Annotated in this window: 42 protein-coding genes, 1 tRNA gene and 3 pseudogenes (1 of these 46 running past the window's edge); 23 read left to right on the forward strand and 23 right to left on the reverse strand. The window is 63.8% G+C overall.

Translation table 11 applies throughout. The annotated features are described in order from the left end of the window. Positions 1–3360, reverse strand: a 3360-nt coding sequence (locus CK215_RS22680; protein ID WP_210201682.1) for an Ig-like domain-containing protein, incomplete at its 3' end; no start/stop codon positions are given. Between the two features lie 324 nt (positions 3361–3684). Here CK215_RS22680 and CK215_RS22685 point away from each other — a divergent pair. Further along, positions 3685–4686, forward strand: a complete 1002-nt coding sequence (locus tag CK215_RS22685; protein ID WP_095832234.1) for a transglutaminase-like cysteine peptidase — start codon at positions 3685–3687, stop codon at positions 4684–4686. Between the two features lie 13 nt (positions 4687–4699). Here CK215_RS22685 and CK215_RS22690 read toward each other — a convergent pair whose 3' ends face one another. From CK215_RS22690 to CK215_RS22705, 4 genes are read right to left on the reverse strand one after another with little or no spacing between them, the layout of a single operon-like run. After that, positions 4700–5341 (reverse strand): ribbon-helix-helix domain-containing protein, encoded by a 642-nt coding sequence (locus CK215_RS22690; RefSeq protein WP_095781935.1) that lies wholly within the window; start codon positions 5339–5341, stop codon positions 4700–4702. Beyond that, complete coding sequence (locus tag CK215_RS22695) at positions 5331–6620, reverse strand: HlyD family type I secretion periplasmic adaptor subunit (protein ID WP_095832235.1); 1290 nt, start codon at positions 6618–6620, stop codon at positions 5331–5333. Before CK215_RS22695 ends, CK215_RS22690 begins: the two co-directional genes overlap by 11 nt. A 15-nt stretch (positions 6621–6635) precedes the next feature. After that, the gene (locus CK215_RS22700; protein ID WP_095832236.1) at positions 6636–8768 is read right to left on the reverse strand and encodes a type I secretion system permease/ATPase; all 2133 of its coding nucleotides are present in this window, start codon (positions 8766–8768) and stop codon (positions 6636–6638) included. Between the two features lie 29 nt (positions 8769–8797). Continuing rightward, positions 8798–10255, reverse strand: a complete 1458-nt coding sequence (locus CK215_RS22705) for a TolC family protein (protein ID WP_095826908.1) — start codon at positions 10253–10255, stop codon at positions 8798–8800. A 522-nt stretch (positions 10256–10777) separates the two neighbouring features. Here CK215_RS22705 and CK215_RS22710 point away from each other — a divergent pair. Next, on the forward strand, positions 10778–12118 hold the full coding sequence (locus CK215_RS22710; RefSeq protein WP_095832237.1) for an NAD(P)H-dependent oxidoreductase: 1341 nt from the start codon (positions 10778–10780) through the stop codon (positions 12116–12118). On the opposite strand, the gene proC is transcribed toward CK215_RS22710, so the two are convergent. Then, complete coding sequence (gene proC / locus CK215_RS22715; protein ID WP_095832238.1) at positions 12093–12908, reverse strand: pyrroline-5-carboxylate reductase; 816 nt, start codon at positions 12906–12908, stop codon at positions 12093–12095. The genes CK215_RS22710 and proC overlap by 26 nt on opposite strands. Positions 12909–13448: 540 nt before the next feature. On the opposite strand from proC, the gene folD reads away from it, so the two are divergent. From folD to CK215_RS31880, 5 genes and pseudogenes are all read left to right on the forward strand, one after another. Then, positions 13449–14348 (forward strand): bifunctional methylenetetrahydrofolate dehydrogenase/methenyltetrahydrofolate cyclohydrolase FolD, encoded by a 900-nt coding sequence (gene folD, locus CK215_RS22725; RefSeq protein WP_095827205.1) that lies wholly within the window; start codon positions 13449–13451, stop codon positions 14346–14348. 52 nt (positions 14349–14400) lie between these two features. After that, on the forward strand, positions 14401–15363 hold the full coding sequence (locus CK215_RS22730; RefSeq protein ID WP_082953990.1) for a GlxA family transcriptional regulator: 963 nt from the start codon (positions 14401–14403) through the stop codon (positions 15361–15363). Positions 15364–15449: 86 nt separating this feature from the next. Then, on the forward strand, positions 15450–17111 hold the full coding sequence (locus CK215_RS22735; protein ID WP_095832240.1) for a VWA domain-containing protein: 1662 nt from the start codon (positions 15450–15452) through the stop codon (positions 17109–17111). Between the two features lie 115 nt (positions 17112–17226). Further along, a pseudogene (locus CK215_RS31875) lies at positions 17227–17439 on the forward strand (transposase); the annotation flags it as partial. 3 nt (positions 17440–17442) lie between these two features. Further along, a pseudogene (locus tag CK215_RS31880) lies at positions 17443–17568 on the forward strand (transposase domain-containing protein); the annotation flags it as partial. Between the two features lie 54 nt (positions 17569–17622). Here the strand turns inward: CK215_RS31880 and CK215_RS22745 are convergent. Then, the gene (locus CK215_RS22745; RefSeq protein ID WP_066989435.1) at positions 17623–18627 is read right to left on the reverse strand and encodes an NADP-dependent oxidoreductase; all 1005 of its coding nucleotides are present in this window, start codon (positions 18625–18627) and stop codon (positions 17623–17625) included. A gap of 107 nt (positions 18628–18734) precedes the next feature. Between CK215_RS22745 and CK215_RS22750 the strand changes: the two genes are divergently transcribed. Continuing rightward, positions 18735–19631: a LysR family transcriptional regulator gene (locus CK215_RS22750; RefSeq protein ID WP_095832241.1), complete on the forward strand. Its 897-nt coding sequence runs from the start codon at positions 18735–18737 to the stop codon at positions 19629–19631. Positions 19632–19723: 92 nt separating this feature from the next. On the opposite strand, the gene edd is transcribed toward CK215_RS22750, so the two are convergent. The 3 genes from edd to zwf all read right to left on the reverse strand — a co-directional run bounded on the left by edd (position 19724) and on the right by zwf (position 23779). Next, positions 19724–21547, reverse strand: a complete 1824-nt coding sequence (edd, locus tag CK215_RS22755) for a phosphogluconate dehydratase (RefSeq protein WP_095781927.1) — start codon at positions 21545–21547, stop codon at positions 19724–19726. Positions 21548–21611: 64 nt separating this feature from the next. Further along, a complete protein-coding gene (gene pgl / locus CK215_RS22760; RefSeq protein ID WP_095832242.1) occupies positions 21612–22328 on the reverse strand; it encodes a 6-phosphogluconolactonase in 717 nt (238 codons plus the stop codon). Next, on the reverse strand, positions 22310–23779 hold the full coding sequence (gene zwf, locus CK215_RS22765) for a glucose-6-phosphate dehydrogenase (protein ID WP_066989313.1): 1470 nt from the start codon (positions 23777–23779) through the stop codon (positions 22310–22312). The genes pgl and zwf overlap by 19 nt, the downstream gene beginning before the upstream one ends. A 265-nt stretch (positions 23780–24044) precedes the next feature. On the opposite strand from zwf, the gene CK215_RS22770 reads away from it, so the two are divergent. Then, positions 24045–24791: an SDR family oxidoreductase gene (locus CK215_RS22770; protein WP_095826915.1), complete on the forward strand. Its 747-nt coding sequence runs from the start codon at positions 24045–24047 to the stop codon at positions 24789–24791. 41 nt (positions 24792–24832) lie between these two features. Here CK215_RS22770 and CK215_RS22775 read toward each other — a convergent pair whose 3' ends face one another. The 3 genes and pseudogenes from CK215_RS22775 to CK215_RS22785 all read right to left on the reverse strand — a co-directional run bounded on the left by CK215_RS22775 (position 24833) and on the right by CK215_RS22785 (position 27759). Next, complete coding sequence (locus tag CK215_RS22775; RefSeq protein WP_095826916.1) at positions 24833–25735, reverse strand: SH3 domain-containing protein; 903 nt, start codon at positions 25733–25735, stop codon at positions 24833–24835. Between the two features lie 261 nt (positions 25736–25996). After that, positions 25997–26196: pseudogene (locus CK215_RS22780) on the reverse strand (FAD-dependent oxidoreductase); the annotation flags it as partial. Positions 26197–26325: 129 nt separating this feature from the next. Further along, on the reverse strand, positions 26326–27759 hold the full coding sequence (locus CK215_RS22785; protein WP_066989433.1) for a glutamine synthetase family protein: 1434 nt from the start codon (positions 27757–27759) through the stop codon (positions 26326–26328). A gap of 181 nt (positions 27760–27940) precedes the next feature. Between CK215_RS22785 and CK215_RS22790 the strand changes: the two genes are divergently transcribed. Then, entirely contained in the window at positions 27941–28654 is a 714-nt protein-coding gene (locus CK215_RS22790) for an HAD family hydrolase (RefSeq protein WP_095781924.1), read from the forward strand. Between the two features lie 13 nt (positions 28655–28667). On the opposite strand, the gene CK215_RS22795 is transcribed toward CK215_RS22790, so the two are convergent. The 3 genes from CK215_RS22795 to aceA form a co-directional block, all read right to left on the reverse strand. Further along, on the reverse strand, positions 28668–29084 hold the full coding sequence (locus tag CK215_RS22795) for a response regulator (RefSeq protein ID WP_170950362.1): 417 nt from the start codon (positions 29082–29084) through the stop codon (positions 28668–28670). Between the two features lie 261 nt (positions 29085–29345). Beyond that, complete coding sequence (locus CK215_RS22800; protein ID WP_066989302.1) at positions 29346–29588, reverse strand: hypothetical protein; 243 nt, start codon at positions 29586–29588, stop codon at positions 29346–29348. A 52-nt stretch (positions 29589–29640) separates the two neighbouring features. Continuing rightward, positions 29641–30930, reverse strand: a complete 1290-nt coding sequence (gene aceA, locus CK215_RS22805; protein ID WP_095832244.1) for an isocitrate lyase — start codon at positions 30928–30930, stop codon at positions 29641–29643. Between the two features lie 249 nt (positions 30931–31179). Here aceA and CK215_RS22810 point away from each other — a divergent pair, with 249 nt between their 5' ends. The 6 genes from CK215_RS22810 to CK215_RS22835 all read left to right on the forward strand — a co-directional run bounded on the left by CK215_RS22810 (position 31180) and on the right by CK215_RS22835 (position 38291). Then, positions 31180–32628, forward strand: a complete 1449-nt coding sequence (locus tag CK215_RS22810) for an XRE family transcriptional regulator (protein WP_095832245.1) — start codon at positions 31180–31182, stop codon at positions 32626–32628. 168 nt (positions 32629–32796) lie between these two features. Then, complete coding sequence (locus CK215_RS22815) at positions 32797–33747, forward strand: DMT family transporter (RefSeq protein WP_095832246.1); 951 nt, start codon at positions 32797–32799, stop codon at positions 33745–33747. A 339-nt stretch (positions 33748–34086) separates the two neighbouring features. Then, complete coding sequence (locus CK215_RS22820; protein WP_067327271.1) at positions 34087–35184, forward strand: polyamine ABC transporter substrate-binding protein; 1098 nt, start codon at positions 34087–34089, stop codon at positions 35182–35184. 179 nt (positions 35185–35363) lie between these two features. Next, positions 35364–36503 carry an ABC transporter ATP-binding protein gene (locus tag CK215_RS22825; protein ID WP_095832247.1) on the forward strand — a complete coding sequence of 380 codons (1140 nt, stop codon included), beginning with the start codon at positions 35364–35366 and terminating at the stop codon, positions 36501–36503. Between the two features lie 10 nt (positions 36504–36513). Next, the gene (locus tag CK215_RS22830; RefSeq protein ID WP_066989289.1) at positions 36514–37476 is read left to right on the forward strand and encodes an ABC transporter permease subunit; all 963 of its coding nucleotides are present in this window, start codon (positions 36514–36516) and stop codon (positions 37474–37476) included. Continuing rightward, positions 37473–38291, forward strand: a complete 819-nt coding sequence (locus tag CK215_RS22835; protein WP_066989287.1) for an ABC transporter permease subunit — start codon at positions 37473–37475, stop codon at positions 38289–38291. The genes CK215_RS22830 and CK215_RS22835 overlap by 4 nt, the downstream gene beginning before the upstream one ends. A gap of 32 nt (positions 38292–38323) precedes the next feature. On the opposite strand, the gene CK215_RS22840 is transcribed toward CK215_RS22835, so the two are convergent. Continuing rightward, a complete protein-coding gene (locus tag CK215_RS22840) occupies positions 38324–40216 on the reverse strand; it encodes an AsmA family protein (protein ID WP_095832248.1) in 1893 nt (630 codons plus the stop codon). A 262-nt stretch (positions 40217–40478) separates the two neighbouring features. Here CK215_RS22840 and CK215_RS22845 point away from each other — a divergent pair, with 262 nt between their 5' ends. Next, complete coding sequence (locus CK215_RS22845; RefSeq protein WP_095832249.1) at positions 40479–42437, forward strand: acetoacetate--CoA ligase; 1959 nt, start codon at positions 40479–40481, stop codon at positions 42435–42437. A gap of 256 nt (positions 42438–42693) precedes the next feature. On the opposite strand, the gene CK215_RS22850 is transcribed toward CK215_RS22845, so the two are convergent. After that, complete coding sequence (locus CK215_RS22850) at positions 42694–46584, reverse strand: PAS domain S-box protein (RefSeq protein ID WP_245418770.1); 3891 nt, start codon at positions 46582–46584, stop codon at positions 42694–42696. A 243-nt stretch (positions 46585–46827) separates the two neighbouring features. On the opposite strand from CK215_RS22850, the gene CK215_RS22855 reads away from it, so the two are divergent. From CK215_RS22855 to CK215_RS22870, 4 genes are all read left to right on the forward strand, one after another. After that, complete coding sequence (locus CK215_RS22855; protein WP_067327297.1) at positions 46828–47289, forward strand: phasin; 462 nt, start codon at positions 46828–46830, stop codon at positions 47287–47289. A gap of 342 nt (positions 47290–47631) precedes the next feature. After that, positions 47632–47708, forward strand: a tRNA-His gene (locus CK215_RS22860). A 148-nt stretch (positions 47709–47856) separates the two neighbouring features. Beyond that, complete coding sequence (locus CK215_RS22865; protein ID WP_095832251.1) at positions 47857–48156, forward strand: hypothetical protein; 300 nt, start codon at positions 47857–47859, stop codon at positions 48154–48156. A 401-nt stretch (positions 48157–48557) separates the two neighbouring features. Then, positions 48558–48812, forward strand: a complete 255-nt coding sequence (locus tag CK215_RS22870; protein ID WP_067327302.1) for a DUF768 domain-containing protein — start codon at positions 48558–48560, stop codon at positions 48810–48812. 44 nt (positions 48813–48856) lie between these two features. Here CK215_RS22870 and CK215_RS22875 read toward each other — a convergent pair whose 3' ends face one another. Both CK215_RS22875 and xseA read right to left on the reverse strand, forming a co-directional pair. Then, positions 48857–49975, reverse strand: coding sequence for a P1 family peptidase (locus tag CK215_RS22875; RefSeq protein ID WP_095832252.1), 1119 nt, complete (start codon positions 49973–49975; stop codon positions 48857–48859). Between the two features lies 1 nt (position 49976). Further along, positions 49977–51542, reverse strand: a complete 1566-nt coding sequence (gene xseA / locus CK215_RS22880; RefSeq protein ID WP_095832253.1) for an exodeoxyribonuclease VII large subunit — start codon at positions 51540–51542, stop codon at positions 49977–49979. A gap of 122 nt (positions 51543–51664) precedes the next feature. Here xseA and CK215_RS22885 point away from each other — a divergent pair, with 122 nt between their 5' ends. Beyond that, positions 51665–53893: an EAL domain-containing protein gene (locus CK215_RS22885; RefSeq protein WP_095832254.1), complete on the forward strand. Its 2229-nt coding sequence runs from the start codon at positions 51665–51667 to the stop codon at positions 53891–53893. Positions 53894–53897: 4 nt separating this feature from the next. Here the strand turns inward: CK215_RS22885 and CK215_RS22890 are convergent, their stop codons facing one another. Then, on the reverse strand, positions 53898–54854 hold the full coding sequence (locus tag CK215_RS22890) for a LysR substrate-binding domain-containing protein (protein ID WP_066989268.1): 957 nt from the start codon (positions 54852–54854) through the stop codon (positions 53898–53900). Between the two features lie 237 nt (positions 54855–55091). Here CK215_RS22890 and CK215_RS22895 point away from each other — a divergent pair, with 237 nt between their 5' ends. After that, positions 55092–55382, forward strand: coding sequence for a DUF1127 domain-containing protein (locus CK215_RS22895; RefSeq protein ID WP_095832255.1), 291 nt, complete (start codon positions 55092–55094; stop codon positions 55380–55382). Between the two features lie 163 nt (positions 55383–55545). Here CK215_RS22895 and CK215_RS22900 read toward each other — a convergent pair whose 3' ends face one another. Together CK215_RS22900 and CK215_RS22905 are read right to left on the reverse strand one after the other, a co-directional pair. Beyond that, on the reverse strand, positions 55546–56430 hold the full coding sequence (locus CK215_RS22900; RefSeq protein ID WP_095832256.1) for a DUF937 domain-containing protein: 885 nt from the start codon (positions 56428–56430) through the stop codon (positions 55546–55548). Between the two features lie 100 nt (positions 56431–56530). Next, positions 56531–57671: the 3' portion of a glutamate--cysteine ligase gene (locus tag CK215_RS22905; protein WP_095832257.1), read on the reverse strand. The gene runs 233 nt beyond the window's last position; only the last 1141 of its 1374 coding nucleotides appear in the window; its start codon lies off the right edge, out of view — the gene reads right to left on this strand; its stop codon occupies positions 56531–56533.

Here is a 57671-nt window from a genome sequence, read left to right on the forward strand (position 1 = left end):
CGGCACGTCGTCGACGACGTCGATCTTGACGGTACCGGTCACGGTGTTGCCGTTGGCGTCGGTGGCCGTGTAGGTGAAGCTTTCCGCGCCGGTCAGTGTGTTGGCGCCCTGCGTTGCGCCGCTGTCGAAGGGCGAGGTCAGCGTGTAGGTCCAGGCGCCGTTCGCCTGCAGCTGGAATATGCCATGCGCCGTCGTCGTGCTGATCGCGGTGTAAGTGACGCCGTCGCCCGCCACATTGAGCTGGCCGGCCACCGTCTCGGCCGTGCTCGGCGGGTTGGAACCGGTCACCGTGCCGTGTCCGAGGTCGCCCGGATTGGTCACCGTGTCCAGCGCCGCCTCGTTGACCTGGCCGGTCTGGTTGACCGGGGTCAGCGTCACATTTGCGACATTGATGGCCAGCGTCGTCGTCGAGAGGTCGCCGTCGCCGTCCTTGATGGTGTAGACGAACGTGTCGGTCGCGTTCGCCGAGATCGCGTTCGCCGTCGCCTGGTAGGTGTAGGAACCGTCCGCGTGCAGCGTCAGCGTGCCGTACTGGCCGACGATCTGCGTGTTGACGCCCGTGGCCACCGCCGTCGTGGTGTCGCCGTTCGCCGCGCGCACGCCGACCACGGCGCCGGTTGCGGCATAGCCGTCCGCGCCGGACACGTCGTTCGACAGCACGCCGTTGGCGGCAGTCACCGTGAGCAGCGCGCCTTCCGTCACATTGCCGATGTCGGCACTGGCATGCGGCACGTCGTCGACGACGTCGATCTTGACGGTACCGGTCACGGTGTTGCCGTTGGCGTCGGTGGCCGTGTAGGTGAAGCTTTCCGCGCCGGTCAGTGTGTTGGCGCCCTGCGTTGCGCCGCTGTCGAAGGGCGAGGTCAGCGTGTAGGTCCAGGCGCCGTTCGCCTGCAGCTGGAATATGCCATGCGCCGTCGTCGTGCTGATCGCGGTGTAAGTGACGCCGTCGCCCGCCACATTGAGCTGGCCGGCCACCGTCTCGGCCGTGCTCGGCGGGTTGGAACCGGTCACCGTGCCGTGTCCGAGGTCGCCCGGATTGGTCACCGTGTCCAGCGCCGCCTCGTTGACCTGGCCGGTCTGGTTGACCGGGGTCAGCGTCACATTTGCGACATTGATGGCCAGCGTCGTCGTCGAGAGGTCGCCGTCGCCGTCCTTGATGGTGTAGACGAACGTGTCGGTCGCGTTCGCCGAGATCGCGTTCGCCGTCGCCTGGTAGGTGTAGGAACCGTCCGCGTGCAGCGTCAGCGTGCCGTACTGGCCGACGATCTGCGTGTTGACGCCCGTGGCCACCGCCGTCGTGGTGTCGCCGTTCGCCGCGCGCACGCCGACCACGGCGCCGGTTGCGGCATAGCCGTCCGCGCCGGACACGTCCGGCGTCCCGTCGGTCAGTACATTGCCCGATACCTGCGCGCCTTCTGTGACGCTGTTGGTATCGGCATGCGCCGTCGGCACATCGTCGACTATGTTGATGACCAGGTTGCCGGCCGGTGCGCCGTCCCCGTCGGCGTCGGTGACGACCACTGCGAAGGAGGCATGGGTGTTGTCGCCCGCCGTGTTGTCGAGCAGCGTGTAGGTGTAGCTAATCGAGCCGACGCCGGTTGCAGCGTTGTAAATATAGCTGGCCGTCAGCGAGCCGGTGGCGTCGGTGAAGGTCTGCGGCGCGCCGGTCAGCACGTGGCCGCCGAGCGAGACGGTCTGGATGCCGTCGGGCGAGGTGAAGCCGATGGTGCCGGAGGTGGTCTCCGAGCTGGCGGCCGCGTCCGAGCCGGGGGATTCCCCGCCGCGCGCCGGCAGGCCCGCTTCATAGACGGTGGTGGTCGGACCGCCGGGCGTCGGGATGGTGTCGGTCGGCGTGGAGTCGCCGATCGAGATCGTCAGAGTGGTGCGTGACAGGTCGCCGTCGCCATCCTTGATGGTGTAGGTGAAGACGTCGTCATGGCCGCCGGGCGTGCCGGCGTTACGGACGTAGCTGTACTCGCCATTGGCGCCGAGCGTCAGGTCGCCATAGGTGCCGTGGATGACTGTGCCGACGGTCGTCGTGCTATCCAGTGACTCGCCGGTGTCGCCGGCCGCGACGCCAACCACGGTCACATCGTCAGCACCCTTGACGTCAGCACCCGCCGGATTGCCGTCGCTACCCGTACCGGTGATGACGTTGCCGTCGATCGGCGCGTGTGAGCCCGAAGGCACAGCATCCGTATCCGCAACAGCAGTCGGCGCATCGTCGATGATGTTGATCACGAGGGTGCCGGGAGGCGCGGCATCGCCGTCGGAGTCGGTCACGCCGACCGCGAAGCTCACACTCGTGCCGTCGCCCGAAGTGTTGGTGTTCAGCGTGTAGCTGTAATTGATCGTGCCGGTGCCAGTAGCCGCGTCGAAAGAATAGCTTGCGGTCAGCGAGCCTGTGGCGTCGGTGAAGGTCTGCGCCGCGGAGGTCAGCACATGGCCGCCGAGCGTGACTTGCGACACGCCGTCCGGCGAGGTGAAGCCAATGGTGCCGGAAGTGGTCTCGGAGGTGTTGGAGTTGTTGCCGGAATCGCCGTCGGCGATCTCGCCGGAACCGGCCGGCAATCCGCCGTGTGGCGGCAGGCCGGCTTCGTTGACGCTCGCTTCGCCAATGGTCCCGATCGACGGCGTGGAGTCCGGCTTAAGCAGGGACGGGAACAGGTCACGGTTCTCCGGCTGTCCGAACGCCAATGCCGTTGGCGGCAAAAGTGCCGACAGACCGAAGCCGTCGCCGATCCCGCCAGGCGGCACCGAGAAGTCTCCGCCGGCGCTGCTTGGCGAGCCATTTCCGCCGGCCGAGATCGAGCCGTCGGCGCCGAAGGCGACATCGACATGGCTGGCTTCGAGCGCGGCGATCAGGGCAACGCGCGGCACCTCGACATCGCCGATGATGAAGGTCGGTACGTTGAGCGCGCCGTCCTTGATGACGATCTCGGCGCCGTCCGGCTGCACCAGCACCAGATTGTGCCCGTCGACCTTGATGTCGTCGATCGAGACATTGGCCGGAAGCTTCACGACATTGCCGGCCTCGACGTGATATTCATGCGCAACGTTCGAGGCTGCCGTGTTCGGTGCTGGCGCGTTTCCGGCAGGGGCGTTGGCGGCAGGAGCGTTGCCGTCCGCCGCCGGCTTGGCTGTGCTTTGTGCGTTCTGGGCGTTGCCGTCGCCCTTTGCCGGCGCGCCGCTTCCCGCATCGACCGGCACAGGTTCGCCTGCCGCTGGTGCCGTCTGGCCGCCGGAGGCCTGGGCGACTTGGACGCCCGAAATGACACCCGAAATCGGCTGTTCGCCGACAGTCGCGTGCTCGTCCGAGAAATTTGAAACGGCGTCGAATTCGATACTGGTCGTCATAGCTCAAGCCCCCTTCGGCATTTCCCGGCAAGAGACATGCGGGGCTCGAACTTTGCAACACACCTCCAATCTTTTTGATATACTTGAATATGTAGGGATTTGCATTTTTTACACTTGGTAAATCGCAACGATATATCCAATTATATATCTTCAGGTGCGCCGCCGAACCGGCTGGGGAGCGCGGCGGCAGTTCGACAAATTCAAGTATAAATTTGAATAAAATTTGAGACAAAGCAGAATAGATTGATTCGCGGAAACTTACCCACCTTCCTTTCCGATAATTTGAGACAAGATCGGTAGCGTCCACAGTCAAAGGTGGGCGTCATGAAAATACAAAAAGCTGCCTCGTCAGTGTCGAGGGTCAAGGTTCTGCTGCTGGCAATCGGCTTCGCCGGTCTGCCGAATGCGTCGTCCGCCAGCGCGGTCTCCGTCGCAAATCCCGCCGCTCAAACGCTGCCTGCGCCGGCCGATCTCGGCGGCGTTTCGCTGGCCAGATTGCAGCCCTGGCAGCCTGTTGCCGCCTACCGGGTCGGCGGTGTTGCCAGTGCCTATGCGCCTCTCGAAGTCCACCCGGCGTCAGGTTCTGCGAGTGGAGAGGCCGCCCCCGGCGTCGATCCGATCCAGATTGGCCCAATCCAGGTTGACCCGATCCAGACTGGGGCGATCATTCCCGGCGTGTTCGGGTCGGTCGCATTGTCCATGCACAACTTCCCGGTCGCCGCGCGCTGGGCGCCTGTGTACAAGGCGATCATCGACTGCACGGCCGGAAGTGCCTGCGATCGTGAGAACGCTGCGTTTGGCGAGATCGTCGGCATTGCAGCCAATAAGGCTTTTCGCGACAAGCTGGACTTCGTCAACAGCAGCATCAACCGGCTGATCGCCTATCGCAAGGACAGCGTCGTCTACGGCAAGCTCGACTACTGGGCGAAGCCGTCGGAGATCCTCGAGCATCGCGCCGGCGATTGCGAGGATTTCGCGATCCTGAAGATGGCGGCGCTGTTGCGCGCCGGGATCCCGGCGCAGAGCATGTCGCTCGTCGTGCTGCAGGATCGCCGCCGGAAATTCTTCCACGCGGTGCTGTCGGTGAGCACCGGAAGCGGCACCTTCATCCTGGACAGCCTCAGCAACGTTGTGGCGATGGACCGCGATCTTCCCGATTATGTCCCGCTCTATTCATTCAGCACCGACCGAGCCTGGATCCACGGCACGAAAGCCGGCGCACAGATCGCCGACATCGCCGGTGGTTTCGCGACAGTGGCGCCCGGCGAAGGCGCTTCGCCCGATGTGACGGTCACGTCGGCAGGCTCCGGTTTCGCAGCGAAGTAGGCGGCTCGCCTCTTCAACCGTTGAAGACGAACGCCATCAACAGCTCCGGCTCTGTGACCGGCGCGCGCACCGCGCTGAGCTGGCCCCTGTAGCGGCGCTCGCCGGCGCCGATGACGAAGCCGGTGGTGACGGGTGTCTCGCCATTGGCGTCGAGCCGGGCAAAAACGTCGACGACGTTGAGGTCCAGCGCCAGCTTGAGGTCCTGCCTGCCATCGTCGCCCGGCGCGTTCGGCAGCTGGCGCCTGACCAATTGCTGGAACGGGGCATTGAAGGTCAGGATCTTCTTCGACGAGGACAGCGCGAAGGCGGGCGAGGGGCAGGCGACCAGGATCGCGTTGATGGTCCGGATCGAGGCGAGCTTGCGCAGTTCCATGCTTTCCTCGGCAAGGCCGCGCATGCATGCGACCCGGATCGCCGATGTGAGATTGCCCTGGTCGGGATGATTTTCGGCGATCTCCTCGACCAGCATGCCGATCGTGCATTTGCGGCTTTCGGCCATCTGCTTCAGCGACACCCAGAAGGCTCGCTCCAGCCGGATGCCGCGGCGCACGCCGCCACGCGCCACGACGCGGAACTCCGGGCCGAAATCCTCGGCTGCGAGCGGCGGCAGCAGCCGGTCGCGCGGAGTGTCGGGGCGTGCGGCGCTATCGTTCACTCATCGCCTCCTGGCGCGCCTTGTTGATGGGCTTCAAAAGATAGTTGAGGATCGTCTTGCGCCCGGTCTTGATATCGACCGAGCAGATCATGCCGGGGATAATCGAATAAGTCTTGCCGTTCCTTTGCAGCGTGGATTTCTCGGTCGCGACGCGCACTTGATAGTAGGGCTCGCCCGTCTTCTGGTCGACCAGGCTGTCGGCGGTGATGTTGGAGACCTTGCCTTCGATGCCGCCGAAGATCGAGAAGTCGTAGGCCGTGACCTTGATCAGCGCGTCCTGGTCCGGCTGGATGAAGGCGACGTCGCGCGGCGAGACCCGCGCCTCGACCAGCAGCGTCTCCGAGGTCGGCACGATGCCGGCCACGACCGCGCCCGGCTGGACGAAAGCGCCGAGCGTGTTGACATCGAGCGTGTTGACGATGCCGTCGACAGGCGAACGGATATCGGTCCGCGCCACCTTGTCGGTGGCGCCGCGAATGGTTTCGTCCACCACAGAGAGGTCCGCCAGCGCCTGCGTCAAGTCGCTCAATGCTTCCTGCTGCAATTGCAGGCCGAGCTCGTCGACTTGAAGCTGCGCCTCGGTGATGGCCGCCTTGCTCTTCTTGATGGTCTCTCCGGCAAGGTTGAGCTGACCGCGGAGATCGGTCTGCTCCCGCTCGACGCGTATCTGTTCGGTCCTGGCCATCAGGCCTTTCTTGACCATCGATTCGACCAGCGCCGTTTCCTGGTCGCTGACGGCGAGGCTCTTGGAAAGGCGGTCTGAATTGGCGGTTGCCTCGTCCAGTTCCTTCTCGCGCTGATCGAGACGCGACTTCAGCACGGAAAGCTTGACTTGGAAGTTGTCCCGGCGCGCAACGAGCAGCTTCTGCTCGTTGTCGCAGATCTCCGGGGCAGACTTCTGGATGTCGGACGGACAGGGGAACGCGCCCTCGAGATTGCCGCTCTGCTCGAATTTGAGCCTGGCAATGCGCGCCTGCAACGCCCGCGCCTTGGCCTGCTCTTCACCCAGGCTCGAGGTGTTGCCTGTGTTGTCGAGGCGGATGATCAGATCGTTCTTCCTGACGGTCTGGCCGATCTTGACAGCGATTTCCTGGACGACGCCGGCTTCGCTCGCCTGGATGATCTGCGTCTTGGAAGCGGGAATGACCTTGCCGTCGCCGCGCGCGATCTCATCGACCTCGGCAAAGGATGCCCAGGCGGTGAAGGCCACGAACAGTGCCCCTATGATGTATACCGACGCCGATGCGAAAAGCGGCGGCCGGTCGTCTTTTGCTAACATTCCCCAACGTCCCGGTCAGGCATTCGCCTTCTGCAATGCCTGGATGACTTGTTCCTTTGCTCCGTCCGCGACCACGCGCCCCTGCTCGATGACGATGAGGCGGTCGACCAGCTCCAGCATGCTGTAGCGATGGGTCGATACGATCAGCGTCGTGTTGCGGTCGAACGCCACCTTGAGCTGCCTGATCAACTGCCGTTCCGAGGCCAGGTCCATCGAACCCGACGGCTCGTCCAGGAACACGATTTTCGGCTTGGTCAGCAGCAGCCGCGCGATCGCCACGGCCTGCCTCTGGCCTCCCGACAGATTGGTGCCACGCTCGCCGACATTCATGTCGTAGCCGCGCGGATGGCGAGAGACGAAGTCGTCGACGCCCGCGGCCTTCGCCGCATCGATGATTTCCTCGTCGGTCGCGTCCGGCGCGGCCATCAGAAGGTTTTCCTTGATCGTGCCCGAAAACAGGTCGCCGGCCTGCGCGACGATACCGACCGCGGCACGAACTTCGGACGGGTGGTATTGGCGGATGTCGATGCCGTCGAGCAGCAGTTCTCCGGACGTCGGCAGGAACAGCCGGCCGATCAGGCGGCCCATCGTGGTCTTGCCGGAGCCGATGCGGCCGATGATGCCTATGCGCTCGCCGGGGCGGATTGCAATGTTGAGCCCGTTCAGAACCTCGTTTTCGGTGCCTGGATAGGCGAAGCCGACATTCTTGAACAGCATCGCGCCGCTGCGGATCGGCCGGTTGACGAAGCCGACCGTGTCGGGCCGGTCCTCCGGCTGCGACATGATCGTATTGACGATCCTGAGCGACAGCACGGCTTGCCGGAAGCGGGAGAGCGTGATGGCGATCTGGCCGAGCGGCGCGACCGCGCGGCCCGCCAGCATGACCGTGCCGATAATCGCGCCCGTCGAGACCTGGCCTTCCGAGAAGGCATAGGCGCCGGCAACCACCAGGGCGACGGTGACGAATTGCTGGATGGCGCCGGTGATGTTGCCGGCAGCGGCGGAAAGCTCCTTGATCTTCTCCGAGGTGTTGGCGGCGTTCTTCGAGTGCTCGCCCCATTTGCGCAGCAGATAGGCCTCGGCGCGCAGCGACTTGATCGTCTCCAGCGTGGAAATGGACTCGACCAGGAGCGCCTGGCGCTGGGCAGATTCGTTCATCGAGGCGGCGACCCGCCTGCCGATGCGCCTCTGTGTCACCAGACCGACAATGACGGCGATGACGAAGGCGAGCGCCGGTATGATCACCAGCCAGCCGCCAATAGCGTAGATGACCAGCAGGAAGACGAAGACGAAAACCGTGTCGATGAAGACGCTTATGGTATTCGAGGTGAAGAACTCGCGCACGAACTCATATTGTGTGACACGATTCGCGTATTCGCCGGTCGATCCCGGCCGCGCCGAAAGCGACGAGTTGAGCACTTTCTCGAACAGCAGATAGGAAATCCTGAGATCCGCCTTGCGCCCGGCATAGTCGATAAGCGAGGCACGGGCCGTCTTCAGCAACAGGTCGAACAGGATGGCCGCGCCGATCCCGAGCGCCAGCACCCAGAGCGTCGAGATCGCCTTGTTCGGCAGGATGCGGTCGTAGACGTTCATGGTGAAGATCGGCGAGGCGATCGCCAAGAGGTTGATGAAGACCGCCGACAGCACGACCTTCGAGTAGGTGCGCCAGAACGTCCCCATCGTTCCGGTCAGCCAATGACGTCTTTCGATCCTCGGCGCCGTGCCGACCGTCATCTCCTCGGCGGTGTTGGCATAGGTGATCGAGAATGAGGCGCCACCGCTGATGTAGCTCTCGGCAAGCTCCGATTTGCCGATCGAGGTGCGGCCGTTTTCCTGCGGCGCCGTTAGAAATTGCCCAGTTTCCGTTTCGGCGAGCAACGCAACCGGCAGTTGGCTGGCGCGGAAGACGATGGCCGGAAGATCGACCCGGCCGCGCACGAAATCGCGATGGTTGAACGCCTGGACCTCGAGACCGATCCGTTCGGCCAGATGCCTGATGTCGTCCGGCTCGATCAGCGTGTCCGAAATCGGCACCCCGGCAAACAGCACGGTCTCGGCGCTCGGCCGCCCAAGATAGGCTGCAATCGCCGAGAAGCAGGCTTTGAAAGCCTCCTTGGGCGAGACGATATTAGGTTGCTGGTTCACGATCGCCCCGAAGGACCAGAGATCGATGCTTACATCGGCTGCTTCTTCCTGACCGGCGCGAGGATGTCGAACGGCAGATCGTTCTTCTGCTCCGATGGTGTGCGCGCATAGGTTTCGGTATCGGCTGTCGCCGGCACGCCGAATTCGCTGCGCGCGTAGGCGGCTGCCTGCTTGGCCGGCTGGATGTTCAGCGTCTTCAGCAACTCCCCGGTCGCGGCCAGCAGCCGGTATTGGGCAAACAGCGACGCGTAGGACGAGGTGTCGGCCAGCGTCGCGGTGTTGAAGCGCGTGTTCTGCGCATCGAGCACGTCGAGCAGCGAGCGCTGTCCGACCTTGAACTGCTCCCGGTAGGAAGCAACCAGCCTTTCGTTGGTTGCTGCCTGCAGCCGCAGCGTCTGCGCAAGTTCCGCCTGGCGGAAGCGGCGGTCCCAAGATGTGCGGACGGCTTCCTCGATCTCGCGCAGCACCTGATGCAGCGCGAGGCGCTGCTCGCTGGTGCGGCGGATCTGCTCCTGCTCGTTGGCTTTGTCGATGCCGCCGCGATAGAGATTCCAGCGCAGCACCACCCGAGCCTGCAGGTCGCTGGTGTCGCCGTCGTCGCCATCGATGTCATAGCCGCCCCGCGCGACACCCTCGGCGGTGATGGTGGGGCCGTATTTCGCCCGCGCGGCGTCGACGAGGGACGCGGCCGCATCGATGTCGCTGTTGGCCATGTGGACGCGCGGATTGTTCTGTCTGGCAAGCCCGATCGCGTCATCGAGCGAGCGCGGCAGCGCGCCGGCCACATCGGCCGGCCGCGACGGATTGGTCAGCGGCTTGCCGACATTCTTGAAGAAGCGGATCTTGGCCGCTTCCAGTTCCTCGGTCGCCTCCTGCATCCGCGCCTTGGCGGCGTAAAGCCGCTCCTCGGCTTGCTGCCGGTCGGCATCGTTGAGCGCGCCGCCCGCGATGCCTTGCTTGATGTCGCCGAGTATAGACTGATGGAAGCCGAGGTTCTTCTTCGCTTCGGCGACGATCGACGCCTGCAGCATGTATTCGAGATAGTCCTGGACGACGGCAAGCCCGATGAATTCGGACCGTTCCAGCACCCTGAAGGAAGCTCCGTCGACGCGCGAGGCCTGGCGGTTCAATTCGGCCCGTCTCGCGCCACTGTCATAGAGCGTCTGTGAGACGGTGAGGTCCGCTTCGTTTGGATAAAGCGCGTCATGGTCCTCGTCGAGCGCTCGCCGGGAGTCGTTATCCAGACGGCGGACGCCGGTCGACGCTTCGAGATCGACGCTGGGAAGATAGAGCCCTTTCGCCTGGCGCAGCTCGAATTCGATGGCTTCGCGGTTTTCGATCGCCTGCCCAATCTCCGGATTGGATTCGACCGCGACTGCTACAGCTTCCTTGAGCGTGAGTGCGCTGGCGCTTCCGCAAGCCAGCATCGACACCGTCATGGCAAGCGCAAGGCGCCAGCCGACGGTCACTTTACCCGTCCTGGTCATTTCTACCCCGTGACTATCCCCGCGCCTTTTTGTTTTTGTCAGCGCTTATTTCGCCCAAGCCTGCCACCGGAGCTTGCAACGAGTATCTAGCAGATTTTTCGCGGATGGGAGGACTTATTGATTTAGAGCGCTCCAAAAGCACGGATTCCAGCCATTAGTCCCGGCGGATGTAGCAAAAATGGCACAGAAAACGATCCTCGCGGAGGGCGCCGTTCAGTTGAAACCGACCGCGAACACTATTTTCCCTAAATAAACAGTAAGTCCGCACAAAGGAATCGACCGAGGCGTCGCTCACCGTGCCAACTTTGGCGGTCAGATCGGCACTTGGCATGAACCGCGGCATCTGCCCTTCCTCCGGACATGGCCAAGGCTTTGAAACACCTGAAGGTTGCGGATTGCTGCGGGAAATCTGCGCCGGTCCTGCAAGACGTGCGCACGAAATTGCCATGGGTGGCTGGTTTTGTTGGCAAACGGGGATCGTTCCCTGTATTGCGGGCTGAAGCAAAGCATGGACGTTCTTCTATGACAAATGTCGCCCTGACCGGGCTTGCCCGCGATCTCGCCCGGCGCGCCGCCGACGGCCGCCCCGTGCGCATCGGCGTCATCGGTTCCGGCGAGATGGGCACCGATCTGGTGACCCAAGGCATGCTGATGCCGGGCATTTCGATTGCGGCCATTTCCACGCGCCGCCCGCACACGGCTCGCGACGCGATCCGCATCGCCTATGGCGACGATGCAATGGCTGCCGAAGCCGAGACCGCCTCCAAGGTAAGCCAGGCGATAGAAAGCGGTAGGATCGCCATCACCTCGAACGAGATGCTGGTCACCAATCCGCTGATCGACGTCGTCATCGATGCCACCGGTAAACCCGGCGTCGCCGCCGATTTCGACCTGATGGCCATGCAGCATGGCAAGCATCTGGTGATGATGAATGTCGAGGCCGACGTGACCATCGGCTGCTACCTCAAGCAGCAGGCGGATCGGCTCGGCGTCGTCTATTCGGTCGGCGCCGGCGATGAGCCGTCGAGCTGCATGGAGCTGATCGAGTTCGCCTCGGCGCTCGGTTATACCATCGTCTCGGCCGGCAAGGGCAAGAACAACCCGCTCAACCACGACGCCGTTCCCGACGATTATCGGGATGAAGCGCTGCGCCGGAACATGAACCCGCGCATGTTGGTCGAGTTCGTCGACGGCTCCAAGACCATGGTCGAGATGTGCGCCATCGCCAACGCCACCGGCCTGGTGCCCGATGTTCCGGGCATGCACGGCCCGAAAGCCGACCGTGATCAGCTGGCCAAGGTGCTCATCCCGCGCGAGGACGGCGGCATCCTGTCGAAGAAGGGTATCGTCGACTACACGATCGGCAAGGGCGTGGCGCCTGGCGTCTTCGTCATCGTTGAGGCGACGCATCCGCGCGTCGTCGAGCGCATGGACGATCTCCATGTCGGCCACGGCCCTTATTACAGCTTCTTCAGGCCGTACCACCTGACCTCGCTGGAGGTGCCGCTGACCGCAGCCCGCATCATGCTCTACGGCAAACCCGACATGGTGCCGCTGCCTAAACCGGTGGCCGAGGTCTGCGCGGTCGCCAAGCGCGACCTCGCCGCAGGCGAGATCTTCGACGCCATCGGCGAGACCTGCTACCGCTCCTGGACCATGACGGTCGCCGAGGCGCGCGCCAGCCGTGCCGTGCCGGTCGGACTGCTCGAAGGCGGCAAGGTCTTGAAGCCGGTCAGGAAGGGCGAACTCCTGACCGCCGACAACGCCACGCCCGACCAGACGACCAAGCTATTTGCCCTGCGCCAACTGCAGGACGAGATGCTGTATGGGGTGAGGACTACTTCCCCAGCTCTATCGATCTGAGCCGCGCCGCTTCCACCGCGTCGGTCAAAAGCTTCGTCAGCCGGTCTTCGCCCATCAGCACGGCAAGCGCGGCGGCGGTCGTGCCGTTGGGGCTGGTGACCTGCTGGCGCAGCACGCCCGGCTCCTCATCGCTTTCAGCGGCAAGCGAGGCCGCACCATAGACGGTCTGCAGGGCGAGCAGCTTGGCTGTCTCGGCCGGCAGGCCAGCCTTCTCGGCGGCGACCGTCAGCGCCTCGATGAAATGGAAAATATAGGCCGGGCCGGAACCGGAGACCGCGGTCACGGCGTCCATCAGGCTCTCGTCGTCGATCGTCGTCACGACACCGCTCGCCGAGAGCAGCTCGGCGACGAAACGCCTGACGTTGTCGGGAACGAGCGGGTTGGAAAACACCACCATCATGCCCTTGCCGATCGCCGCCGGCGTGTTCGGCATGCAGCGCACGATCGGCGCGAGCCGGCCCAGGATCTCCTCGAAGGTCGCGACCGGCGTGCCCGCGGCGATGCTGACGAAGGTGGTCCTGCCGTCGCCGAAGCGCTTGTAGCTTGCCGTCACATCGCGGATGACCTGCGGTTTCACGGCGATGACGACGAGATCGGGCATGGCATCGGCGGGAATTGCGGACGCGTCGGCCGCGGCGCCGCAACCAAGATGCTCGGCTCGCCTGCGCAACTCGGCATTGGGCTCGACCACGAACACCGCCGACGGCTCGAGCTTGCCGGATTTCAGCCAGCCCGAGAGCATCGCGTAACCCATATTGCCGCAACCGGCGAGAACAAGCCTGATGGTCATCGAAACCTCCGCAAAGAGGGCTCTCCTTAGCCGCTCGCGCGGTTGCGGAAAAGTCCAGTCTCCAAGGTCGGTGCATGGCTTGGAGACGCCGTCCGCTCAAAGCCGTACCTATTTCATAGTTCGGACCACCCGCAGCATCCGGAACTACCCGACGACACATACGCTCCGTCGGCGCCTTCCCATTCGCAATCGCCGACAGCCGAGGCGCGCCAGTCGCCAGACGATCGGCAGGACCAGGTCGACGAGATCAGGGCCCGCCTGCGAGAATTCCGCGAGGCGGTGCGCGTTCTGACCGAAAGCCGCTCGCGCCGCCGCTATTTCTAAAACACCCCGTCTTCGCTAAAAGCGGCCTTCGATAAAAGCAGCCGGTTTCGGGTTTACGGCATCCGACGACGTTTTGACGGGATTGCCCTGTCGAATTTTCGTGAAAATGCCGCGCGGCATTTGACCGCTTGCGCGCCGCGTTCGCGTGCCGACTGCTGGATTGAGGATCAGGGCTGCGTGCGAGGCGTGGCCGCGCAACAGTGTTGAAGGTGAATGATGGCCGAAGTGATCGACGGGAAGAGTGTCGCCGCAGACGTGGTATCGAAGGTCAAGGCGCTGACCGCCGAGCTTTCGGCCAAGGGCGCGACCAGGCCCGGTCTGGCGGTGGTGATCGTGGGCGAGGATCCGGCAAGCCAGGTCTACGTCGCCTCGAAGTCGCGCACGGCCAAGGAGTGCGGCTTCCATTCGCTCCAGCACACGCTGCCGGCTGAGACGAGCGAAGAGCAGCTGTTGAAGACCATCGGCGATCTCAACGCCGACCCGTCGATCCACGGCATCCTCGTGCAACTGCCGCTGCCCGGCCATATCGATGCCGGCAAGGTCATCCAGACGATCGCGCCGGAAAAGGATGTCGACGGCTTCCACTTCATCAATGTCGGCAAGCTCGGTACCGGCGAGCTCGAGACGGCGTTCGTGCCCTGCACGCCCGCCGGCTCGATGCTGTTGATCCAGCGCGTGCGCGGCAAGGACCTTTCCGGCCTCAATGCCGTCGTCGTCGGCCGCTCCAACATCGTCGGAAAGCCGATGGCCAATCTGCTGCTCGCCGCCAACTGTACCGTCACCATTGCCCATAGCCGTACCAAGGACCTGCCGGCGCTGGCGCGCACCGCCGATATCCTGGTCGCCGCCGTCGGCCGTCCCGAAATGATCAAGGGTGATTGGGTGAAGCCCGGCGCCACCGTTATCGATGTCGGCATCAACCGCATCCCGGCGCCAGAGAAGGGCGAAGGCAAGTCGCGGCTGGTCGGCGACGTCGTCTATGCCGAAGCGGCCGCGGTCGCCGGCGCCATCACGCCGGTCCCCGGCGGCGTCGGACCGATGACCATTGCCATGCTGATGGCCAACACTGTAGCTTCCGCCTACCTCGCGGCCGGATTGAAGCGGCCGTCCTTCTGATCGGAAAGCAGCATCCTTGCCGAATCTTACTGCTCCTGTTGAACGGCCGGTCATGGGCGATCCCGTTCAGGGCGGTCGGCAGTTCGGCTTCCTGCTGGTCGACAAGTTTTCGATGTTCTCGCTGGCGGCGGCGATCGATTGCTTCCGCTCGGCCAACCGTCTGCTCGGCCGCGATTATTACGGCTGGACGACGATATCGGCAGATGGCGACGCAGTCATGGCGTCCAACGGCCTGCCGCTCAAGATCGACTATTCAGTCGCCGACATGCCGCCGGTCGATATCCTGTTCGTCTCGGTCGGGCTCACCACCGAATTCCCCGGCAAGAGCAAGGTGCTGGCGGCGCTGCGCAGCTGGGGCCGGCGCGGCAACGCGCTCGGCGCGCTCTCGGTCGGCTCCTATCTGCTCGCCGAGGCCGGCCAGCTCGACGGCTACCGCTGCACCATCCACTGGGAAAACCGCGCCGGCTTCATGGAGCGCTTTCCGGACATCAACTGCACCGGCAACGTCTTCGAGATCGACCGCAAGCGCTACACCTGCGCCGGCGGCACCACCTCGATCGATCTGATGCTGGAGATCGTGCGCGGCGATTTCGGCTCCAATCTCGCCAATGGCGTCGCCAACCAGTTCCAGCACGAGCGCATTCGCTCGGCCGGTGACCGCCAGCGCGTCGGACCTGAGCGCGACCTCACCGGCAAGTCGGAGAAGCTGAGACGTATCGTCGAGCTGATGGCCGACCATCTCGATGAGCCTTTGTCGGCGGTGCAGCTTGCCAAGTCGGCGGGCCTGTCGGTGCGCCAGGTCGAGCGCCTGTTCCTGCGCCATCTCAACGTGACGCCGGGGCGCTACTACATGCGGCTCAGGCTCGAGCGGGCGCGCGAATTGCTGCGCCAGACCAACATGCCGATCCTCGACGTCGCGATCGCCACCGGCTTCACCTCCCACTCCTATTTCGCGCAAAGCTACCGGCTGCAGTTCGGCCGTCCGCCATCGGAAGAGCGCAGAACAACCTATTGAGCGACTTGCCGGCCATCGGACTTGTCTGCAGAGCCCGGCTCAAATAGCTTTCCCGGCGCGGACGGGGGTTCACTCAGGAGATTTTCATGGCGGGACTGGCACGGAGCGTCGCTGCGGCGATCCTCCTTTTGTCGATGACCACCTTTGGCTTTGCCGCCAACAAGGTCATCATCATTCTCGATGCATCCGGCTCCATGTGGGCCCAGATAGACGGCAAGCCGAAGCTCGAGATCGCGCGCGAATCGCTGCGCACGGTGCTGCAGTCGGTGCCGGGCGACGACGAGATCGGCTTCATGGCCTACGGGCATCGCCAGAAAGGCAGCTGCGCGGACATCGAGCTGATCGTGCCGCCGCAGGCGGGTTCGGCGAGCGCGATCTCGGCGGCCGCCGACAGCATGAAATTCCTTGGCAAGACGCCGCTGACGGCGGCCGTCAAGCAGGCCGCCGAAGCGCTGAAATACACCGAGGACAAGGCCACGGTCGTTCTCATCACCGACGGTCTTGAGACCTGCGGTGGCGATCCGTGCGCGCTCGGCAAGGAGCTGAAGGAGACCGGCGTCGACTTCACCGCCGACGTGGTCGGCTTCGGCCTGACCGCCGACGAAGGCAGGCAGATCGCCTGCCTCGCCGAGAACACCGGCGGAAAATACATCCAGGCCTCCGACGAGAAGGCATTGCAGCAAGCGCTGGTCGAGACCGTCGCGGCGCCGGCGCCTGCGCCAGAGCCTGCTCCGGCCCCGGCGCCGGCGCCTGCACCCGAACGCGCCAAACCTGAATTCAACTTCACGCCGAGCGTCGTCATGGCTGAAGGCGGCGATCCCATCACCGACGGCAATGCCTGGGAGATCTACAAGGCCAAGTCCGACGGCTCGCGCGGCGATCAGGTCATGACCGAGTATGGCGAGCTCAAGACCAATCTCGAGCCGGGCGATTACATTGTCGTCGGTCGCGCCGACGAGGCAAGGAGCGAGCAGAAGATCAAGATCGAAGCCGGCCAGACCTACAGCCCGTTGTTCACTCTGAACGCCGGAACCTTGGTTATCCACCCGCATGCGAGCCAGGGCTCGGAGATCAGCGGCGAGGCGCGTGTCGACTTCGCCTATCCGGGCGGCAGCACGACCCACTATGGCGACGCAAAGGCCACCGTGCCGGCGGGCGAGCAGAAGGTGACGGTGCAGGTCGGCGCCGGCACGGTGACCGAAACCATCCAGCTTGCCGCCGGACAGACCGTCGAGAAGGATATCGTGATCGGCGTCGGCCATGCCGTGCTCAACGCCTACTACACGGCCGGCGGCGAAAAGGCCGACAATTCCGGCATCGGCTTCGAGATCGTCAAGGCGAAGAAGAAGATCGACGGTTCGCGTGAAAGCGTGGAGCACTCCTACGGTCCGGACAGCAAATTCTGGCTGCCGCCGGACGACTATGTCGCGCTAACCACGCTCGATCTCGCCGTTGTCGAACAGCCCTTCAGCATCAAGGCCGGCGACAACCAGGATGTGAAGGTGGCTCTCGGCGCCGGCGTGCTGGCAATGTCGGCGCCCGGCGCCTATTCGATCGAGGTGTTCTCGTCAAAGAAGGATATTGAGGGTAAGCGCAAATCGCTCGGCCTGACCTATGGCGACAGCTGGCAACAGACGATCCCCGCCGGCGACTATGTCGTCGTGCGGCACATGTCCGATCAGGGCCAGGACAAGGAAATGCCGGTGACGATCAAGGCCGGTGAGCGGAGCGAGATCACCGTTCAGTAGGCATCGCCGTCCGCAAACGAACGAAAAAGGGTAACCGCTGTTTTGCCCCCAACGTTGTCCGCTGACGCCTGATCTGCGATCAAGGTTCCATGGATGAGCGAGAAGCAGTTTCTCCATGGACACGACATTGGAGGTTCTCACGACACGGCGGGGCCGACGTGAGGCGCATCGCCAATGGCCGGATGAGGTCAAGGCACAGATCGTTTCGGAGGGCTTGCGTCCGGGCGTGACGGTGAACGAAGTAGCGGAGCGCCACGGGCTGGAGGCCAACCATCTGTCGTCCTGGCGAACGCTGGCCCGGCAGGGCAAGCTAGTTTTGCCTGCGCCAGAGGAGATCTGCGAACTCAATGCTGTTGATCCGCAGGTCTACTTGACCACCACGCTTGCCGCCGTCGTCAACGGCCACAAGCGGAGGCGGATCGATGAGCTGCTGCCTTGGAACGATCCGCTTGAGTAACGCGTGCACAAAAAATAGCAGTCTGGCCGAAGCGGACAAACCCTCGTTAGAGCATCATAGCTTGACCAGTTGCTTGCCGAAGTTCTCTCCCTTCAACATCCGAACGAAAGCGTGGGGCACGGTCTCGATCCCTTCCGCAACATCTTCCCGTGTCTGAAGCAGTCCCTGTTTGTACCATGACAGCAGATCGGCAATCGCGGTCTCGTATTCTCCTTCGTGGTCGTCGAGCAAGAACCCTTCTATCCGCGCACGGGTGATTAGTGTCCTTCTGAGATGCCTGAGACCGACATCAGGCTGGTCAAACCGGTCGGCCAAGGCAATAGTGCCGACAACCACCACTCTGCCAAAGATGTTGAGATTTAGCATGGCTGCATCGTGAATCGGCCCGGCGGTGTTGTCGATAAAGACATCGACGCCGCTAGGGCATGCGGTGGCGACATCTGCCACGAGATCAGCGGAGCGTCGATGATTGACGCCAGTCCGATATCCAAGCTCCCTGCACCATTCCAGCTTCTCATCCGAGCCCGCAACAGCGACTGGGTCGAACCCTTTGATCCGCGCGATCTGTCCCGCAATCTGCCCCACAGCTCCTGAAGCGGCAGAGATCAACACCGTTTCCCCCACCTTCGGAGTTGCGGTTTTGAGGAGGGCAAAGTAGGCGGTGAGACCGGGCATGCCGAGATAGCTCAGTACGGCCTGAATCGGAGCGTCGGTTGTCGTCACTGGCTTGGCTGACGCGGCCGGGATCACGCTGAACGGCTGCCAACCAAAATGATCGCTCATCACGAGGTCGCCTGGCTTGAAGTCCGGAGACTCAGACGTAATTACCTCGCCAATTCCGCCGCCACACATCAGGTCGCCAATTCTAAAACCAGCAGCATAATTCTTCGCGGGGCTGATCCGACCGCGCATATAGGGATCGACGGAGAGCCACAGAGTTTTCACCAGCAGCTCACCATCCGCGGCATCGGGAATTGAACGCTCCTCCAGGCTCCAGTTCTCGACGGAGGGCATTGCGGAAGGGTAGCTGCGAAGTATCCAGCTAGGATTTTTGGACATGTCCATCTCCTCAATTTGAGCGTTCGCCCCATTGATGCATGATTTCGGCTTCCGTGTTAAAGAGCGCACGGTGAGAGACATTATTTTGAATTTCGGAAGAATGGCGGATGGATATGATCGAGGCCATGAAGGTGGCCGTGGCAGTCGCCAGGCATAACAGCTTCTCTTCTGCGAGCCGGGATTTGCGCCTTTCCGCTGCCTCGGTAAGCCGCATTGTGGCGGACTTGGAGACCGATCTCGGCGTACGTCTCTTTAACCGCACCACCAGGCAGATCAATCTGACGGATGCCGGGATGGAGTTCGTGCAAAAGAGCACCGGCCTCCTGGAGGAGCTTGATCAGATGCGGAGCGCAGTACGCGAACGCCACGAAACTCCTCGCGGCCAACTCCACGTCTCCTGCGTAACGGCCTTTGGTAATGAGTGCCTGGCACCAGTGGTTCCTGAGTTCGTGCGACGGTTCCCGCAGCTCGATGTCTCAATCGACCTTGGCAATCGTTTGGTTGATCTCATTGGCGAGCACTTCGATGTCGCCATCCGGGTAGGACCGTTGAACGATTCATCCCTGATTGCGCAGAGGATTTTCACGCAGAGGATCGTATTCGTCGCGACACCCCAGTTTTGCCAGCAATATGGGACACCCAGGACCTTGGACGAGATCAGGGCTCGCCCATCCGTTACTCAGGTCAGCGGGGAATGGGGGCGCGTTCATAAGTTTTCGCATCAAGGAAAGGTCATTGACTTCGAAGTGCCGCAGCGACTGACAATGAACTCAGCGCGAGCGGTGAGAAACGCCTGCCTAGCGGGAGGGGGGTACTCCCTCTTGGGCGATTTCATGGTCGCCCAGGATATAGCGGAGAACCGCCTCGTGCGGCTGCTGCCGGATCATGAACCCATGGAGCAACCGATCTTCGCCTTCTACGCTCAGCGACGTCACACCCCACGTAAAGTCAGGGTGTTTATTGACTATTTGGCGGAGGTCTTCAGTGGCAAGAATACCTCGTGAGACCTCTTGTCTAGGTGCCGATGGCACACCGCTTACGACAAAGGGCGGCTCCGAGCGGCGGCTCCGAGCCGCTCTTTTTTAGCAGATTGACGTTAGGCATTTGCGAAGGCGGCGGCGCCGTGGTCGGCGCGGCCAACCAGTTGGCGAAAGCCGGCGAACAGCTCGCGGCCGAAGCCGAACTCGTTGCCGATCAGGTCGGCATCCGCCGTGCGGCGCAGCGCGAACTCCGTTCCCGGCACCAGCACCTCCAGCGTGCCGGCATCGGCGTCGAGGCGAATGATGTCGCCGTCATGGATCCTGGCGATCGGCCCGTCCTCGACCGCTTCCGGCGTCACATGGATCGCCGCCGGCACCTTGCCGGAAGCACCCGACATGCGCCCGTCGGTCACCAGCGCGACGCGCTGGCCGCGATCCTGCAGCACGCCGAGCACGGTGGTCAGCTTGTGCAGTTCCGGCATGCCGTTGGCCTTCGGCCCCTGGAAGCGGATCACGGCGACGAAGTCGCCGGTCAGCGTGCCCGACTTGAAAGCTTCGTTCAGCCCCTGCTGGCTGTCGAACACCTTGGCCGGCGCCTCGATGACGCGCCGTTCGGGCTTGACCGCAGAGGTCTTGATCACGGCATGGCCGAGGTTGCCGGCAAGCACCTTCAGTCCGCCGGTCGGCTGGAACGCCTTCTTGAACGGGGCCAGCACCTTCTCGTCGCCGCTCTCGAGCGGCGCCGCTTCACGCACGACGCTGCCGTCGGCGCCGAGCTTTGCCTCGACAGCATAGGGCCGCAGGCCTTCGCCCCAGACCGTCTGCACGTCCTCGTGCAGCAAGCCTTCGTCGAGCAACTCGCGGATCAGGAAGCCGAGCCCGCCGGCGGCGTGGAAATGGTTCACGTCGGCGAGTCCGTTCGGGTAGACGCGGGCGAGCAGCGGCACGGCCTCCGACAGGTCGGAGATGTCCTGCCAGGTAAGCGAAATTCCGGCTGCCGCGGCCATGGCGATGAGGTGGATGGTGTGGTTGGTCGAGCCGCCGGTCGCGTGCAGGCCGACCACGCCGTTGACGATCGAGCGCTCGTCGATCATGCGCCCGACCGGCGTATAGGCATTGCCGAGCGTGGTGATCGCCAGCGCGCGCTTCGCCGCCTCCCTGGTCAGCGCGTCGCGCAGCGGCGTACCCGGGTTGACGAAGGAGGCGCCGGGCGTGTGCAGGCCCATGATCTCCATCAGCATCTGGTTGGAATTGGCGGTGCCGTAGAAGGTGCAGGTGCCCGGCCCGTGATAGGATTTGGACTCCGCCTCGAGCAGCTCGGCGCGGCCCGCCTTGCCCTCGGCATAGAGCTGCCGGACCTTGGCCTTCTCGTCGTTCGGCAGGCCCGACGTCATCGGCCCGGCGGGGATGAAGACAGCCGGCAGGTGCCCGAAGGTGAGCGCCGCGATCACCAGCCCTGGCACGATCTTGTCGCAGACGCCGAGGAAGACGGCGGCGTCGAACATGTTGTGCGAAAGGCCGATCGCCGCTGCCATGGCGATCACGTCGCGCGAGAACAGCGACAGTTCCATGCCTGGCTGGCCTTGCGTCACGCCGTCGCACATCGCCGGCACGCCGCCGGCGACCTGGGCGATGCCGCCTGCTTCGCGTGCCGCGTCCTTGATAAGCGCCGGGAAGGTCTCGAACGGCTGATGCGCCGACAGCATGTCGTTGTAGGAGGTGATGATGCCGAGGTTGGGCACGCGATCGCCGCCGAGTGCCACCTTCTCCGATGGGCTGCAGACGGCAAAGCCGTGGGCGAGGTTGCCGCAGGAGAGCACCGCGCGGTTGGCGGCGCGTCCCGACGCCTCCGCGATGCGGCCGAGATAGGCTTCGCGGTCGGCTTTCGAACGTTGGCGGATGCGTTCCGTGATGGCTTCGATGTCGCGTCTGGCTGTCATGGCTGGTCCTTTCGGGCCCCGGAAACGTCCTCCCACAGCCTCCGGGGCTGTTCCTTTGGTGAAATCAGGGTGCCCAGAACACCTCTACCGGTATCGGCGCCGCCTCGAGCACGTTGCGGACGGGCTTTTTCATGCCCGCTCCCATCGCGCCGTCGAAGGCGATGCGCTTATCCTCTCCCTCGATGTGGAGCGCGATGAAACCGGCGGCAACGATCCGCGCCATCGACAGTGTCAGCCGCGGCTCGCCGGCGCTTTGCGCATGCACGGCCAGCACGATGCGCGGTGAGGATGGGTCGATGAGCTCGGCGAGATTGCCGGCATCGGGAAAGAAGGAGGCCGTGTGTCCGTCGGCACCCATGCCAAGCACCACCACATCCAGCGGCCAGGGCAATGATTGCAGGGCCTCGCTATCTGACGCCGCTGCGTCCTCGATGCTCGCCGCCTCATGGTAGAGCGGCACGAAGCGCGCTGCCGCTGCCTTGTTCTGGAGCAGGTTGGCCGCTACCAGCCCGGCATTCGAGCGCGGCGAGGAGGGCGGCACGAAACGTTCGTCGACCAGCGTCACGGTGACCTTGTCCCAGGCGATCGGGATTAAAGAGAGCGCGGCGAAGAATTTTGCCGGCGTCGTGCCGCCGGATACGGCGAGCAATGCGGTGCCGCGGTCGGTGATCGCCTTGGTCAGGCGGGCGGCGACGTGGCCGGCAAGGGCCGCCGCCAGCTGCTGGCGGTCGGCAAAGCCGTTCCAGGCGTAAGCGGCCCCGCTCAATTGCTCTCGTGCCATGTCCGTCCGTCACGTTCGATGAGCGCGATGGAGGCCGACGGACCCCAGGTGCCGGCCGTATAGCCCTGCGCTTCCTGCCTAGCGCTTTCCCAGGCGTTCTGGATCGGATCGATCCACTTCCAGGCCGCCTCGACCTCGTCGCGACGCATGAACAGCGTCTGGTTGCCGCGCACCACATCCATGATCAGCCGCTCATAAGCGTCCGGCGCGCGGCTGTGGAAGGATTGCGCGAAGCTCATGTCGAGCGAGATCTGGCGTAGCCGCATCCCGCCCGGCCCCGGATCCTTGATCATGATGTACTGCTTGACGCCTTCGTCCGGCTGCAGCCTGATCACCAGCTGGTTGGCGAAGATCGGCCCGGCGCTATCGCCGAAGATGGAATAGGGGATCGGCTTGAATTCGATGACGATTTCCGAAACGCGGGTCGCCAGCCGCTTGCCGGTCCTGAGATAGAAAGGCACGCCGGCCCAGCGCCAGTTGCCGATCTCGGCTTTGAGGGCGACGAAGGTCTCGGTGTTGCTGTCCTTGCCGAGCTCCTCGACATAGCCCTTGACCGGCCCGCCGGCGGAGGCGCCGGCGCGATACTGGCCGCGCACCGTGTGCTTCGGCGCCTCGTTGCCGTTGATGCGCTTCAGCGCCCGCAGCACCTTCAGCTTCTCGTCGCGCACGGCGTCCGCGTCCATCGAGGACGGTGTTTCCATGGCAACCAGGCAAAGCAGCTGCAGGATGTGGTTCTGCACCATGTCGCGTAGCGCGCCGGCTTTGTCGTAGTAGGTGACGCGGTCCTCGAGACCCACCGTCTCGGCCACGGTGATCTGCACATGATCGATATGGGCGGAGTTCCACAGCGGCTCATAAAGCGCGTTGGCAAAGCGCAGCGCCATCAGGTTCTGCACCGTTTCCTTGCCGAGATAGTGATCGATGCGGAAGATCTGGCTTTCGTGGAAATCGTCACCCACGGCGTCGTTGAGCGTCCGCGCCGAGGCGAGGTCACGGCCGATCGGCTTCTCCAGCACGATGCGCGAGTTCGGGGTGATCAGCTTGTGTTCCTTGAGCTGATGCGAGATGTCGCCGAACAGCGCCGGCGCCACCGCGAGGTAGAAGGCGCGGATGCGGTCGCTGTCGCCGATCGCCTTCTTGAGCTTGTCGAAGCCGACGCCCGAGGTGGCGTCCGCCGAGACATAGGAAAGCCGAGCAAGAAATGTGTCCAGTTCCTTCGGCTCGATGTCGGCCGGATTCACATGGTCCGATATCGCTTTCTTGGCGAAGCTCTGGAACTCGGCATCGCTCATCTTCGCGCGCGACGTGCCGATGATGCGCGTCGGCTCCGAAAATTGGTGGCCGCGCTGGCGGTGGTAGAGCGAGGGCAGAAGCTTGCGCTCCGACAGGTCGCCGGTCCCGCCGAAAATGATGAAGTCGAAAGGTTCGACAGGGATGATCTGGCTGGTCATGGTCAGTCCGGTTTGATGCCGCTAGCCGGGAGCGGGGCTGATATATTCTAATCGATTTAAATCGTCCAGTGTCATGGTGTCACATCCAGGACCAATCGCTGGACAATCGATTGGGCCCATATGTGGCCTTGACACTGGCGCCACCGGGAGGCTTGTCGGCAAGCAACAGCTTTCCGGAAGCGTTCGCGCCTGCAACATAGAACCTGAATGTGACGAAAGCTAAGGGAGAATGGCGAACGCCGGCCCTTCAATGATGGGGAAAACCATGCGTCTGCAAAACAAGGTTGCCATCATCACCGGCGCGGCGTCGGGCTTCGGCGAGGGCATGGCGAAGCGCTTCGCCGAGGAAGGCGCGCGCGTCGTGGTTGCCGACCTCAACGCCAAGGGCGCAGCGCGCGTGGCGAAGGAAATCGGCGACAACGCGATCTGGACCCAGACCGACGTCTCGCAACGCTCCGAATTCGACGAGATGGTTTATGCCGCCAAAAGCGCCTTCGGCCGCGTCGACATCATGGTCAACAATGCCGGCTACACCCATCGCAACGGCGACATGCTCGGCGTCGACGAGCAAACCTTCGACCTGATCACCGCTGTCAACATGAAGGCGATCTATCATGCCGCGCTTGCCGTGGTGCCGATCATGGAACGGCAGGGCGGCGGCGTCATACTGACCACGGCTTCGACAGCCGGCATCAGGCCGCGGCCGGGCCTCACCTGGTACAACGCCTCCAAGGGATGGGCGATCACCGCCACCAAGTCGATGGCGGTCGAACTCGCCCCGAAGAACATTCGCGTCAATTGCCTCTGCCCGGTCGCCGGCGAGACCGGCATGCTGGAGAAGTTCATGGGCGCCGACACGCCGGAGATCCGTGAAAAATTCCGCGCCTCTATCCCGCTCGGCCGGTTGTCGACGCCGCTCGACATCGCCAACGCGGCGCTCTGGCTGGCTTCGGACGAGGCGGCCTTGATCACCGGCGTGGCGCTGGAGGTCGACGGCGGGCGCTGCATCTGAACCGACGTCGCGGCGGCGTCAGGCCGCCAAGAGCGTCCAGATCAGGCGCCGGTCTTGACGAAGCTCTTGTAGATCCAGCCGCGTTTGCCGTTATAGACGATCTCGCACCATTTTTTGCAGCTCATCACCTGGACAGCTGACTTGGCAGGCACAGTGACGATCGCGGCGGCGCCGTTCTTCGGGCCGGAACGCATGGTGACAGCCCTCAGGACGCGTCCATTGGTGCCAGTGCCGGCGTTTTCAGGCTTCGGCTCGTCCTGGGCCGCATCCTGGGGTGCCGCCGGCTGGGCCTCGGCAACTTGGGGCTTCGCGTCTGGGATGGCGGCGGTCTGGGCCGCATCCATTTTGTCGTCAGGCTTTTTTGCGTCTGCCGCTTGGGCAGCCGCCGGCGCTGGCGACGCGACCTCAGCCAGGGCGGCCGAAGCATCGTTTCCGGACGCGGATTCGGCGAAGGCGGCAACGGCCGGTTTGTCGTTCTGCGTCGCCGGCTTCTCCGCTGCCTGAGCGGATGAGGCCGGCGGAGCATCCGCCGCGGGCGCAGGCTCACCAACCGTGCCGTTCCAGCGGGGATTGTTGGAAGCCAGTGCCGGGATGGCGGCTTCTCGGGATGCAGTCATGGGCGAAACCGCATCGGCCTTGCGCGCGGCTTGCGGCGCGGCGGCGACACTGACAGCGCTCGATACGGCCGGAGTGATTTTCTTCGTCTTGACCGGGATCGCGGGGACGGTCTGCTCCGTTTTCGCGATCGCCTGCCGCTCATTGGCCGGCAAGGCCAGCCAAAGCGCCACCGCCGCCACGCCAAGCAGCGCCGCGGTGCCGACAGCCGCGATCACCAGATGCGCGTTCGACTGCAGGCCCTGCCAGAACGAGGGCCGCATGTCATAGCCGAACCGCACGGCAAAGTGCCGTCGTTCCGGCGCACCGAAACTGAAGGGCTCGTTCACCTAAACCACCTCCAACAACCGGGCCGACGTTCTTTCGATCTTGCCGCAAACCGTTCGCGGCTGATCGGCATCGGTCCCGAAATTTCCAGCGGGCAGGCCCGCGCAAATCCCCGTCTTATCGCCCAGAACCGGCATCTTTTACCGCCGATTATGGCATCACTGCGCCTTTTTGCGAAATTCTGCGCGTTTGTTAAGGATTCCGCAACGTGCCGTTGGGGAAGCGGACTTGTCGAATTAACAGCTTCTGCACATGTTCCGGCTTCAGATCCTGTCGCGCAGCGCGAACCAGTTGAGCGCCAGAAACAGCAGCGGTGCGCGCAAACGACGGCTGCCCGGGAAGGCGGGAATCTTCAGATACTCGATCAGCTTCAGCGGTCGCGATTGCCCGCGACCGTCTCGGCGTAGAGCTTGCCGAAGAAGTTGGACAGCATGATACCGTGGCCGGAATACCCGCCCATCGAGGCATGCGGAAACGCAGGTGAATGGTGAATAGTGAATGCTTTGCTAGAGCGCTCTGGCTGCGTTCACCCATCCAATATGAAACTACTCACCATTCACTATTCACCCCATTCACTCGACGAAGTGGCCGCTCACACATTCAGCAACAGATACTCCCGCTCCCAAGGGCTGATCACTTCCATGAATGTCTCGAACTCGGCTCGCTTGATGGCCGCATACGTGGCTGCGAAGGATTTGCCGACGATGGCGCCAAGCTCCTCGTCGGCTTCGAAGAGGTCCACGGCCTCGAGCAAGCTGCGCGGCAGGTCGATCTCGTCCTCGTTGGCGGTCGTCAGCACCGGCGGCTCGGCCTGGACCTTGTTGTTCATGCCGATCAACCCGCAGGCAAGCGAGGCGGCAAGCGCCAGATAGGGATTGGCGTCCGAGGACGGAATCCGGTTTTCGACGCGCCGCGCCGCGGGATCGGAACGCGGCACGCGGAAAGCCGTCGTGCGGTTGTCGTAGCCCCACTTGTTGTTGACCGGCGCCGACGCTGCCTGCGTGAGCCGCCGATAGGAATTGACGTAAGGCGCAAGCATCACCAGCGCGTTCGGCACGTGTTTCTGCATGCCGCCGATGAAATGGAAGAACGCATCCGTCTCGGCGCCGTCTTCGGCCGAGAAGATGTTTTTTCCGGTCTTCTTGTCGACCACCGACTGGTGGATATGCATGGCCGAGCCAGGTTGCCCCTGGATCGGCTTGGCCATGAAGGTGGCGTAGATTTCGTGCTTCAGCGCCGCCTCGCGGATCGTGCGCTTGAACATGAAGACCTGGTCGGCAAGCTCGATCGGATTGCCGTGACGCAGGTTGATCTCAAGCTGACCGGCGCCCTCCTCGTGGATCAGCGTATCGATCTCCAGGCCTTGCCGCTCCGAGAAATGGTAGATGTCGTCTATCAGTTCGTCGAACTCGTTGACGCCCGCGATCGAATAGCCGGCGCCGCCGCCGATCGGCCGCCCTGAGCGCCCGACGGGCGGCGTCAGCGGGTAGTCCGGATCGGGGTTCTTGCGTACCAGATAGAATTCGATCTCGGGCGCCACCACCGGCTTCAGCCCACGGTCGTCATAGGCGGCCAGCACGCGCTTCAGAACGTTGCGCGGCGTGAATTCGACGGAGCGGCCATCCTGGTGGACTAGGTCGCAGATCACCGCGGCGGTCGGATCTTCCTCCCAGGGCACGACGGTCAGTGTCGAGAGATCGGGCAAGAGCTTCAGGTCGCCGTCGTCCTCCGGATAGTGGAAGCCATTGCCGTCTTCCGGATAGCCCCCGGATATCGTCGTCATGAACACGGCTGAAGGCAACGCGAGCGATGTGTTGGAGGTGAATTTCTTCGACGGCATCATCTTGCCGCGGGCGACGCCGGCCTGGTCCGGCGTGATGCACTCGATGTCCTCGATGCCCCGCCATTCCAGCCAGGCGCTGGCTTCCTTCCAATTCTTCACACCCCGTTCGTTTTTCAAGAAGGCAGGCGTGCGGGCGCGTCCCCCCCGGCTCGACGGACGGACTTCCTTTTTTTCAGGCGGCATCATTCACCAGATTGTGTTGCGGATTTCAAAGTATAGACGGGCGCCGTGGCGGAAGGAAAGGGGAGGCGCCCGCGTCGCCACAGGCAAGCCGAGACGCAGCCCAAAGGAACCGGCGCGCCTGTCTTCTTGCTGGCGGCGCAGCGCCACAGGGTCTAATGAGCCTGTAAGCAAAGGGTCGCACATGTCCGCTCCACGTTTGACCACCATCGGCTTCGATGCCGACGACACGCTGTGGCAGAACGAGCAGTTCTTCCGCCTGACCGAGAAGCGTTTTGCCGCCTTGCTGGCCGAGCACGGCGACCATGAGCACATCGCGGCACGGCTGCTCGAAGCGGAAAGGCGCAACCTCGCCCTCTATGGCTTCGGCATTAAGGGCTTTACGCTGTCGATGATCGAGACGGCCGTCGCGATCACAAACGGCGAGGTGCCCGGTTCGGTCATCGGCGAAATCCTGGCTGCCGGCCGCGAGATGCTCAGCCATCCGATCGAGCCGCTGCCGCATGCCCGCGAGACGGTCGAAAAGCTGGCGGGCTCCTACCATCTGGTGCTGATCACCAAGGGCGACCTCTTCGATCAAGAGCGCAAGCTCGCGCAGTCGGGAATGGGTGATCTCTTCGATGCCGTCGAGATCGTCAGCGACAAGAGCGCAGCCACCTATGCCCGCATCTTCAGCCGCCATGGCGACGGTCCGCAGAACAGCATGATGGTTGGTAACTCGCTCAAGTCCGACGTTGTTCCCGCCATCGAGGCCGGTGGCTGGGGCATCCATGTGCCGCACGAATTGACCTGGGCGATCGAACACGCCGAGGCGCCTGTCGCGGCGCCGCGTTTTCGCGAGATCGCAGATCTCGGCGAGTTGCCGGCACTGGTCGAGGCAATAGCGAAGCCCGGCTGAGCGTCGCCTCTGCCTAGCCGCGGCCGACCAGGCGATCGATTACTGGTTGCAGCCTTTCGGGCGTGATCGGCTTGGCGACCACGGCGTCGACCACGCTCGACAGGCCGAGGCTGTCCGGCGTGCCATTCCTGGTTGAAAGCAGGATCACGGCGGGCCGCGCCTTGCCGGAAGCGCGCCGCAGCGCGTCGATGCCGGACAGCAACCTGTCGCAATCCCTGTCGTCGGGTCCGCCGTCGAGTATGATTGCGCCGGGAACCAGGCCGGCCAAAGCTTTTTCGGCCGCCTCCGGTGGCTCCGAAATCGGCTTCAGCCCGGACTTTTCCACGATTTTCGATACGACGACCCGGTTGATCGACGATTTGCCAACCACCAGCACCTTGGAGAAATCCGCCGGCAACCGGCCCGCCGCGCCGCGGTCCGTCGGTTTCATTGGTTTTTCAGAGTCGTCACGATTGGCGGGACACATGTCTGGCGGAGCTCTGGCTCAATGCAGGGTTGAAACCTTAAGCGCGCAATTGGCGCGAGATCGCCAGCGGTGTCAAGCAAAAATAGTGGAAAATGATAATATAGCAAGAATTGCTAAAATCCGGCGCAAGTTCTCCCCGGCGCTCCGGCCGCAATCTGAAAAAACGAAAGTCTCCCGGCACGTATAGCGCACGGGAGACACTCGCGAGTGACTGTTGACGCTACGTCAGCCCTGGTTCTGATGGGTGACGATCACTGGAATCAAAAGATCACCCCAGTTGCCGTCTCCGCCATGGTGCCTGGCCGAGCGCACCAGCTCGACGGACACACCTGCTTCGACCGCCTTCATCACAGACTGGTTGAGCCTGTGCAGGTCGTTGGCAAGCATGCGGATCGTCGCCTGCTGATCGACGCTCATCGCGCTCGACTGTTCTTCGGCCCGTTCCTTGACCCGGCTTATCGATGCCATTGCTGTTCTCCTCGACGTAAGTGCCCTTCGGGCGTTTCCTCTGGTGTTGTCATTACTCGGCTGCCGGCCTGAACTGGGCGTGCTCGGTCGACTCATGCATGGCGGTGGTCGAAGACTGGCCGCCGGAGATCGCCATCGAAACGGCATCGAAATAGCCGGTGCCGACTTCGCGCTGATGCTTGGTCGCGGTATAGCCATGGACCTCCGCCGCGAATTCCGCCTCCTGCAGTTCCGAATAGGCCGCCATCTGGCGCTCCTTGTAGCCGCGGGCCAGTTCGAACATGCCGAAGTTCAGCTGGTGGAACCCGGCCAGTGTGATGAACTGGAATTTGTAGCCCATTGCGCCGAGTTCCTTCTGGAACTTCGCGATGGTCGCGTCGTCCAGGTTCTTCTTCCAATTGAACGACGGCGAGCAATTATAGGCGAGCAGCTTGCCGGGGTGGTGCTTGTGCACCCCTTCAGCGAACTTCCTTGCCTGCTGAAGATCCGGCTTCGAGGTTTCGCACCAGATCAGGTCCGCATGCGGCGCGTAGGCGACGGCGCGCGCGATGCAGGGCTCGATGCCGTTCCTGACGTGATAGAAGCCCTCGACCGTGCGGCCGGCGTCATACTCGACGAAAGGCCGGTCGCGCTCGTCGATGTCGGAGGTGAGCAGCTTGGCGGCTTCCGCGTCGGTGCGCGCCACCACCAGCGTCGGCGTGCCCATCACGTCCGCTGCAAGCCGGGCCGCATTGAGGTTGCGGATATGCGCTGCGGTCGGGATCAGCACCTTGCCGCCGAGATGGCCGCACTTCTTCTCCGACGCCAACTGGTCCTCATAGTGGACGCCAGCGGCACCGGCCTCGATGAAAGCCTTCATGATCTCGAACGCGTTGAGCGGCCCGCCAAAGCCGGCTTCGGCGTCGGCGACGATGGGCGCGAACCAGGTCTCGACCGAAAGACCCTTGCCTTCGGATGTCTCGATCTGGTCGGCGCGCTGCAGCGTGCGGTTGATGCGCTCGACCAGCTCCGGCGCCGCATTCGCCGGATAGAGCGACTGGTCCGGATACATGGCCGACGCGGTGTTGGCGTCGGCCGCGACCTGCCAGCCCGACAGATAGATCGCCTTCAAGCCCGCCCTGACCTGCTGCATGGCCTGGTTGCCCGACATGGCGCCGAGCGCATTGACGAAATCTTCCTCGTGGATCAGCTTCCACAGCCTGCTCGCGCCCATCTCGGCAAGCGTATGGCGAATCTGGACCGAGCCGCGCAGCCGCTTCACGTCCTCCGGCGAGTAGGGCCGTTCGATGCCGTCGAAACGGCCTTCCGGCGCGGACGGGACGAGGTTGTAAAAATCAGTCATCGATTGCTCCAGGACAGTCTTGCTTGTTTAGATGGCCCGTTTGAGGGACGTATCTGTGCGCCGTTCACGTGTTACATTGTTTACATTGCGCCGCAAAATTCGCCAGAAAAACCGGAGCTTGCCCGCTAAAATACGAGAAAACTGGTGTTGCGTTTGACAGGTCGGGGCTGTAAATCTGTCATGATTGTAAAAAGTTGGATGAGCCCGCGACGGCGCGCCGTTATGTAAAACTCTTGTCAAGGTAGCCGATTGGCCGAGCAGAAGATTTTCGCCGGGCCGCGCATCCGCCGGCTTCGCAACGCCAAGGGCCTGACCCAGACGGCGATGGCCGAAGGCCTGGGCATCTCGCCGTCCTACCTCAATCTAATCGAGCGCAACCAGCGGCCGCTGACGGTGCAGCTGATCCTCAAGCTGGCCTCAGTCTACAAGATCGACCCGCACGAATTGCAGGGCGAGACCAAAGGATCGATCGCGGCGCTGAAGGAAGTGTTCGGCGATCCGCTGCTGGCCGGCGAACTGCCGGGCGACCAGGAACTGATCGACCTCGCCGAGATCGCGCCGAACGCTTCCGCCGCGATGGTGAAATTGTTTCGCGCCTATCGCGAGCAGGCCGATCGGCTGTCGGATCTCAATGAACTCCTGGCGCGGGAGGGCAGGGCGACCGCATTGTCCGGCAAGCGCCTGCCTGTCGACGAAGTGCACGAGACTTTCGAGCGCAGGCCGAACCATTTCGCCGCGCTGGAGGAGGAAGCCGAGGCCTTCATTTCGCTGCTCGATCCGGGCGACGACCTGTTCGGCACGCTGAAGGCGTGGCTCAGGCGCGAGCACGGCATCGTGGTCAAGGTGCTGCCGGTGGCCACCATGCCGAACTGGCGCAGGCGCTACGATCGCCATTCGCAACGCCTGTTCCTGTCAGAGCGGCTCTCCCCCTTCGATCAGCTGCGCGAGGTCGCCATGGAGGCGAGCCTGATGCGCATGACGGTGGCGGTGGCGAGCGAGATCCAGACGTTGAAGCTCGGCACGGACGAAGCGCGTCGCTTAGCCCGTTTCGAGCTCGGCCGCTATGCGGCGCACGCGCTGATGATGCCCTATCACGCCTTTCATGCAGCGGCCGTCCGCGCCCGCTACGACATCGACGTCTTGCGTTCGCGCTTCGGCGTCTCCTTCGAGCAGGCGGCAAACCGCCTGACCATGCTGCAGCGGCCGAGCGCCTCCGGCGTACCGTTCTTCATGCTGGAGGTCGACAGTGCCGGCAACCGCTTCCGCAAGGCGGGCAGCCTGGGCTATCCGCAAAGCCGTTTCGGCGGCGCCTGTCCGAAGCTTCCTGTCCATGCGGCCTTTTCGCAGCCGGGCCGGATCCTGGTCGAGGCGGTGGAAATGCCGGACGGGGCCGAGTTCCTCTGCATCGCCCGCACGCTCGAAGGGCCGCAAGGCGCCTTTTCCGAGCGGCCGCGGCGCACGGCGCTTCTGCTGGGCTGCGACATCGGCTTTCGCGACGAGATCGTCTACAGCGCGGCGCTGCCCGGACCGTCCGCCGCCAAGGCCGCGCAGAGCACGGCATTCGCAACGCCGGTCGGCCCGGCCTGCAGGCTCTGCGAGCGCGTCGGCTGCCTGGCGCGCGCCGAGCCGCCGGTGACCCGGCCGCTCGGCCTCGACGAGATGGTGACGGGTCTCAGCGCCTTCGATTTCCAGGGGTAGCGCGCCCCCTCTAGCCGCAACGGTTCGGCGTGGCGAAAGCCGGCTTTGTCCTACATTTCAGCGGATGCTGGATCACGCCTGGCTCGAGCATTTGCGCTACGCGAATGGGGTATGGTGTGGTCGTCCGTGGTGGATCGTGCCGCCGGCAATTAGCTGACAGTCTCGCCTATGACCGATACCGCCTCGTCTCGCGTTGCCTTGGCTGCCGTCTCGCCGCGCGAGGAGCGGATCGGCATGCTACTGGTCTTCCTGTCGGCGCTGATGTGGAGTTTTGGCGGCACCATAGCTCGCTTCATCCATGTCGGCGACAGCTGGACCGTGGTGTTCTGGCGCTCGATCTGGGCGGTGGGCTTCCTCGTCGCCTTCATGCTATGGCGCGGCGGCTGGCGCGGCACCTGGAGATTGTTCCGCGACATGGGCCTGCCTGGGCTCGGCGTCGCCCTCTGCTTCGCCACCGCCTCCACGAGCTTCATCGTCGCGCTCGCCTACACGACGGTCGCCAACATCTTGTTGATGCAGGCCGGTGTCCCGCTTCTGGCGGCCATGCTCGCCTGGGTGCTGTTTCGCGAACGCGTGAGTCCAGGAACCTGGGTCGCCATTGCTGCCGTCATCACCGGCGTGGCCATCATGGTCTCGGAATCGCTTGACGGCGCCGTCTCGCCGATCGGCGATGGTCTGGCGCTGCTGATCGCGGTGATGTTGTCGCTCGCGACCGTGATCACCCGGCGCTTTGCCCATGTGCGCATGGTGCCGGCCACTTGCCTCGGCGCATTGCTCGCCGGTGCTTTTGCTGCCTCGCAAGCCACGGAATTCACCGTCTCCGGGCGCGACATGGGCTTTCTCTTCGCCTTCGGCGTCATCAATCTCGGCGTCGGTCTTGCTTTTTTCGCCATGGGCGCCCGCCTGGTGCCCGCGGCCGTCGCGGCGCTGCTCGGCACTTTCGAGCCGATCCTCGGTCCGATCTGGGTGTGGCTCGTCCATTTCGAGGTGCCGTCGGGGCGCACCATCATCGGCGGTGCGGTCGTCATCGCCGCGCTGCTTGTTCATATTGCGTTTGAGTTCAAGCGGCAGACCCGGCCCGAGCGGCCGGGCATCACCGGGCTGCCGTCTCCCAATTGATGCTTGCGTGTCTTCCCCATTGACAACTCCGCTGCGGGCCGGGCAGGCTGCAATTACGGCAACAACAAGACAGGCGTATCTTGCCAAGTGACTCCGCCGGCCTCATCGAGGCCGGACCGCATCGTTACATCTCTGCTTACGCCGCGGCCAACGCCGCTGAGGCCGTCCGAACAGCTTCCTGGAAAGGAGGCAAGGACGGCGCCCGTCACTCAACGATCCGGCGCACCGCCAGGCGCGTGCGCTTGTCGCTCCCCGGAAAGCTCCATAGTCTGAAACAAACGCCGTCCCGCGCCATGTCGCGACGGGCCGGCACGGGAACACTCACCAAAGGAGAATATCATGATCCGCAAAGCGCTTTTGCTTTCGGCGACTTCGGCCTTTCTGACGCTCTTCGCCGCGAGCGGCCATGCCGACGACCGCGTCGTCAACGTCTATAACTGGTCGGACTATATCGACAGCTCAATCATCGAGGACTTCACCAAGAAGACCGGCATCAAGGTCGTCTATGATACCTTCGATTCCAACGAGATCCTGGAGACGAAGCTGCTGGCCGGGGGCAGCGGCTATGATGTCGTGGTGCCCAGCGCCAATTTCCTGGCGCGCCAGATCCAGGCCGGCGTCTTCCAGAAGCTCGACAAGTCCAAGCTGCCGAACATCTCCAACATGTGGGATGTCATTTCGGAGCGCACCGCAAAGTATGACCCGAACAATGAGTATTCGGTCAACTACATGTGGGGCACGGTCGGCCTCGGCTACAACGTCAAGAAGGTGCAGGCGGCACTCGGCACCGACAAGATCGACAGCTGGGATGTGTTCTTCAATCCGGAGAGCCTCGCCAAGCTCAAGGATTGCGGCGTCTATGTGCTGGATTCCCCCTCCGACATCATTCCGGCCACGTTGAAACATCTCGGCCTCGATCCAAACAGCACCTCGCCCGACGATATCGCCAAGGCCGAGGAAGCCCTGCTCAAGGTCCGGCCGTATATTCGCAAGTTCCATTCCTCGGAATACATCAACGCGCTGGCGAACGGCGACATCTGCCTGGCGATCGGCTGGTCCGGCGATGTGTTCCAGGCGCGCAACCGCGCCGAGGAGGCCAAGCAGGGCGTCGAGATCGGCTATTCGGTGCCCAAGGAAGGCGCCCAGATGTGGTTCGATCAGATGGCGATCCCCGCCGACGCGCCGCATGTCGCGGAAGCGCATGAGTTCATCAACTACATGATGACGCCGGAAGTCATCGCCAAATCCTCGAATTATGTGCTCTACGCCAACGGCAACAAGGCCTCGCAGCAGTTCGTCGACAAGGCCCTGCTGGAGGACACCTCGGTCTATCCGGACGAGGAGACGACCAAGAAGCTTTACACCGTGCAGCCCTACGATCCCAAGACACAGCGCATCATCACGCGCACCTGGACCAAGATCGTCACCGGCCAATAAGCATCGAGACGCGACCCCGGCAGAAACTGCCGGGGTCGCTTTCTTTGAAAGCAATTCCAGCAACAGTGTGGGACGGTTTTCCGCCCGGAATTGCGTCAAAAACAAAAAGCTGGAGCGGTTCGGCGTTTTCTCGAAACCATGAACCGTTCCAGCGGAACGAAACAGACCCGGAGTGGGACATGAAATCGCTTGGCAGCATCCGCAGGGATTTCGCGCCATGGAATGATCCGAGCGCCAAGCCGTATATCCAGTTCGACAAGGTGACCAAGAAGTTTGGCGACTTCACCGCTGTCAGCAATCTGTCGCTGACCATCTTCGAACGTGAGTTCTTCGCCCTGCTCGGCGCCTCGGGCTGCGGCAAGTCGACCCTGCTCAGGATGCTCGCCGGCTTCGAGGAGCCGACCGCGGGGCGCATTCTGCTCGACGGCCAGGACCTGCGCGGCATTCCGCCCTATAAGCGGCCGGTGAACATGATGTTCCAGTCCTATGCGCTGTTTCCGCATATGACGGTGGAAAGGAACATCGCCTTCGGCCTCAAGCAGGAAGGCATGCCCGCTCCCGATATCGAAAAGCGCGTCGCCGAGATGCTGAGGCTGGTCAAGCTCGAGCAGTTCGCCAAGCGCAAGCCGCACCAGCTTTCCGGCGGTCAGCGCCAGCGTGTGGCGCTTGCCCGCTCGGTCGCCAAGCGGCCGAAGGTGCTTTTGCTGGACGAGCCGCTCGGCGCGCTCGACAAGAAGCTGCGCGAGGAGACGCAGTTCGAACTGATGGACCTGCAGCAGGAGCTTGGCCTTACCTTTGTCGTCGTGACCCACGACCAGGAGGAAGCCATGACCATGGCCGACCGCATCGCCATCATGGACAGGGGCGAGGTGATGCAGGTGGCGACGCCGGCGGAAATCTACGAGGCCCCGACATCGCGCTTCGTCGCGCACTTCGTCGGCAATGTGAACATGTTCGAGGGTAAGGTTGCCGAGCGGGCAGCGAATACGACGCGCATCACCGGCGCGACCGGTGCGCAGATCGTCGTCGAGAACGCCGCCGACACCACCAAGGGCGCCGACATCGTCTTCGCGATCCGGCCGGAGAAGATCAAGGTGTCGTCGAGGAAGCCGGCCGATGCCGTCAATGCGCTGGAAGGCGAAGTCTATGACGTTGCGTATCTTGGCGACATGACCGTCTACCACATCAAGCTCGACGACGGACAGATGGTGCGAGCAAGCGCGTTGAACGCTGCCCGCGTCAGCGAGGACCCGCTGACCTGGAACGATCGCGCCTGGGTCTCCTTCCGGCCGGACGCCGGCGTCGTGCTGACAAGGTAATAGGGCGGCCATGACCAATATCGCCGCCGCCCCTTCCTCGGCCGAAACCGCCGCTCAGTTGCCGACCAAGCTGGCGAAGGGCTTCGTCGACCGTCTCGTTATCATCATTCCCTATCTCTGGCTGCTGTTCTTCTTCCTTGTCCCGTTCATCATCGTCTTCAAGATCTCGCTGTCGCAGACGGCGATCTCGATGCCGCCTTACACCCCGGTGCTCGATTTCGGCGACGGTATTTCCGGATTCTTCGCCGGCTTTCGCGAGCTCAACTTCGACAACTACACCTGGCTGACCCAGGACGCGCTTTACTTCAACGCCTATGTGACCAGCCTGATCATCGCGGGCATCTCGACGGTGCTGACGCTGATCGTCGGCTATCCGATCGCCTATGGCATGGCGCGCGCCCCGGCGACGATCCGGCCGACCTTGCTGATGCTCGTGATCCTGCCGTTCTGGACCTCGTTCCTGATCCGCGTCTATGCCTGGATCGGCATCCTGAAACCCGAAGGGCTGCTCAACCAGGTGCTGCTCGCCACAGGCCTGATCAGCCAGCCGCTGGTCATCCTCAACACCTACACCGCGATCTTCATCGGCATCGTCTATTCCTATCTGCCCTTCATGGTGCTGCCGCTCTACTCATCGCTGGAGAAGATGGACTATTCGCTGATCGAGGCGGCGCAGGATCTCGGCTGCCCGCCGATCGGCGCCTTTTGGAAGATCACCTTCCCGCTGTCGCTGCCGGGCGTGATTGCCGGCTGCCTGCTGGTCTTCATCCCGGCGGTCGGCGAGTTCGTCATACCGGACCTTCTCGGCGGCTCGCAGACGCTGATGATCGGCAAGACGCTGTGGAACGAATTCTTCGCCAACCGCGACTGGCCGGTGTCGTCGGCGGTGGCGGTCATTCTACTCTTGGTGCTGACCGTCCCGATCATGTTCTTCCAGCAGGCTCAAGCGAAAGCCCAGGAGCAAGGCAAATGAACGCCACCTGGAGCCGCTTCAACATCACCTCGATCGTGCTCGGCTTTGCCTTTCTCTATTTGCCGATCGTGCTTCTCATCGTCTTTTCCTTCAACGAATCGAAGCTCGTCACCGTCTGGGGCGGCTTCTCGACCAAATGGTACGTGTCGCTGTTCCACAACCAGGGCCTGATGGACGCCACCTGGGTGACGGCCCGCGTCGGCGTCATCTCGGCGACCGTTGCGACCGTGCTCGGCACGCTGGCGGCGATCACCTTGACCCGCTACACACGCTTCAAGGGGCGGGTGCTATTTTCCGGCATGGTCTTTGCGCCGCTGGTGATGCCGGAAGTCATTACCGGCCTGTCGCTGCTCTTGCTCTTCGTGGCCGTCGGACTTGACCGAGGCTTCTTCACCGTCACGCTCGCCCACATCACCTTCACCATGTGCTTCGTGGCCGTCGTTGTGCAGTCGCGCCTCGTCTCCTTCGACCGCTCGCTGGAAGAAGCCGCGATGGACCTCGGCGCGCCGCCGGTGAAGACCTTTTTCCAGATCACCTTGCCCGTCATCTTGCCGGCGATCGTCTCCGGCTGGATGCTGGCCTTCACGCTCTCGCTCGACGATCTGGTCATCGCCTCCTTCACCTCGGGCCCCGGCGCCACGACGCTGCCGATGAAGATCTACAGCCAGGTGCGCCTCGGCGTGACGCCGGAGATCAATGCCGCCTGCACCATCCTGATCGCCGTCGTCGCGATCGGCGTCATCATTGCCTCGATCGCCAACAAGCGCCGCGAGGTCCAGCGCCAGCGCGATGAGCAGGCGGCGCAACGCGGATAGGGAACAAAGACGGGCGCGACCTGCGCCTTGTTCTATTGGCCTGAAACGCCGCGGCTGATCGGCGAGATGAACGGAGTGCTCCAGTTGCCGCCGACGAAGAACAACGATTGCTTTGGGGGCTGCGGCGCCTGCACCGCTGTCTGACCGGCGGTAGCCGGTTGTTGGGCCGGCTGTTGCTGCGCAGGTTGTCCGTTCGGGATGATGCCGCCCGAGAGCGCCAGCCCGCGCCCGGTATAGGATGCGATGCCCGAAAGCCAGATCTTGTACTTCTGTGCATTGACCTCGGCCTTGTCCAGCCGCGCCACACCTTTCGAGATGCTCGCCTTGATCTCGGCACCGTCGATGGGCAGCGAGCCGTCGGCGACGTCGTCGAGGGCGAAGAATCCGCCCTGTTCGTTGCGCTTGAGAAAGGCAGGCAGATTGAGGCCGTTGAGCGAGCCCGGCCCGAACGTCGCCGAGAAAGACCCGTCGGCGTTCTCGAAGATCGAGTCCCAGGCCTTGCCCGGCCCCTTCAGAATGACCGAGACGGTTCCGGTTCCGGCCGGCACCAGCCGCGTCATCCCCGCCGCGGTGGCGAAGGCGCCGGTGTCGACGTCCGATGCCAAAAGCCGCAACTCGACCTGCGTGCCGTCCGGCTTGCGGTCGAAGCGCAGGCTGCTCTGGATGTTGCCGTTGAAGGCCGACGCGTCGGAGATGTCGAAGACGGCAAGCCCGTTCTTGACCTGCGCGGTCGCGGCGACATCGGCAAGCTGTATCGGGCCGGCGGTGGCGTGCGCTGCCGACAGCCTGAGATCGAGGTTCATCTTGTCGGCGAAGCCGGTGTCGAACTCGCCGGGGGCTGCCTGGCCGGCCGGAGCGATCGGCGTGAAAGCGGAAAGCACCGATCGAAGATCGAGCGTATCGAACGCAAGCGTGCCGGAAATGACGGGCAGGGGCTCGCTGAACGAAAAGTCCAGCGCTCCCATGCCGGGGTTGTTGTCCAGCGCCACCGTCGTGTTCTCGAACTTCGCGCGTCCCGCCGAGGCCGCCACCTTGCTCGCGACCGAGACGGAGCCGATCGCAGCACCAGGCGCCATGCCGGCCTGCGACCATTCAAGCAGGCGTCGCAGCGAAGGGGCGGTGAATTTCGCCTGGCCGTCCAGATAGCCGTTCTCCGACATCGAGGCGACGCCGTCGAAAGAAAGCGTGGCGGGCGCCGCCTTGAAGGCGAGCGTGACGGGGGCGACCCCTCCGGCAAACAGCACCAGCGGCTTCGCCGAGGAAAAATCGATCTGGACGCTTTCGCCGCGCCATATGCCGGTCGCCGTGAGCGCGGCGTCGCTGTTCATCGCCGCCCAGTTCACCTGGCCGCTGAGGCTGCTCAGGATCTCGGTATCCTTGCCGCCAACCGAGGTCACGACGCGGCCGTCGCGGAACTCGACGATGCCGAACGGATCGGAAGGGAGTCTGCCGAGGTCGGGCTTCTGCGGGTTCGCGGTGACCACGCCGCGCGCAGTGTCGATCGAGCGCGTGATGCGGCCGCCGGTCGGCAGCGGCGGCAGATAGAGGCCGCTCGCCTTGCGCTCCACCCTGATCGTCGGCCGCACCAGCCGTGCCGTCGAGAATTGGACCTCGCCCTGCACGGCGGCCATGGCCGAGAGATCGACTTCGACGCGCTCGGCTTCGATCACCGGCGGCGCGTCGGTCTCCGTCCATTGCGACAGCGTCACATCGCTGAGGATGGCTCGGAACTTAGGCCACACCTCGATGCGCGGCGAGCCGTCGATCGTCACGCGAAAACCGCTCCAGGCGCTCAATTCCCAAGCGATGCGGTCGCGTACGATGCGCGTCGAGGCAATCAGCGGCAAGGCGGCGACGGCGAGCGCGATGACCAGCACCGCAACGCCGATTACCCATACCCCGCGCCGGATCAAAGATGATCTCATCTCGCCCCGTGAGTTTCCATTGCCGACAAATCGCCCGACGGGTGTAGCCGAGCGCCGACGCTTTTCAAGTCTTTATGGCCCTCCGATGGCGTTTGCGCCGTGTCCTTGCCGGCCATTTCAACAAAATCTTGCTCTGCTGCGCTGCGGTATGCATAAGCGATAAGCCCGTCCGGTCCGCCAACGCCACGCCGGTTTTGGGACAACGACGCAGGCGACATCAGGCTTAATTGCCGCAATCGCGACGCGCTTTGGGAGGAACGATATGGCTGCCGACACCCCCTTGTGGACGCCGACGCAGGACCGGATCGCCTCCGCGCCCATGACCGCCTTCATGAAAGCTGCGGTTGCGAAGTCTGGCCAGGCTTTCTCCAGCTATGCCGAGCTCCACCGCTGGTCGATCGACGACCGCGAGGCGTTCTGGGACCTCGTCTGGGACTTTTGCGGACTTGTCGGCGACAAGGGCGAGCGGGCTCTGGTCGATGGCGAGAAGATGCCTGGTGCCGCCTTCTTTCCCGATGCGAAACTCAATTTCGCCGAGAACCTTCTGAAAAAAAACGGCGGCAGCCTCGCTATCGTCTTCCGCGGCGAGGACAAGGTCGAGCGCCGGCTGTCCTGGAACGAGCTCCATGCGCTCACTTCGCGCCTGCAGCAGCTCTTCCTGTCGATCGGCGTCAGAGAGGGCGATCGCATCGCCGCCATGATGCCGAACATGCCGGAGACGGTCGCTGCCATGCTGGCTGCCGCCTCGATCGGCGCGGTCTGGTCTTCCTGCTCACCGGATTTCGGCGAACAGGGCGTGCTCGACCGTTTCGGCCAGATCGAGCCGGTCGTCTTCATCGCGCCTGACGGCTATTGGTACAACGGCAAAGCCATTGAGGTCGCCGACAAGATCCGCGCGGTGGCCGAGAAACTCGCGACCGTGCGCAAGGTGCTGATCGTCGACTATCTCGGCACGTCGGCCGATGTCGCCGCCACTATCGACAAGGCCGAGGCGCTGGAAGGAGCGCTCTCGCCCTTTGCCGCCAGGCCGCTCGCCTTCGAGCGGCTGCCTTTTTCGCACCCGCTCTACATTCTGTTCTCCTCCGGCACGACCGGAATCCCGAAATGCATCGTGCACTCGGTCGGCGGCACGCTGATCCAGCATGTCAAGGAACAGCGGCTGCATGCCGGCCTGCTCGACGGCGATCGCTTTTTCTACTTCACCACCTGCGGCTGGATGATGTGGAACTGGCTGGTCTCAGGCCTCGCCTCGGGGGCGACGTTGCTGCTCTATGACGGTTCGCCCTTCTACCCCGACGGCAATGCGCTGTTCGATTTCGCCGATGCCGAGAAGATGACCTATTTCGGTACTTCGGCGAAATTCATCGATTCCGTACGCAAGGCAGGGCTGAAGCCGATCCACAGCCACGACCTTGCAAGCGTGCGGACCATCTCTTCCACCGGCTCGCCGCTGTCGCCGGAGGATTTCCGCTTCGTCTATGACGGCATCAAGAAGGACGTGCATCTCGCCTCGATATCCGGCGGCACCGACATCGTTTCCTGCTTCGTGCTGGGTGTCCCGACCGAGCCGGTCTGGACCGGCGAGATCCAGGGGCCGGGCCTCGGACTGGCGGTGGACGTGTGGGACGACGACGGCAAGCCGGTCCGGCAGGAGAAGGGCGAACTCGTCTGCACCAAGGCATTCCCGTCGATGCCGATCGGCTTCTGGAACGATCCGGATGGCAAGAAGTACCACGCGGCCTATTTCGAGCGCTTCGACAACATCTGGTGCCATGGCGACTTCGCCGAATGGACCGCGCATGGCGGCATGATCATCCATGGCCGCTCCGACGCCACGCTCAATCCCGGTGGGGTCAGGATAGGCACGGCTGAGATCTACAACCAGGTCGAGCAGATGCCGGAAATCCTGGAGGCGCTCTGCATCGGCCAGGATTTCGACAACGACGTGCGCGTCGTGCTGTTCGTGCGGCTGGCCGCCGGCGTGAGCCTCGATGAGGATCTGGAAAAGCGCATCCGCGCCAGAATCCGCTCGGGCGCCAGCCCCCGCCATGTGCCGGCGAAGATCGTTGCCGTCACCGACATCCCGCGCACCAAGTCGGGCAAGATCACCGAGCTTGCCGTGCGCGACGTGGTGCATGGTCGCGCCATCAAGAACAAGGAAGCGCTCGCCAATCCCGAGGCGCTGGAGCTGTTCAGGAACCTGCCGCAGCTTGCTGATTAGGCCTCCCCGGCATGGTTAAGAAATAGTGTCGGTCCAATTTACCTAGATTTCACGAGTGGTACACATTCGTAAATTTTTTTGGCTCCCGGTAAGGACTTGTTAAGGGACGGCGCCGATAGTCGCGTGTAACTTGAGGGAGAAATCCCGTTCCTCGTCCCCTGAGGTTCAGCTCAAGCCCCGTTGTGACAGCATCCCATTTTCCAAGGCGTCCTCCAGGGCGCCTTTTTCTTTGGCCGAAGCTCGGTCTTGCGGATCGTTATTCGGCCAGCACGCGCGTCGATGGGAAGACGACCTCGACCAGCGTGCCTTCGCCAGGTGTCGATGTGATAGTGAAGCGGGCTCGGTTGGCCTCCACCATCGCCTTGGTCAGAGGCAGCCCGAGGCCGGTGCCGTCGCCGCGGCCGCGTTTGAGCGCATTGATCTGCTTGAAGGGCTTCAATGCCTGCTCGATCTCGGCCGGCGTCATGCCGATGCCGGTATCGCGCACGCGCATGACGACGTCGCCGGAGGTCTCGTAGGCGGTGGACACGATAACCTGGCCGCCGGCCTGGGTATAGCGGATGGCGTTCGACAGTATGTTTAACGCAATCTGGCGCACACTCCTCAAATCCGCCACCACTTCCGGCAGCCGCGAGGCGAAGCTCGAGCGGATGATGACGCGCTCGCGGTTGGCCTGCGGCTGCATCATCGCTACCGTTTCGGCCAGCGTGTCGTTGAGCGACACCGCCTCATAGGCCATCTCCTGCTGGCCGGCCTCGATCTTGGAGATGTCGAGCAGGTCGTTGACGAGGTCGAGCACATGGTTGCCCGAACGGTTTATGTCGCGCAGATAGTCTCGGTAGCGGTCGTTGGCCACCGGTCCGAACTTCTCGTCCACCATCAGTTCGGAAAAGCCGATGATGGCGTTGAGCGGCGTGCGGATCTCATGGCTGATGCGGGCCAGGAAATCCGTCTTCTGCGAGGAGGCGCGCTCGGCCACGGCGCGCGCCTGGGTGAGGTCTTCCTCGGCCCGCTTCCACTGCGTGATATCGCGTACGACGGCGCAGAAGCCGCTGTCGTTGGGCAGTCTGCCGATGGTCATGAACAGCGGGATGAAGCGCCCTTGCGCCTCGCGGCCGATCACCTCGCGCCCGTCGTTCAGCAAGCTCGCCACGCCAGGTTCGGAGAGGCCGACGAGATAGTCGCGCGCCGCGCGCTGGCTCTCGATGGCGAACAGCGAGGCAAAGGGCTTGCCGGCGATCTCGTCGCTGTCGAAGCCGAACAGGGCTTCAGCCGGGCGGCTGATCGAGCGGATGTTGCCGTCGCGGCCGATCAGCACCACGCCGTCGGTGGCGGTGTCGATGATGGTGCGCATTTCGGCGATGCGCGACTTCAGTTCGGACACGTCCGGCTGCTGGTTCGGCTCGTCATTGGCCGCGCTGAGATGCGAGGAGGGCGCCTCGTCCTCGCCCGAGCGACGCACCACCAGCATCAGCGCCTTGCCGCCGCGCCACGGCACCGAGCGCAGGAGCGCATTGATCGGGAATTCCTGGCCCTGGCGGGTTGTGAGCTTCAGCGAACGGTCACTTTCGTCAGTCTCGCCATCATCGGCGTAATGGTCGGCGAACAGCGCGCCGAGCCCGCCGGCATCGGCAAGGTCTTCCAGCGCGTCGTAGCCGGTGAGTTCGAGGAACGCCTCATTGGCATAGTGCAGCACGTCGCCGGAATGGATGAGCAGCGGCACAGGCAGCCTGGCGAGGATGGACGTATCAGGAGCCCTGCCTCCTTCCCCGGTTGAGAAAGCCGAGGGCACGAAGCCCTCGAGCTTGAGCGGCGGCACCCTGAGGCGCGGCCTTTCCGGCCGCGCTTTCGCTTCGCCAGGCTGTTCAGGCGCGGGCAGGGCGCCGTCCCGGTCGGAACCGGCCCAGTCCTCGCTGTCTTCCGCGTCGCGAAAATCGTCGGCGGTCATACCGTCGTCGTCGCCAGCGCCTGCCTCTGGGGCAGGCGCTTCGGCTGCCGGCCGCTCGGCCGTCGATTCGGCTGCCCTGTCCGCCGCTGCGGTTTGGCGGGTGTCGGAACCCGCCGCTTCCTGCGCTTCATCGGCGGCTTTCTCGCGCCCGGCATAGTTGAGCAACGAGCCGGAGGCAGCGGGCGTTTCGTCTTTTCCAGCGGCTGTCTCGGGAACATCGAGGCCGTCGAGCCGAGCCAGATCCTTCTGATCTTCCGCCTCGGTCTCCGCTTCGGCCGTACCAATGGCCTCGCTGTCTTCCGGTTTGGCCGGCTCAGGCGAGGTGGCGTCAGTCGCGTTCAGATCGGAGTGGTCGGTCTTCCTCTCACCGGTCGGTTGTTCGGCCGTGGGAGCATTGTCGGCGGTTGCAGCCGCATCTGGTTGCTTTTGAGCACCCGCGGTTACGCCGCTTGGCGGCTCGGCCGGGCCGGAACTGTCCTTCCGCAGCCGCTCGCCGATTTCGCGAAAGGCGCTGCGCTCGAGGATCGACAGCCCTTTCTCACTCGTCGGCCTGTCATTTCCCGGCTGCTTGTCGTTGGCCGGCTGCCTGTGCTCGGCCAGCCGGATCACCTTGTCGGCATAGCGGCGCTCCGGCTTGGGCACGATGGTCAGCGCCGGCACTTCGCCCAGGAACGGGTCGGCAGGTTTCGCCGGCTCGGCCGCGGGTTGCCCGGCGGCAGGTTCGGGTTCTGTCGGAGCGGCGCCATTGGGCACCAGCGCCATGCCGAGCGCTTCCGGGTCGACAACGGCGTCGGCGCTGCGCGCGACGCCGAAGCCGCGGAAACCTTCGAAGGCGCGGCTGCGGCCATAGACCGGCAGCGCCGCAAGATCGACGGGGATCTTCAGGTCCGTGCCCGCCACCGGCCACAGCACCGAGCGTCCCGACCAGGTATCGCGCCGCTCGAGCAGAGTGGCGATCTCGCCCGATGCGTCGAGGCCGAAAGTCGTGGCGACATCCCTGAAGCGGCGACCGATCACATCGGCGGCGGGTTTGCCGACGATATCGGCGAATTCCGGCGACAGCGCGCTGAACTTACCTTCGGCGTCGGTCCGCCAGACGAAACGCAGCGGCGGCGCCGAACGGTCGATGTTGCGCGCTGCGCTCGGCTCAGCCGCCGCCGTTCCGGCCGTGTGCTGCCGGCTTGCGGCCGCGACTTCCGCCGGTCCGATCTGTGGCGGCCTCTCCGGCCCCTTCACGTCGTCGCCGCCGGCATTGAAATACCAATGGTCATGCTGCGCCGGGCCGGCACCGCCTACCAGCGCAGCATCCGGCGCGTGGTCGGCCGTGGTCGCGGTCCTTTGCGTTGGCTGGGCCTCATCCGCGGCCGCCGGCGGGACCGCGTCTGCCTTTTCGCCCGTTGCCGCGGCCGGAGACTGGGTATTGTTCTCTCGGCTCGGCTCGGCGCTGACTGTGGTGTTTTTGTCTTCGGAGACGGTGGGCGCGCCTTCCGGCGCTGCCGACTTACCGGCGTCGGGCTGGTCGTTCCGCTCGCCGTCGAACTGGTCTTCGTCGATCACCACTAGGAGATGGCGCGCGTCGGTCAAGCGCGCAAAGCCGGCCGGGTACGAGGTGCTTGCGCCGGGAACAAGCCGCTTGACGATGCGGTCTCCAACACTTGCCACGTCCGCGACCAGGGCAGCGAGCGTCTCCGGCCTGATGCCGAGCGCGGCAAATCCCTCCGAAGCCGCCTCGACATGGCCTTGGGCATCGACGAAGGCGATGAAATGTCCGGCCTCAGTGAAGCCGCCAATGGCGCGGCTGGCGATTTCGGCGGCGCCGCGCGAGCCGGTCTGCGCCGCGGGCATCGCCAGCATGATCGCCTTTTCGCCGTCCGGCATCGTTACCGCGCTGGCGACCAAGCCGACGGGGCGGCTGACCATGCCGGTCGCCAGCCGCACGGTGACGGCGCGGTCGCTGCCGATATCCGGAAAGCCGCTGGTCGCCATGATCTGCCGCCTGGCAATTAGCGGCAGCCGCGCGGAAGCGCCGATGATCGCTTCGATTTCCGGATAGCCGAATACCGCGGCACCTGGCCCGTTGGCCCAGATCACCTGCTCGAGGTCGGCCGACAGTATGGCAAGCGCGTCGCCGGCGGCGAAGCGCTGGCGCACCGCGTCGAGCACGGCGACGTCGAGGAAGGAGTAGTTTTCAGGCGGCACTGGCGGACCTTCCAGGCGGGCTTTTTGAGTTAACGCTTTGTTAATAAAAGCGTACGGGACCAAGGTCCACAAGCCATGCCGTGTATCGGCCGAAATCTCTGGGCTCTTGGTTAATGGCGGGGCGATTTTTTTATGGTGCAGTGCAACAAAGATATTGCAATGCACAAAACTTGCCTTTATATTGCCATCATACATGAACGAGACGGCTTTCCGTCAAAGCCGCTGCCCTTGAAAGGTTGGAAAATGTCCAAGACTGCCAAGACCGCTGAGACCATCGAGAACGTTGAATTCCCGAGCTTTGACGCTTCCAAGGCCACCGACCAGATCCGCGCCTTCGCCGAGAAAGGCGTCGAGCAGTCGAAAGAGGCCTATACCAAACTGAAGAACGGCGCCGAGGAGACCCAGAAGGTTCTGGAGTCGACCTACGAGACCGCCAAGACCGTTTCCGGCGATGTCTCGCTGAAGACCATCGCCATCCTTCGCGCCAATGCCGAGGCCAGCTTCTCGCACCTTGAAGCCCTGGTCGGCGCCAAGACGCTGTCGGAAGTCGTCGAGCTGCAGACTGCCTTCCTGCGCAAGCGCGCCGAGATGGCCGTCGAGCAGGCCAAGGACTTTCAGGCCGTCGCCTCCAAGGCTGTCGAGGACGTCTCGAAGCCGGTGAAGACCGCTTTCGAGAAGGCGTTCAAGGACATCAAGGCGGCCTGATTTCAGGCGTAACTCAACGATGCATCAAAACGTCGCATTTCGTCAGACAAATAGATGTGCGATGAATTGATGAGATGAATACCCGGAGTGTGAAACCTCCTCCCTTTGCTCTCCGGGGTGACCAGCCAGCTCCTCCTCCCGCTGGCTCGTAACAGGAAAAGGCCGGCACCTCCTCCCGCCGGCCTTTTCTTTTGCCCAATCGGGACTGCGCGGGTTCGTTCATCGGATCTTTGCCTCATCAAAGGCCTTGAATTAGACTCCGATAATCCGTATTGGACGCATCGCCGACGACGGAGCGGACGCGGGGAATGATTTCTCCTCGGATTGCGCTCAGGCGGATGTGCCGTTGTAGCTCAGTTGGTTAGAGCACCAGATTGTGGATCTGGGGGTCGCTGGTTCGAGCCCAGCCAACGGTACCATCGATTTCCTGGCGGTCACGTCGCTTTTCCGGCCGCCGCGTCCCATTCCTCTATTGGGTGACGAAGCATCGCCGGGCGACGAAGGGCAGCTCAGGCTGAGCAGCCCGCGCACCTCGCAGAAGGCCAGGCTCAGCTCATAGCCGGTCTGATGGCCGACGGCCTCGTTCTGCGCCATCGTGAAAAGACCGCGCAGGACGCTGACAACCAGCAGTATCAGAGCCGTGTTCCGAAGCGCCTGTTCGGCAGCCGTCCCGCCGCCCGCAACCATCACGCCCTGCGCCTGGTCGATGGCGCGCCGCAACGAATGTGGAATGAGAAGCTGCAGCGTCGCGGCAACGAAAGTCGAGGCGATGGTGATCGCCACCTGCCAAGTATGGCGCAGCGTCATGCCCAGATGCGCAGCAGGGTGCCGAGACCTTCCCCGAAAGGCTGTCCGCCGCCCGCCTGACGCGGCGGAAAGAAGCAGGCACGACGATCAGAGTCGACATTGTATGGGGATATCACTATATAGCGGCGGCTTTCGGTTTGTCGCACCTTGGCTGCGCCTGCGAGATCGCCGTAAATGCGTGGTGTTGTGACGGAAATCGGTCTGAAAAACCGGAAGAAAGCAAGTAAAAACAACAGAGCGGATCTTTGACGGTCCTGGCCAAAGCATCATCCTCAACAATCTGAACGTGTCCCTCGAACCTTTCCAGTCCTTCGGCTCCGCGGACCCTGAGCAAGGCATCTTGTCCCATTGGCAAGACGTCTTGCCGGCAGAGGCCGACTCGGCTCGAATGGGCCTGCGTCCCGTGGCGGGACGCGAGCGTTCATGACTACCAACCGGCATTGCCGCTAGGGAAAAGCAGTATGAGTGAACATGCGATCGAGTTCTTGCGCGGATGGATTGGCGAAAAGGTCCAATGCCAGCATTCGCCGGTGAAGATCGACGAGCAGGCCGAAACTCTCGCCAAGGAGTGCTGCGCCAAGGCCGCCGAGGAAGGCATCCTTCTGGAAGACATCCAGGAAGAGGTCGGCGACATCCAGGAACTGATCGCTTCGCGCCTTGAGGAAGTCGCCGAAGAGAGCGAGCAACAGACGACGTCGGACAAGCCGTCCGAATAAGATACCGTGCGCGCGGTTTGTCTGACCTCAGCCGAGCGTCCGACTTAGCCGAAATTGTCCTTCAGCCACGCCTTTGGCAGCGCCGGCACGAAATTGCCGTCGCGCCCGGTCATGTCCTCATTGGCGACGAGCGCGTTGAGGATCGCCTCCTCCACCCCTTGCACCACAGCATCGAAGAACGGGTCGATATCGACATCGGGAATGAACTCCGCGCGGGCGACGCGGCCTGAAGCCGCCAGCGCGGCCTCGCGATTGGCGGTCGAGAAGGCAAGAAAGATATCGCCCGAGCTGTGGTAGCCGTAGCCGCCGGTCAGGGCGATGCCGAGCGGCACGCGCCTGGCGAGGCGCTTCATCTGGTGCGGCAGGAATGGCGCATCGGTGGCGACGACGGCGATGATCGAGCCCTTTTCGGCGCGCGGCGTGCCTTCGCGGATCGCCGGCTCGGCGAGTTCCGGCCCGACATGCCGGCCGCGAATGGTGAAGTTGCGCCGCTTGCCGAAATTCGCCTGCACGAACACGCCGAGCGTGTAGCTTCTGTCCTGCCATTCGACGATGCGCGAGGCGGTACCTGACCCGGCCTTGAAGCCGAACGAGATCATGCCGGTGCCGCCGCCGACGCTTCCTTCCTCGATCGCGCCGTCCGTCGCGCCGTCGAGCGCCGAGGCGACATGCTCGAAGCTCACATGGTGGCCGTTGATGTCGTTGAGGAAGCCGTCATAGGTCTCCGCCGCCACCGGAAGGCCCCAGGCGCTGTCGAGCGCAGCCGGCAGCATCCGGCTCATCCAGCGTAGCGCTCCGTCGCGGGTAAGGCCGCAGGAATGGGTGTTGGTGATGGTAACCGGCAGGTTGAAGGCGCCGGTCTCCTCGATGATATGCGTGCCGGTCAGCTCGCCATTGCCGTTCTGGCTGAACACGCCGGCAAACACCGGCGTCGCCAGTTGGCCGACAGGTCTCGGCAGGATCGCAGTCACGCCGGTGCGCACCGGTCCTATCCCGACTTGCAGCGGGCCCCCGCCGGCAATCAGCGTCGTATAGCCGACCGCGACGCCCGGCACGTCGGTGATGGCGTTGAAGCGGCCGGGCGTGCCGTCCAGTGCGACGTTGAACGAGCGCAGGCGCGGCTTGCCCGACGGCGTGCGCAGATGCGGGTCGCTCCTGCTCATTTCAGAACAACGAGCCCTGGTTGCCCGGCTCCTTGGCCTTGCCCGAGGGCTTGGCGGCCAACTTCGGCCGCGCGCCGCCGCTGGTGGCGATGGCCTCTGCATTGCCGTCGGCGAACTCCAGCTGCAGCGCCGCACCCGGCGCCAGCTCCGCGACGCGCTTGACGACGGTCCCATCGGCGTCCTTGACCAGCGCGAAGCCGCGCGCCAGCACGGCCTTGTGCGAGAGCGTGGTGAGCAGCCGGTCGGCCTGGGTAAGAGCGGCACGCAGGCGGTCAAGCCGCCGCGCCGTCGCCTGCTCCTGGCGGCGGGTCAGTCCGGCCAGCGTGTCGGCCTGCAGCTTCTGGCGCCTGACGACCGGCGCCGGCGACAGCCTTGCCGAGTTGCGCTGAAAGCGCGCCCGGCTTTGCCGCACGATTGCGAAGAACGCGGCCCGCGCGCGGGCGATGTCGCGGCCTGTCAGCCTGCGCGTCTCATTGAGGCGACGCGACAAGGTGGCCGGCGCCAGCCGCTGCCGCTCCAGCCTTGCGCGCTTGCGTTCGATGCTCACCGTCAGCCCGCGGCCGAGCCGGCTCGTTGCCTCGTCGAAGCGCCTGCGCGGCAACGCCAGCAGCTGGTCGGGTGAGGGGAGCGCCCGCGCCGCGGCGCGCACCGCCTGGCGCTTGCGATCCAGGTGCCGCGAGGTGCAGGCACTAAGCCGCGCGCCGAGATTTGCCAGTGTCGCTTCGAGCTCCGCCTTGACCGGCACTGCCATCTCGGCGGCGCCCGTCGGCGTCGGCGCCCGCATGTCGGCGACGAAATCTACCAACGTCCAATCGGTCTCGTGTCCGACGGCCGAGATGATCGGAATGCGTGAGGCGGCGACGGCGCGCGCCAGCCCTTCGTCGTTGAAACCCCAAAGGTCCTCGAGGCTGCCGCCGCCGCGCGCCACGATCAGGAGATCGGGCTGGCGGATTGCGCCGTCCCAGGTCAGTGCGTTGAAGCCGTTGACGGCTGCGGTCACTTCCTTTGCGGTCGTGTCGCCCTGGACCCGGACCGGCCACACCAGCACAGTGAGCGGAAAACGGTCCTTGATGCGATGGATGATGTCGCGGATCACCGAGCCCGTGGGCGAGGTGATGACGCCGATGACGCGCGGCATGAATGGTAACCGCCGCTTGCGGCCGGCATCGAACAGGCCTTCGGCCTGCAGCCGCCGCTTGCGCTCTTCCAGCAGGGCCATCAGCGCGCCGGCGCCGGCCGGCTCCAGATTGTCGATAACGATCTGGTAGTTGGATTTTCCGGGATAGGTCGTCAGCCTGCCGCTGGCGATCACTTCCATCCCTTCCTCGGGGCGGAATTTCAGCCGCGCCATCGTGGTCTTCCAGACCACGGCCTCGATCCGCGCACGGTCGTCCTTCAGCGCGAAATAGGCGTGTCCGGAGGAATGCGGGCCGCGGTAGCCGGAAATCTCGCCGCGCACCCGCACATTGCCGAAAGCATCCTCGACCGTGCGCTTCAACGCGCCGGAAATCTCGCTCACCGTATATTCGGTGGCATTGCTGCGTGATTCGGTTGCTGCTTCGCTCATGCTCTGATTGGGGAACGCTTATCGGGCGGCGTCAAGGCAGAGCTGAAATCTCGCTAATATTATAACGCGATCTTAAGCCCGATTTGCTTTGACTGGCGGTAGCAAGAGCCAGCCGGAAACACATGAGCGCAACCGCCAACACCAGACCTTTGACGCATCAGGTGACGCTGACCGTGCTGACGTTGGCGGTCTTCGCGCTGGCCATGGTCGTCGGCTTCGGCTTCTACGCGGCGGCCCAGGCTGACAACGCCTCGCTCGAACGGCAGAAGATATTCATCGACGAGGGTTTGAAGGACCAGATTGCGTCTGTTCAGCGTGAACAGGAAAGCGTTGCGGTCTGGGATGACGCGGTCGACAATGTCAGGGCCGGCAATTGGACCTGGATCGAGGAGAACCTCAGCGTCTGGATGTATACCTATTACGGTCACAACCGGGTCTACATTCTCGATGCCGCCAATCGTCCGGTCCATGCCATGCAGGAAGGTAAGGTGGTCGATGCGTCCGCCTATGGCGATGACGAGCCTGCCTTGCAGCCATCCATCGAGAAGCTGCGCCGCATGCTGGCTGAGCCACAGAAGGCGGACGCTTCCGGCCAGCCGGCCAAGATGGTCGCGGAGGACCTTGTGTCGCTCCAGGGAAAACCGGCGATCCTGAGCGTCATGGCGCTGGTGCCGAGTACGGACCGGGTCACGCAGGCGCCCGGCACCGAATATCTGCATGTTTCGGTGGAGTTCATCAACGAGGCGGTCATCGGCAAGATCGCCAAAAAATATCTGCTCGACGGCGCGCGTCTCGTGCCGCTGTCGCAATCGGTCGGAGCCGCTGCGGTGCCTCTGGTCGATTCCCGCGGTATAATGCTCGGTTATGTCGGCTGGGACCAGGAACGGCCAGGTCTCACGCTGGTGCGCAAGATGGCCCCGGCGCTGGCCTTGGCGCTGCTTGTCGCGGCCGGCGTTCTGGCGTTTCTGCTGCGCAGGCTCCGCCGCGCCTCGTCCGCGCTGCAGACAAGCCAGGACGAGGCGCAATATCTCGCTTTCCACGACACGCTCACCGGCCTGCCAAACCGGGCTTTGTTCGAGGACCGCTTGCGTCGGGCCCTGCTCAGGGCCAGCCAGGATATGGCGGTTCACGAGATGGGAAGGGTGGCGTTGCTTTATCTCGATCTCGACCGTTTCAAGCACATCAATGACACGCTCGGCCATCCGGCGGGCGATGAGCTTGTGCGTCAGACGGCGGCCAGGCTCCAGCACACCGTTCGCGAGGTGGACACCGTGGCGCGGCTGGGCGGCGACGAGTTCGCGCTGATCCTCGTCGACATCCGCGATATCCGTGCCGCCGAGGATATCGCCGAGCGGCTGCTGCAGAAGTTGCAGGAACCGTTCAAGCTCATGGAAGATCAGGTCTTCGTCAGCGCCTCGATCGGCATCGCGCTATCGGACGGCGGCGAAACGGATGCCGACGATCTGCTGCGCAAGGCCGACATCGCGCTTTACGAAGCCAAGAAGAACGGCCGGGGCCGGCACCAGGTCTTCGCCGGTGACATGGACGACCTGCTCTTGCGCAAGCGCACAGTCGAGACCGAGCTTCGCAAGGCTCTCGACGGCGGCTCCGGCATCAGGCTCGCCTACCAGCCGGTGTTCGCGGCGAACGGCAAGACGATCCTCGGCGCGGAGGCGCTGATCCGCTGGGGGCATGACGTGCATGGCGCATTGCCGGCGGCGCAATTCATCGCCATCGCCGAGGAGCGCGGCATGATCGGCCAACTCGGCGCGTGGGTGCTGCAGGAGGCCTGCCGTTTCGCCGTGCGAACCGACCTGCCGTGGCTCGCCGTCAACGTATCGCCGCTGCAGTTGCGCGACGCCGGCTTTCCCGAACAGGTCGCGTCGATCCTTGCCGACACCGGGCTGGCGCCGCAGCGCCTGCAGTTCGAGATCACCGAAAGCGTGCTTCTGGACAACAGCGATGCTTCGAGGGCGGCTCTGACCACCTTGCGGCAGTTGGGCGTCGGCATCGTTCTGGACGATTTCGGGACCGGCTATTCATCGCTCAGCTACTTGCGTCGCCACGCCATCGACAAGCTCAAGATAGACCGCTCCTTCGTGCGGCTTCTCGATGGCGACGGCAACTCGGCCGCGATCGTCAAGGCCCTGATCGATCTTGCCATGGCGCTCGGGGTCGACGTCACCGCCGAGGGCGTGGAGACCGAGGCGCAGAAGATGCTGCTGGTCGCAATGGGCTGCCGGCAACTCCAGGGCTATTTCTTGTCGCCGCCGCTTGAGCCGGTCCAACTGCTCGGCCTTTCTGGTCTAGCTTCGCCGGACGAGATTCAGCCCGCCGCCGCTCGCGCCTGAACCCCTACCATCCAGGCAGGATCTGGTTTGCCTTGGTCCGCTTCATCTTGGCGAAGGCGAGTGCCGCGAAGTCGAAGCTTCCCGTCTCTTCGCTGACCGGCACGGAAATATTGTCCAGGCTTTCCGCAATATGGCGGGCCAGAGCATCGACGATCTCCGGCTGCGAGGTCTGGCCGCGCATGATGCCGATGCGGCAATCCGGCAGCGCGTCGAACCCGTCGGCCTCGCCGAGCACGCGCATGCCGGGCCTGAGGGCGCATTCCGGCAGCACCGAAATGGCGAGGCCGGAAAGCACCGCGGCGGTGATCACGGTCGCCGAGAAGCTGGAGAAGAGGACGCGGTATTCCCGGTTCTGCCGGTCGAGCACGTCGACCGCCGCGCGCCGCCAGATGCAGTTCGGCCGGCCGAACGCCATCGGCAGGATTTCCTGCTCATGCGTGGCGTGGTTGGCCGAGGTGACCCACAGAAGCGGCTCGCGCCGCACCACCTCCGACTGGCCGCGCGTGTCGTTGTGCGTCACCAGCGCGAGGTCGAGATTGCCGCGCTTGATGTGCTCGACCAGGCCCGGCGTCGGCTCGCAGATGACGGTGAGCTCCACACGCGGGTTGGAGCGCGAGAAGCGCGCCATGATCTCGGGCAGGAAGCGGTCGGCATAGTCATCCGGCGTGCCGATGCGTATCGTGCCTTCGAGCCGCTGGTCGTCGAAGGCCGCCAAAGTCTCGCGGTTGAGGTAGATCAGCCGCCTTGCATATGAAAGCAGCCTGTCGCCCTCCTCAGTCAGTTTGTTGGTGCGACCATCCTTTTCGAACAGCGGCTTGCCGATCCGCTCCTCAAGACGGCGCATCTGCATCGACACCGCAGACTGTGTCCGGTGCACCTCCTCGGCAGCCCGCGTGAAGCTGCCGGTGTCGGCAATCGAGATGAAGGTCTGCAACTGATCGAGATCGAGCGGCGCTTTCATCGGTCCAATCCATCATTCGTGTTGATGCTAAAGATTAGAAACATTCGTTGGATTAATCAATCGCGGCGTGGCAAATTGCCATTGTCCACATGAAGGCACAGCATGTCGCCCAAAAGTGGCCTCCGGTGTTGGGGGGCAACGACATGCGTCACGTTAACTGTATCGAGACCGCAACGGCGCTCCTCCCAGGCGCCGATTGCATGGTTTCGTCCGCTCGACTCCGAAGGAGAGACTGACATGACCACGATCGAATTCGCCTCCGAGACCCCGCGCATCACCACGCGTCCGGCCGTTGCGACCCGCGTGCTCAATGCGGTCGCCGATGCGTTTCGCGCCTGGAAAAACCGCCGCGCCTTTTATCGCCTTGGCGAGATGTCCGATGCCGAGCTTGCCGATATCGGACTGACCCGCGCAGACCTCCACGTCGCCGCCAGCGTGCCTTTCGGCCGCGATCCGACGGTGAAGCTGCGCGCAATCGCAGAAGAGCGCGCCGATATGATCGAGGATCTTGCCCGCAAGGTCGCCTGAGCGGCTTCGCCGGCTGCGTTTGCGCTCGCGCTGAACCTTTCGAGGGCTCGGCGCGACCAAGTTTCATGCAGGCTCCCACACTCCCTGCCGGTTCCCGCCGGCCTGCCTGCACATTGCCCGGTTCCCCTCCAGGACCGGGCATTTTTCTTTTGAGTGGAGCGCCCTACCGTCGGTCCATCCCGCGCTTGAACTGGTCGAAGATCGTCTCCATGCCCTTCTGATATTCCTCGCGCTGCTGCGCGCCGGTCTCGAACATCCTGCCGAAGATGTCGTCGAATGGATTTCTCGGCCGGCCGCTCGGATTGGCTTGCGGCTGCGGCTGGGATTGCTGCGGCGCCTGCTGTCCCGCTGGCGTGCCGAAACCGCCGCCTTGCCGCAGCATTTCCTCGAACATCTTGCCCAGCGGATTGTCGCCGTAAGGGTTCGGCGCCTGCTGCGGTTGGCTTTGCGGCTGTTGGGCGCCGCCGCCGAACATGTCTTGCAGCACCTTGCCGAGCGGATTGTCGCCATAGGGATTTGGCGCCGGCTGCGGGGCCTGTGCGCTGCCTCCCGCCTGCCGCATCATCTCCTCGATGATCTCGCCGAAAGGATTGCCGCCGCCACCGAAGCCGCCGGCGGCCTGCATCTGGCTGTTGGTCTGCTTGAACAATCCGCCCATCATCATCGACGCCATCGCCGGCAGCATCTGCTGCAGCACCTGCTGGCTCAGGCCGGTCGCCTGCGCGGCCTGGGCCGCGACAGCGCGTGACAGGTCCTTCGAGCCGAACAGATGGCCGAGAATACCGTTGCCTTCATCGATGCCTTGCGGCGTGAAGGCCCGGGTCGCGTCCTCGAAATACTTGGCGTGCTGGCCGCTCGCCATCGCGGTCATGAAAGCGCCCATTCCATAGGGATCGGCGGTGCTGCGCTGAAGCCCCTGTGAGAAGGCCGGCAGCAGCGCCTGCACCGCGGCCTGCACCTGCTGCATCGACAGGCCAAACTGCTGGGCCAGCGCCTGCATGCCGGCGCCGTTCTGGGCTTGCAAAAAAATATCGAACAGGGAAGGCATGAGATCTCCTCCGCAATATCCTCACGGAAGAGCCTAGTTCGTTTCCTTCACCGAATGAAGCAGCTTTTGCCGAGCCACAGCTCAGGTGGCCGGCGAACGGTCAGTAGGCATATTCCATGAACACCGGCTCGATCGAGCCGCCCCAGCGCGTGTGATATGCCGAAAGCATCTCCTCGGCGCTGGTGGTGCCGCGCGCCACGACCTCGTCGAGCGTGTTGAGGAACGACGTCTCGTCATAGCCGTCGCGGTTCTTCTTGGCGCGGTTCTTCAGACCCGTGCGGGCGATGGCCAGCACGTCGCGGGCAACCTCGCGCAAGGTGGCATTGCGGAACGGCGCCGAAATGCCGTGCTCCGGCACGGCGTTGCGCATCGCCAGCGATTCTTCGTAGGTCCAGCTCGAGGTCAGCGTCTCCGCGGCGTCGAGTGCCTGCTCGTCATAGAGCAGGCCGACCCAGAAAGCCGGCAGCGCGCAGATGCGCCGCCACGGTCCGCCGTCGGCGCCCCGCATCTCGAGGAAGCGCTTCAGCCGCACATCGGGGAAGAGGGTGGAGAGGTGGTTCGCCCAGTCGCCCATTGTCGGCAGGCCGTCGGGCACTTGCGAGCGCGCGGCACCCGCCATGAACTGGCGGAAGGTGTAGCGCGTCATATCGTGATACCGCCCGTCGCGGATGACGAAATACATCGGCACGTCGAGCGCCCATTCGACATAGTCGGCAAAGCCGAAATCCGGCGCGAAGCAGAATTCGAGCATGCCGGAGCGCTGGTCGTCGGTGTCGCGCCAGATGTCGCCGCGCCAGCTCTGCAGCCCGTTCGGCCGGCTCTCGGTGAAGGGCGAATTGGCGAACAGCGCCGTCGACAGCGGCTGCAGCTTCAGCGACACCTGCATCTTGCGGCGCATGTCGAATTCGCTTTCGAAGTCGAGATTCACCTGGATCGTGCAGGTGCGATACATCATGTCGAGGCCCTTGGAGCCGACCTTCGGCATGTAGCGAGTCATGATCTCGTAGCGCGACTTCGGCATTTTCGGCGTTTCGGCAAGCGACCATTTTGGGCTGCCGCCGAGGCCGAGGAAGCGGATGCCGAGCGGCTCGGCGATCTCGCGCACCTGCGCCAGATGCGCGTTGCCCTCGCGGCAGGTCTGGTGGATCGTCTCCAGCGGCGCGCCGGAGAGCTCGAACTGCCCGCCCGGCTCCAGCGAGATCGCGCCCTGGCCTGTCGGCTCGACCAGGCCGATGATGCGG

Origin of the sequence: Mesorhizobium sp. WSM3864, from assembly GCF_002294955.1 — a bacterium.
Taxonomy (GTDB): domain Bacteria; phylum Pseudomonadota; class Alphaproteobacteria; order Rhizobiales; family Rhizobiaceae; genus Mesorhizobium.

What these genes read in the sequence shown, in the direction of transcription:
- edd (WP_095781927.1), bottom strand. Translation starts at nt 21,547, where the DNA reads ATGACAGCCAGACGCGACATCGAAGCCATCACGGAACGCATCCGCCAA.
- aceA (WP_095832244.1), bottom strand. Translation starts at nt 30,930, where the DNA reads ATGACTGATTTTTACAACCTCGTCCCGTCCGCGCCGGAAGGCCGTTTC.
- CK215_RS22835 (WP_066989287.1), top strand. Translation starts at nt 37,473, where the DNA reads ATGAACGCCACCTGGAGCCGCTTCAACATCACCTCGATCGTGCTCGGC.
- CK215_RS22785 (WP_066989433.1), bottom strand. Translation starts at nt 27,759, where the DNA reads ATGCCGCCTGAAAAAAAGGAAGTCCGTCCGTCGAGCCGGGGGGGACGC.
- xseA (WP_095832253.1), bottom strand. Translation starts at nt 51,542, where the DNA reads ATGAGCGAAGCAGCAACCGAATCACGCAGCAATGCCACCGAATATACG.
- CK215_RS22800 (WP_066989302.1), bottom strand. Translation starts at nt 29,588, where the DNA reads ATGGCATCGATAAGCCGGGTCAAGGAACGGGCCGAAGAACAGTCGAGC.
- CK215_RS22745 (WP_066989435.1), bottom strand. Translation starts at nt 18,627, where the DNA reads ATGTCCAAAAATCCTAGCTGGATACTTCGCAGCTACCCTTCCGCAATG.
- CK215_RS22900 (WP_095832256.1), bottom strand. Translation starts at nt 56,430, where the DNA reads ATGCCTTCCCTGTTCGATATTTTTTTGCAAGCCCAGAACGGCGCCGGC.
- CK215_RS22730 (WP_082953990.1), top strand. Translation starts at nt 14,401, where the DNA reads ATGGGCGATCCCGTTCAGGGCGGTCGGCAGTTCGGCTTCCTGCTGGTC.
- CK215_RS22710 (WP_095832237.1), top strand. Translation starts at nt 10,778, where the DNA reads ATGACAAATGTCGCCCTGACCGGGCTTGCCCGCGATCTCGCCCGGCGC.
- CK215_RS22890 (WP_066989268.1), bottom strand. Translation starts at nt 54,854, where the DNA reads ATGAAAGCGCCGCTCGATCTCGATCAGTTGCAGACCTTCATCTCGATT.
- CK215_RS22895 (WP_095832255.1), top strand. Translation starts at nt 55,092, where the DNA reads ATGACCACGATCGAATTCGCCTCCGAGACCCCGCGCATCACCACGCGT.
- CK215_RS22840 (WP_095832248.1), bottom strand. Translation starts at nt 40,216, where the DNA reads ATGAGATCATCTTTGATCCGGCGCGGGGTATGGGTAATCGGCGTTGCG.
- CK215_RS22685 (WP_095832234.1), top strand. Translation starts at nt 3,685, where the DNA reads ATGAAAATACAAAAAGCTGCCTCGTCAGTGTCGAGGGTCAAGGTTCTG.
- CK215_RS22705 (WP_095826908.1), bottom strand. Translation starts at nt 10,255, where the DNA reads ATGACCAGGACGGGTAAAGTGACCGTCGGCTGGCGCCTTGCGCTTGCC.
- CK215_RS22795 (WP_170950362.1), bottom strand. Translation starts at nt 29,084, where the DNA reads ATGAAACCGACGGACCGCGGCGCGGCGGGCCGGTTGCCGGCGGATTTC.
- CK215_RS22875 (WP_095832252.1), bottom strand. Translation starts at nt 49,975, where the DNA reads ATGAGCAGGAGCGACCCGCATCTGCGCACGCCGTCGGGCAAGCCGCGC.
- CK215_RS22865 (WP_095832251.1), top strand. Translation starts at nt 47,857, where the DNA reads ATGGCCGACGGCCTCGTTCTGCGCCATCGTGAAAAGACCGCGCAGGAC.
- CK215_RS22820 (WP_067327271.1), top strand. Translation starts at nt 34,087, where the DNA reads ATGATCCGCAAAGCGCTTTTGCTTTCGGCGACTTCGGCCTTTCTGACG.
- CK215_RS22790 (WP_095781924.1), top strand. Translation starts at nt 27,941, where the DNA reads ATGTCCGCTCCACGTTTGACCACCATCGGCTTCGATGCCGACGACACG.
- CK215_RS22830 (WP_066989289.1), top strand. Translation starts at nt 36,514, where the DNA reads ATGACCAATATCGCCGCCGCCCCTTCCTCGGCCGAAACCGCCGCTCAG.
- pgl (WP_095832242.1), bottom strand. Translation starts at nt 22,328, where the DNA reads ATGGCACGAGAGCAATTGAGCGGGGCCGCTTACGCCTGGAACGGCTTT.
- folD (WP_095827205.1), top strand. Translation starts at nt 13,449, where the DNA reads ATGGCCGAAGTGATCGACGGGAAGAGTGTCGCCGCAGACGTGGTATCG.
- CK215_RS22825 (WP_095832247.1), top strand. Translation starts at nt 35,364, where the DNA reads ATGAAATCGCTTGGCAGCATCCGCAGGGATTTCGCGCCATGGAATGAT.
- CK215_RS22815 (WP_095832246.1), top strand. Translation starts at nt 32,797, where the DNA reads ATGACCGATACCGCCTCGTCTCGCGTTGCCTTGGCTGCCGTCTCGCCG.
- CK215_RS22770 (WP_095826915.1), top strand. Translation starts at nt 24,045, where the DNA reads ATGCGTCTGCAAAACAAGGTTGCCATCATCACCGGCGCGGCGTCGGGC.
- zwf (WP_066989313.1), bottom strand. Translation starts at nt 23,779, where the DNA reads ATGACCAGCCAGATCATCCCTGTCGAACCTTTCGACTTCATCATTTTC.
- CK215_RS22695 (WP_095832235.1), bottom strand. Translation starts at nt 6,620, where the DNA reads ATGTTAGCAAAAGACGACCGGCCGCCGCTTTTCGCATCGGCGTCGGTA.
- CK215_RS22870 (WP_067327302.1), top strand. Translation starts at nt 48,558, where the DNA reads ATGAGTGAACATGCGATCGAGTTCTTGCGCGGATGGATTGGCGAAAAG.
- CK215_RS22735 (WP_095832240.1), top strand. Translation starts at nt 15,450, where the DNA reads ATGGCGGGACTGGCACGGAGCGTCGCTGCGGCGATCCTCCTTTTGTCG.
- CK215_RS22855 (WP_067327297.1), top strand. Translation starts at nt 46,828, where the DNA reads ATGTCCAAGACTGCCAAGACCGCTGAGACCATCGAGAACGTTGAATTC.
- CK215_RS22750 (WP_095832241.1), top strand. Translation starts at nt 18,735, where the DNA reads ATGGATATGATCGAGGCCATGAAGGTGGCCGTGGCAGTCGCCAGGCAT.
- CK215_RS22845 (WP_095832249.1), top strand. Translation starts at nt 40,479, where the DNA reads ATGGCTGCCGACACCCCCTTGTGGACGCCGACGCAGGACCGGATCGCC.
- proC (WP_095832238.1), bottom strand. Translation starts at nt 12,908, where the DNA reads ATGACCATCAGGCTTGTTCTCGCCGGTTGCGGCAATATGGGTTACGCG.
- CK215_RS22885 (WP_095832254.1), top strand. Translation starts at nt 51,665, where the DNA reads ATGAGCGCAACCGCCAACACCAGACCTTTGACGCATCAGGTGACGCTG.